The sequence below is a fragment of the Streptococcus sp. DD13 genome (assembly GCF_001578875.1).
Classification (GTDB): Bacteria; Bacillota; Bacilli; order Lactobacillales; family Streptococcaceae; genus Streptococcus.
In genome coordinates this window covers 147,589-196,827 of record NZ_KQ969506.1, presented here as the reverse complement: position 1 = coordinate 196,827, position 49,239 = coordinate 147,589, and the positions used below count along the sequence as shown (strand labels likewise).

The window sequence follows — 49,239 nt, the reverse complement described above, 5'->3', positions numbered from 1 at the left end:
GGTCACTATCCCCGTCAAGAGGGCTGGAATTTTCATCTTTGTGTGAAGAAATCCGGATACAAATCCTGCAACCATCCCAGCTAAAAATCCTAAAAAGGTCGCGATCCATGGATTGGTCCCAGCAGTGATTTGCGAAGCCACGACAGCAGCCCCCAAGGGAAAGGCCCCTTCAGCCGTCATATCCGCGATATCGAGAATTCGAAAGGTCAAGTACACTCCAATCGCCATAATGGACCACATGAGCCCTTCGGCTAAGCTTCCTAAAATAAAATCCATCTTCTTCTCTCCTATTTTCCTTCTATACTTGAAATATCAATTCCCAATTCCTTGGCCATATCCTTATTGATATGAACCACCAGCTTTTCTGGATTTTCAACCGGCAGATCTTTGATCGTCTTGCCTTTCATGTGTTTGATGACCATCCGGGCTGTTTGACGCCCCAACTCTTCATAGTTGGTTCCATAGGTATAAAGTCCCCCATTGTCCACATCACCTGTCGCTCCGCCAATAATTGGAACCTTGTATTTTAAGGATAATTGTTTTAAGGTCGACATGGTAGAGGCGATGGTATTGTCTGTCGGGATAAAGACGACATCCACTTCTGACATGAGGCTCTCAGCTGCAGCCTTGACATTGTTACTATCCAAAATGGTCTTTTCAACGACCTGGTAGCCTTTCTCTTTTAGAAGTTTTGCCGCACTTTCTTTTTGGATGACTGAGTTAGACTCGCTTTGCGTATATAGAATACCAACGGTCTTGGCTTTAGGAAGAACTTCTTTAAGCAAATCTATTTGTTTTTCCTGCATATCTGGAGACTTGTCTGTCGTTCCTGTGAGATTCCCATCTGGTTGATCTGCATTTTCCACTAACTTTGAGGAAACTGGGTCCGTAACAGCCGTAAAGAAAATAGGGACTTCTTTACTCGTAGCCTGCAAACTAATCGCTGCGGGTGTCGCAATCGCTAGGACCAGGTCACTGGACTCCGTCAGTTGCTTTGAAATCGTCTTTAGATTTCGTTGCTCTCCTTGGGCGTTTTGATAGTCAAGTTCAATCGTGTCTCCATCTATATAGCCATTTTTCGCCAATTCATCGATAAAGCCTTCTCTAGCAGCATCTAACGAAACATGGGCAACATACTGAGAAATCCCGATGCGGAATTTCGTTGTGGAGCGCTTGCTTTTACTGATGTGCAAAAGCGTTAAAGAAGTTAAAAGGACTGCAACAACTAAGGTCGGAGCCAATAATTTCTTAAGAATTTTCATAAAGATATCTCCTTCATTCTTTAAAAGCGTAACTGGAAAAACAAAAAATCCGTCTAGAATATCTAAACGGATAGAAGAATACAAAAACAGATAGTATACTGCAGACCCATTTAGATATACATCTACATGGACCCATCATAAAGAACTTTAGCCATATAGATACAAACAAGTTGTTGTAGCGTGTTTGTATCTCAAAATAGAACAAACACTATCTCATAAAGCTAAAGTAATAAAATCGGGTAGAAGTCATATGTTGGATCTGCTTCATTTAACTGGTCACTTTCAATTTAATATACCCATCTTAACGTATTCAAGATGATTTGTCAAACATTTTTTTGAAAAATCCGATTTTTAAGGCTTTTCCCTCATTTATAGGTGGATTTCTCGCCTACATCAAGTCTTGAAGAGGCGAAAAGATAATCTTTTCAATATCTGCAACATAAACAGATAGCTGTTGTTGTTTATTAAAATACTCCATCAAGTCCGAATGACTCTGGATCTTTCCTTGAAAATCTTGCATTTTTGCTTGCTCTTCTTCTCCGGGCATCTGACCAGACTGCAACTGCAACTGAAGTGCCTGATTAAAGGCTACATAGTCTTCCAAGATTTGCTTAGAGGCTGCATCTGCATCTACCTTCGCCTTCGCTGTTACGACAGCTTGGTATTCCGGCAATTCACGAATCGCTCTTTCCAACTGGTTGGCTATATCGTATATATTTTGTGTCATGTGATTCTCCTTTTATATTTTTCCATCTTGTCTCCAGCCATACAAGGCTATTTTACAGTCACTTGGTAACTCGTTTTTTCTTCAATCAAGCGCTTTGCAGTATCTCTGTCTTTGATATTCTTAAAGGTGATTTGTAAAATCCCATCAATATCCTCTCGGTTTTCTTCATTGATATGCATGTTGACGAGGGAAGTTCCCCGCAACAATTCGAGAATAGAAAGAATGACATCTTCCTTATCGGGAACATTGACAAAGATATCAAAGCCAGATTCGACCCCACCCCGTTTATGGATTTCCATACTTTGACGGCGAGAACGTGCATTGTCAAAGTAATTCCAGATGCTTTCCTGGTTTCCATTTTGAATGAGCTGGGCAATTCGATCCAACCGTGCTTGAAAGTCCCGAATCCGATCTAAAATGGCTTCTTGATTGGACAAAAGGATCGCTGTCCACATAGCCGGCTCACTCTCAGCAATCCGTGTCATATCCCGAAAGGCGCCAGCTGCAAACTGGTTGGTCAAGCCATGTCCTTCTGCATAATGACTGGCCTGTTCCATCAAACTAGCCGAAAGAACGTGCGGAAAGTGGGAAATCTGACTGGTCACCCGATCGTGCTCAGCTGCCTGAATTTCGATAAAACGAGCATGTAATCCGCTCAAGAGGTCCTTTAAAAAAACCAGCTCTTCCACCGGCGTAGTTGCAGTGGGCGTCAGGATATAATAAGCATTTTCAAATAGATTGACATCGGCTGCAAGGGGACCAGACTTATGACTCCCCGCCATGGGATGACCTCCAATAAAGGAAATCCCGCGCGAAGCCAACTCCTTCTCTGCTGCTGCGACGATTTCAAGCTTGGTGGATCCAGTATCCGTGATCAGGACACCTTCCCTCAAATCAGCTTGAGCTAGATAGTTTATCATCTCCACGGTTTCCTTGATTGGAACGGCCAAAAAAATGACAGTCGCATTGGTTAAGCCCTCATCCAAGCAGTCTACTACGTGATCAACAATTCCTTTTTCTAAGCAGATAGTGCGCGTCCGCTCTGATCGGTCATAGCCAATGGTCGTGACCTCTGGGTGATCCCGTTTGATTCCCAGCGCAAGCGATGATCCGATAAGGCCTAGACCAATGATAAAGACTTGGTTCGTCGTATGGTGCATATCGTATTAAAACTCTTTTACATAAGTACGGTACTGTTCCACCGCCACTTTCAATTCTTCCAGATTATCGGATGAAAACTTCTCCAGGATTTCCTGAGCTAAAACAGTCGCTACGACAGCTTCCATCACTACACCAGCTGCTGGAAGAGCCGTCGGATCTGAGCGCTCAACGGTTGCTTTGTAGGGCTCATGAGTATCGATGTCAACAGACATCAAAGGCTTGTAGAGAGTTGGAATCGGCTTCATGACCCCTCTGATGATCAAGGGTTGGCCATTGGTCATCCCGCCTTCGAAGCCACCTAAGCGATTGCTGCCACGGCTGTAGCCCTCTCCTTCACTCCAGATAATTTCGTCCATGACTTGACTTCCTTTTAAAGAACCTGCTTGAAATCCAAGTCCAAACTCAACCCCTTTAAAGGCATTGATGGACACAACGGCCTGTGCAATCTTTCCATCTAGCTTTTTGTCCCAATGAACATAGGAACCTAAGCCTGCTGGGACCCCTTCGACCACTGTCTCGACCACTCCACCAATGGTATCCCCATCGCGCTTAATCTGGTCAATATAGTCTTTAATTTCTTGTTCTCGCTTAGGATTGACAATCGATACTTCAGACTGACCTGCTTGAGACTTGATCTCAGAAACAGTCAGACGATCCGGTACCTCAACTTCTTTTCCACCAAAGACGACGACATGATTGGCCATCTCTATTTGTAGCTCTTCCAACAAGCGCTTCGCAACCGCTCCAACTGCTACTCGCATCGTCGTCTCACGAGCAGATGAACGCTCGAGAGAATTCCGCAAATCTGAAAAACGATACTTCATTCCTCCGACCAGATCCGCATGTCCTGGACGAGGATGAGTAATGCGACGTTTCGATTTGAGCCGGTCTTCAATATCCTCTACAGACATGATATCCAGCCATTTTTCATGATCTTTATTGATGACCGAAAGTGTAATCGGCGCGCCTGTTGTCTTGCCATGACGAACGCCCGAGGAGATGTCCACGCGATCACTTTCAATCTTCATCCGACCACCACGGCCATAGCCACCTTGTCGCCTCTTTAACTCCTGATTGATATCTTCTGCCGATAGGGACAAACCAGCTGGAATGCCCTCTATTATCGCTGTTAAGCGAGGCCCATGGGACTCACCCGCTGTTAAGTATCTCATTCTTTTGTCTCCAATACTTGTAAGAATTGTTTCATGTGGCTGATGGTAATCTGTCCTGGGGCTTTGTTTTCCTCCAGACTAGCATAGGTCCAACTAGACCCCGTGATGTGACCGGCTAAACGGGAGATTTTCCCTAATTCTCCCAATGACACCGTCACAAAGACTTGCTCTGCATTTAGGGTCTTAAATCCTCTCGTAAAATTCATCATGTCTAGAACGTCCTGTTCTGTTTTTGGCATGACCGCCATTTTGACGACAGCAGGAGAAAGACTGGTCAGCTCAGACATTAACTCCATGAAGTTTTCTGGAGTTTCTTCCACATTATGGTAGGACAAGATGAGGTTGGGAAATTCCAGCATTTCAGAGAAGACGTCTTTGTGGGTAAAATATTCGAAATCCAGGTAATCTGGCTGGTAGATATGCGCAACTTCCTTAATTAAGGCAACATATTCCTCAGACGAGATGGTCATCTGGCCACCCTCTTCACGTGTCCGGATGGTAAAGATGACCTCTAAACCGGCACACAATTCAAATACCGCTGCCGCAACTGACAAAATTTGATCTTTCGGCAGATAATCCGCCCGCCATTCAATCATATCGGCATCCATTAGCTTTTCGCGATCAATACTGGCCACCTCTTCAATCGATCGAGGCATAATTGGAAGAACTATTTTCATTTATTCACCTTGATTGTAATTACTTTTAGATAATTACTTCTTTCATCGTTACTATTGATAGAAAAATCCGCAGGCAAGCGATCACTCTCCAAGACTTGGAAAGCATGACCCTGCAACCCTTTTTCAATCTGCTTTCTAAACTTATGGATCGGAAGATTGGCCGCATTGGTTGAGGCGATCAAGATACCTTCTGGATTTAGCAAATCAGCAGCTTCTGCAACCAATATATGAAAATCCTTTGCGACAGAAAAACGTCGCTTTTTATTGCGAGCAAAACTTGGAGGATCTAAAATGATCAGGTCATAGCTTAAGCCATGTCGCTTAGCATATCGGTAATAATCAAAGACATCCATGACCACAAAACGATGAGGGTCTAGTGGGAGGCCATTTGCCACAAAATGAGCCATGGACAGTTCCTTGGACCGCTTGGCCAAATCAACTGACGTCGTCGAAGTGGCCCCTCCGATACTAGCAGCTACTGAAAAGGCTGCTGTATAAGAGAAAAGATTGAGGACGGATTTCCCAGCCGCAAGACCATCCACCAAGCGTCCCCTCGTTTCATGTTGATCAAGAAAAATTCCCGTCATCAAGCCATCATTTAAAAATACCTGGTAGGAAACACCGTTTTCTAAGATCAAAAACTGGTCTGGCGCTTCTTCCCCTCTAAGATGACCGGACTCATAGTCTACTCCTTGAAACCGAATTTTCTCATAGGCTCCCTTCACATCCGGATAGACGTGAAAAAAAGCATCGGCGATTCGTTGCCGCAGTTGGTAAACAAAAGGATTGTACCATGTAAAGAGCGCATAGTCGCCATAACGATCAATCGTTAGGCCTCCGAAAAAATCTCCATCTTGGTTAAACAGCCGATAAGCCGTGGTATGACCAGACTCCTCATAACGACTCCTCTTCTGACGCGCCCTTTGGAATAATTGGATAAAAAATGCCTGATCCAGAGGTCGGACCTTCTCAGAAATCAGCCAACCTCCACCCTTATTTTCCCTAGACAGATAAGCCATCCCTAAGCTCGTTCCTGTCTCAGACAGCAATTCTACCACTTCATTTTCCAACTGAACCGATGCCAAGTCTTCAACATCGAGCAATTGAATTCCTTGCTGAATCTTTTTTTCTGCTGCCTGATTCATTTTGATTGTTTTCATACTTATGATTATACCAAAAACCCTCTTAAGGCACAAACTAAACTCAGCACCCTTTCCAGTTCTTACTTTATAAAAATGTGGTATAATGGAGTTGATTATCTAAGAAAAGAAAAGTATAGAATGGGGTTCAATTGTGAAAAATGTATTAAAAAAAATCTCTACTTTTTTTAAAACGAGACTCGGTTTTGTCCTTGCTCTCGTTCTCATCTATTGGGCGAAGACCTTGTTTGCCTATATTATTGACTTCAACCACCTCGAAATTGTCTTTACCAAAACAGGACAAGGCCATCTCCAGTGGTTCATTGCAGCCATTAATCCCATCCCTCTTGGATTGTTATTAATTGGGCTTGCTCTCTACATAAAAAATACAAAAATCTTCTATTGGTTGTCCTTCCTTATCTATCTTTCCTTGTTTGGTTGGCTCTTTGCCAACGTGATTTATTTCCGAGAATTCTCAGACTACATCACCATCTCCACCATGATGGCCAGTTCCAGTGTTTCGGCAGGAATTTCAGATATGGTCTTCAAAATGGTTCACGTAACAGATTTGTTTTATCTGATAGACTTTGTCTTCTTTGGTTATCTCTTGGTGCGGAAGAAATTTAAGACAGACAAACGTCCCTTTAATAAACGTGCCAGTTTTGCAGTTACGGCTCTATCAGCTATGCTCTTTACCGGAAACTTATTTATCGCCGAGATGGAAAGACCCGAGCTTTTGAGTCGGGGATTCTCCAATACCCAGGTCGTCCGTTCCTTAGGATTACCAGCTTTTATCGCTTATAATGCAAACCAAGTTTACAAGACACAACAAACGCGGATGCAAGCGAACTCTGATGATTTAAAGACTGTTCAAGAATATGTCAAGCAGCATTATGCAAAACCAAACCCCGAATACTTCGGAATTGGAAAAGGACGCAATGTCATCTATATTCATTTGGAAAGTTTCCAACAATTTCTCATCGACTTTAAACTCCAATCAGATGGTAAAGAGTATGAAGTCACTCCGTTTCTAAACTCGCTTTACCACTCAAAAGAAACCTTTGCTTTTTCTAACTTCTTCCACCAAGTTAAAGCAGGTAAAACCTCTGATGCAGAAACGCTTTTTGAGAATTCCCTCTTTGGGTTACCAGAAGGCTCCTTTATGGTACAGTACGCAGGATCCAATACCCAGCAGGCTGCACCACACATTCTCCAACAATACGGTTATCAAGACTCCGCTGTCTTCCACGGAAACAAAGGGACCTTCTGGAACCGAAACAATGCCTACAAACAATGGGGCTACCATTATTTCTTTGACCAATCCTATTTTTCTGAAGCGACAAGCGAAAACTCCTTCGAATATGGCTTGAATGACAAGATTATGTTCCATGACTCCATCAAATATCTAGAACGTCTCCAACAACCTTTTTATGCGAAGTATATCACGGTGACCAATCACTATCCTTTTGATGGAAATTTGAAAGGGTCCGAGACTGGTTTCCCTTATGCCACAACAGATGACGTCACCATAAACGGTTACTTCTCAACTGCCAATTACCTTGATTCATCTGTCAAAGATTTCTTTGATTATCTCAAGGCGGCGGGCCTCTATGAAAATTCTGTGATTGTCCTTTATGGGGACCATTACGGTATTTCCAATTCTCGTAATCCGAGTCTCGCTCCTCTTCTTGGCAAAAATACGGAAACCTGGTCACAATACGATAATGCTATGATGCAACGCGTGCCATATATGGTCGTTGTCCCAGGAATGGACAAGGGGCATATCGTTAGCACCTATGGAGGAGAGGTGGATGCCCTTCCGACCTTAGAGCATATCTTGGGGATTGATTCGAGCAACTTTATCCAAATGGGACAAGATTTGCTCTCGCCTGACAATCAACAAGTCGTTGCTTTTCGAAATAGTGACACCTACATTACACCGAAATTTACCAGCTATGCGGAGCGCATTTACAACACGCAAACTGGAGAAGAAATTACAAATCCAGACGAAACGACACAAGCAGAAATTGATGCTGCCAAAACTGCTGCAGCGACTCAACTGAAGATGAGTGATGCAGTGCAAACAGGTGATCTCCTGCGTTTCTTGAACAATGGAATCAATCCTATCCGTCCAGAAGACTATAACTATCAAAATTCAATGGAGCGTTTAATAGCCACAGAACAAGAGCGTGGAAAAAAATCAACCTCCCTCTATAGCCAACTCGGCAAGTCGACGGTGGATTTGTTCAAGTCTCCGACCTACCAGGAACTCAACCCGGATTCCAGCACTTCGTCTAGCACTTCTACGAGCTCCAACTAGTCTTTCTAGTATCCTTTTGACGAAAAAAGGATCATCTCAAGCAAATCCCTCAGTTCTTGATTAGTGAACTGAGGGATTTTTTTAAAGAGAGAGACAAGTTGAAAGGCTATGTTTGAAACCTTTCTTATCCTAGACAGAGCTTAGGTAAGACTTGACGGATGACCTTTTATAAGGACTCCGTTAAGTTCATAGACACAGCTATCCAAATATACTGACTGGGCTAGTGTATTCTCCAAGAGTAAACAAGCAGCTCGAGGGGATTCCTGTGTGACTTTAGGACAAGCAAAAAAAGATGGGTTCCCCCATCCTTTTTAATTATTTACCAAGTTTTGCTTTAGCTGCATCTGCAAGAGCTGTGAAAGCTGCTGCATCGTTCACTGCTAAGTCTGCAAGCATTTTACGGTTTACTTCGATCTCAGCCAATTTCAAACCATGCATCAATTGTGAGTATGAAAGTCCGTTCAAACGAGCTGCTGCATTGATACGTGTAATCCACAATTTACGGAAATCACGTTTCTTTTGACGACGGTCACGGTATGCATAGTAGTAAGAGTTCATTACTTGCTCTTTTGCAGTACGGAACAAGATGTGTTTTGCTCCATAGTAACCTTTAGCTAATTTTAAAATACGTTTACGACGTTTACGTGAAACAACGCCACCTTTAACACGTGCCATTTCTATATTCCTCCAATAAATCCTTTAATAGTCTATTCCAATACTTCCAGCTGATTAACGCATTTGAGTCAACATGGACTTGATACGTTTGAAGTCACCAGCATGTACCATTCCTGCTTTACGCAAGTGACGACGTTGTTTTTCGTTTTCCGTGGAAACGGTGTGACGTAAAGGCGCGGAAGCGTTTCAATCCACCTGAACCTGTCCGTTTAAAACGTTTAGCTGATGCACGGTGTGTTTTTGTTTTGGCATGATATACTCCTTCTATCTTACAATTCTTATTTTTTTCTGAGATGGGGGCGAGCTGCATGAACATTTGACGTCCATCCATTTTTGCACGTTGTTCGATGATTGCGATATCTTGTGTCGCTTCAGCAAACTCAGCCAGTACTTTTGCTCCAACATCTTTGTGGGTAATCATCCGACCCTTAAATCGGATAGACACTTTCACTTTATTTCCTTTTGCAAGGAACTTTTGAGCATTTCGAAGTTTGGTTTCAAAGTCGCCTTTATCAATGGTCGGACTCAGTCTCACTTCTTTCACAGTCACAACGCTTTGTTTTTTCCGTTGTTCTTTCTGTTTTTTCTGATACTCAAATTTGAACTTTCCATAGTCCATAATTTTCGCAACAGGTGGCTTCGCTTGCGGTTGGATCAAGACCAAATCAACATTCGCATCATCAGCAATCGCTTGTGCTTCATTTAATGGTTTAATACCCAACTGTTCGCCGTCAATCCCAATCAGACGAACTTCACGCACTCGAATTTCATCATTGATGAACAAATCTTGCTTTGCTATGGTTTTCACCTCTTTTTTATTTTTCGAGAAAAACGAAGCGGACCTGTATACACAAGTCCGCTCTCCACATCTAATCTTTCTTTAAAAGAAATCTTTTCCTGTAGAGCCAGACAACGTTAGTCGCAAGGCGAGAAGCTTTCACTTCTGCTTTTCTCAATACACCTATATTATCATGATTGCTTTTGCTTGTCAAGGATTTCTTTTGCTTTTTCTGTAATAAAGGAAACAACTCCTTCGATCGATACTCCTGTTGTGTCAAAGGTGAGCGCATCTTGAGCCGCTTTTAAAGGGGACACCTCTCGGTGGCTATCTTTATAGTCTCGAAGCGCAATCTCTTCTTTGAGGGTTTCTAAATCGGTCTCAATGCCTTTGGCTTGATTTTCTTTAAAGCGACGTTCTGCCCTTTCTTCGACTGAAGCGATCAAAAAGATTTTCAACTGGGCTTGTGGCAGAACGACCGTCCCGATATCACGACCATCCATGACAATCCCGCCATGGCTTGCGATCTCTTGCTGCATCTTGACCAGTTTCTCCCGAACAGGTGCTAAAGCAGCCACCCAGGACACATTATTCGTTACTTGGTTATCTCGAATCGGATGTGTAATTTCCACATCTCCCACAAAGACGAGTTGCTCTCCGCTTTCTGCCCGGCCAAAACTAATGGGATACCGATCCAACAAATCTAGCAGCTGTAGCACATCCTCCGGTCCAAGGTCATTTTGCAAGGCAATATAAGTGGCTGCACGGTACATTGCTCCTGTATCTAAGTAGGTATAGTCGAACTGACGGGCAACAATTTTGGCAACCGTCGATTTCCCACTAGAAGCAGGTCCATCAATCGCAATCTGTAGGGGCTTCATACTTCTACTCCTATTTGATTCGAACAACATCACCTGGGTTGGCATACCAAGATCCAGTCGTCATGTGTTCAGGATTTAAACGTTCCAATTCTGCAATGGAAATACCTGCACGCGCCGCAATCGATCCTTCCCCTTCACCTGCATTGACGGTGATTGTCCCTTCGCTTGAAGCAACCGTTGAGGAAGAACTGCTCGCAGCTGTCGACTGGGCTGTTGAAGTTGAAGATGAGGTCGTACTAGAAGCCACAGATGATTTGCTTTGGCTGGCAATAGCTGCTTCATTACTGCTGGCATTCGTGGAGTTGAAGAAGCCATCATTGGAAGATGTTCGGCTTCCATTTGAAGAGAGGTAGACCGCGATTCCAATCATGACCACTACAATCACAAGAAAAACGATCCCTAATATCGTAAAAATAAGGGTATTGATATCGCGCCCTTTTCGACGACGACTTCTTCTAGATGCTTCTTGTGAAACGACTTCTTCGTTCCATGGCTCTTGTGTTTCTTGTGACATAGGTATGTTCTCCTTGTTTTTTTGTAAAATAAGCATTAAAATAAAAATATGAACGTAAAATTGACTCCTGAAAAATGCATCGCCTGCGGGCTTTGCCAAACGATTTCAACTGTTTTTGACTATGACGATGATGGCATCGTTATTTTTTCAGAATCAACAGAACTTGAGATCGATGTCCCACTAACTCCAGCCATCATGGAAGCTGCAAAGTCATGTCCGACGCGAGCTATCGAAGTTGAGCGAGATTATTTTAAATAATAGGCAGAAAAATAATCAAATTCTTTCCCATCACTCAACTCGATTTCCCCTTGAAAACTATCCGTCAGTGTCAAGGCATTGATAAAATATTTTTTGGGCCATTTGCGCATCCGATAAATCATCCCATCCGGATAATCCGTCGAGAAAATCGTCACATTTTGTTTTCTGACTTCTACTTTGTGGATAGAAGAGACGGGAATTTTGGTCGTCTTGAACGGATTGGCCGTTGAAATCTGTAACTCATCATCTTTAATGACAAAATATCGATGAACTCCTAGCATGACCAGCACTAAAAAGGCCAGCAAAAACTGCTGTATCGTTGTGCTGATATAGGAAATTTCAAAAAAAATCGCCAATGGAATAAAGAGCATCATGAGCGTCAAACACCAGTAAATCATGGACCAGGCTAATTCTGGTTGCCAGTGATAGCGGTATTTCCCAAAAATTTTAATCATCGGAAGGCCTCCTCTACTTATTCTAGCATAAAAAAAGAAAAATTCCTTAGTTTTCAGTTTGAAAAACAGAAAAAAGTTACTGAAATTTATCAGTAACTTTTCATTTTCTATAATGTATATTGTTTGTAATAGGCATCCACTCCGGCAAGGATCCCAGCAACCAACTTGTCCTGATAAGCACTAGTGGCCATTTTCTTGGCCTCTGACGAATTGGACATATAGCCCAACTCAAGTAGAACAGCAGGAGCAGTGGTTTCTCTCAACACAGAGAAGGTGTTGCGTTGTACGCCACGATTTTTGGCACCGGATTGGCGCACGACATGGGTATGAATCGCTTGAGCAAGGGCATCGCTTCGAGACATCCGCTCTGGATTGACATGATAGCTTGCATTGATTTTAGAAGGGTATTCCGCATAGGCTTGGTAATAATAGGTCTCAATCCCCTCAAACGATGCTGGACCTGAATTGAAATGGATACTGATAAAGATATCCGCACGACTCTTATTGGCAGCTTGAGAGCGTTCCAACAAGTCCACAAAAGAGTCCGTTGTCCGTGTGGTCACTACTTTATAGCCTTTTCGTTCTAATTGCGTCTTTAGTTTGTTTTGGATGGCCATATTCAAGTTTTTCTCTAGAAGTCCATTGGCAACCGCTCCTGGATCCTTCCCGCCATGTCCTGCATCCAAATAGATCACCCGATTGAGGACACTATAATTTCCTTGGGAGGCTGATGCTCCCTTTTGAGCAGGTTTGACAACTGGAATGGTGTTGGCCAGCTGCTCCTCCTTCTTGACAATTTGTACTTGCAAGGCTTCGATTTGCTTGGACCGACCGATGGTCCCCGCGATTTGATCTTCATAAACCCAATCTTGCCAACCAATATCTTGAACATGGACACGATAGGCTACGCGATAGTGCTGGGCCAATTCTCCGGTCAGGTGCATTTGCAGGGCTTCCACCCGAAGTCCTTTTCCAGTTGTCCCGCTTTCTTTTCCACCAGTCACATAGTTCTGCCAGCCGATATTTTGGACATGACTTTTGACTTCAATCGTTCCATGAGATACATCCGTCAAGGACACCACGAGGGCTTCCATTTGCTTGGATTCTCCGACGGTCCCCGCTACCTGCCCATTGGAGACAGCCGTTTGCCAACCAACATTTTTTACATGAGCCTTATAAAACACACCTGGTTGGGGGATGCGGACGTCCTTTTTCTCAGGCAGATTGGTTAAAAAAGCACCGTTGGTACTGAAGCCTGCACTCGTCCCCTTTTTCACCAAGCGGACTTCATAGGCTTCTAAGCGAAGACCTAGCCCTTGACTTCCTGCATTTTCTCCATTTTTTGCCCAACCTAGCCAGCCCTTATTTTGAATCTGGGCGCGATAATAAAGATCATACTGCACAAGAAGGTTCCCTGTCAGTTGCAGGTTAAAGGCCTCCATTTGCTTGGACTGACCAATGGTTCCAGCGACTTGTCCGTTGGACACCACGTCTTGCCAGCCAATATTTTGGACATGAGCTTGATAACGCACGCCACCATCCTTGGATTGGACTTGGATTTTGATTGCCTCCACACGCTTGGATTGGCCAACCGTTCCACTAGTTTGTCCCTCTGAAACTTCCTTTTGCCACCCGATATTCTGCACGTGACTGCTATAGGTGAGAACGGGCTTTTGCTCTTCTACTCTTTGCCCTTGAGCGACTGGACGTTCAGCAGATGACGGCACTTGTCTGGTCGTCTGGGAGGAGTCGGATCTTGTTTGGGATTCCGAACTCGCAGATTCCGTGTTTTTTTCAGTATGAGGTGCGACTGCGACAGGTTCTTCGGCAATCGTGACAGGTGCAGCTAGGCTTTGTCCTTCGCTATTTCTTGCTTCCGTCCGAACTTTATCCAATTCGGTCTCTGTCTTAGAAGTTTGTGTGACAGAGACAGGTGTACTCGTCTCGTCTGTCGTCCCTTGATCTGCTAATACAGCTGGGGCATTTGCAATCGTAGCTAGCAAAAGACTCGCATATAAGGCATAGGCCTTGTGTGATCCTATTTTTTTCATTTCTCCCTTTCATTCGTTACGGCTTCCAACAGGAAGCCAAACTTTCCATAAATATCCTTTATCGTATCATTTTTTACGAGCGACTGCAAGGCTCAAAAAAAGAGGTCTTGCAACCTCTTCAAACGGAAACAACGTTTTTTAAGTTCTGTTTCTGCAAAGCGCTTTAGAAAAACGAAAGCGAATCACAGAACGTGACAAGGAAAGGAATGACCCAAGAAGGCCCACTGTGAGAAAAAAGAGAGTGGGACAGAAATCGGTCATTCGTTCGAATTCGATTTGGTCGTTCCACCTCCCCACAGTTGAGTCAGGCTGTAAATGCGGATGAGATCAGCCTAGTAGAGCCCACTCAACCACTGCGTCTTGCTCGACCATCCAAAAACTATGGAGAGGCTAGGACTTTTGTCCCAGCCTCATTGAATCCGATTCGCAACCGTCTTCCTAAACGGTTTGAGAAGGCATTGAATGATGAAAAGGAATCTTCCATGCATTTTTTTACTTCAGAAGATCCCCCAGTTCACCTTTTTTATTCATATGTCACGACGGTTACCACGCCCTTGTCGTACTCAGCAATAAAGATATTAGCGACATTATCATATCCTTGTTTACTGAGGTTATCAAGAAGCCACTCCTCGCTACGTCCAATAGATTCTAGCACTTCTAGCTGAATCACTCCATCTGTTACGACAGGATATTTGGGATTCTCGTCCCCCATCTGTACGACAATGAGTTGCCCATTTTGCTCCTGCACAGCCCGTTTGACTTGTTTTAGCTGGAAAATACCTTGACTCCGTAGCTTAAGTGCAACATCAGAGGCTGATAAACCGACACTTCGACAAGCTTCTGGGTCAATTTTTCCATTTCGAATCAGAAGGGTTGGTTTCCCATCGATGACCTGCTTCACAAAACGAACATGATTATTGAGCCACTTGAGCGTCAAGACCAAAATAGTCCACATAATCAGGATGACCACATACTGTAGAATACTAATGCCACTATTATAAATCACCCCACCAATAATTCCACCTAGTACATAGTTCTGAATCTGATCAGTAGCGGAGTTCGGCGCCAAATTTCCCTTTCCCGTTACGTTAATCACAATAACGAGCGAAAAGAGGCCCAGGGCAAGTTTGATTAAGATATCCAGATAATCCAGGGTCATTTGTTCACCTCCACCAATTCAATATCATCTGTTTTAAAGAGTTCCATTTTTTCTAATAGGAATTTATCCGGTTCACTTCCATTCATGGCACGATAGTAATTATCTCCTACCTTGAGAATCGCTCCGTCAGTCGTCGCTGAGGTATTCACATAGACATCAGCCTTGTCTACCCCCAAATCCCCTGACACTACTTCGATAAAATGAAGGGAAGTTTGAAATTGATTATTCGATGCTTGGTTGTCCTGAAAATTTGAGATAGTTATCAAGAGCAAGGCCAGCAAGGTCAGGGCTGAAATCATTACTAATTCACGGAATTTCGTTCCCCGATTGTCTTGATAGGCCTTGAATGCAAAAAATCCCGTTACAACCAATAGAAGAATTTGCATGCCAACCATTACATTATTTTGTAGGCTGATTTGGCTGAGAACATAGTCGTACGAGTAGAATTTCATCTACATTTACCCCTTTTCATAAAATCGTCTTTTATTATAAATGAAAGAGAGGATATTTTCAATCAATCCGCGAGAGAATAGATCTCTAGCTAACCAGTAATCGCGTCACAAATAAATGTACCATTCTGATTGGATGACCTCCGATGTAGAACACCTCCCTACTCTCCTTGCCCTAACGTTGAACGATTCTGACTTTCATAAAAAAGACTCAGCTCCTCCTTTTCTGGAAGTTCTGAATCAATTTTGAATAGTTTACTTTCCAAACTTCGCAACAACGTATCCTACGCTATCCAATCGAAATAGACGGGAAATCCTTTTGAATGCTCTCTCTGTCATCTTGATCGTTTCTTATTCCCTCTGGGACTTTTTCCTATATTTCCATAGGATAAAGGCGAGGAAAATCCAAGCTGCGGTTTCTAGGACGAAACCAATCGTTTGTAACCAGGTCTTTTGATAATAAATGTCTACATGTCCGCTTTTTGTAACGGTCAAACGCATTTTACCATTGTATAAGACTTGGCTTTCCTTTACCTTCATCCCTTTTTCTAGCCAGCCTAATAAAGAAGATTGGCTTCTTTTTCTTGTGGCTAGGGCTGGTTGGCTACCTTGAGCACCAGCTGAATAAGTCGCTCGATAGCCCTTATACCAGATCTTAGGAAGGACGATGACGGCTTCCTTTCTAGGATCCTGAAGCTGAATATCAAAGCTCAGGCGATTGTATTGATAGCGAATATTGCGAACGGTGGCATTGTTGAGTTCATCAAACTTGACCAGGGTATCCCGATCCCTGATTTCCTTATGGTGAACATCAATCGTATAGTACTCATCTCCTGATGGAGTGAGGTAGTCTTTGAGAGCCGGGATCTGGACATAAGCTTCTGACATGATGCGATTGGTCTCCCGCATATAATCCAGGGCCACCTTATTTTGGAAGTGATAAGTTGTGAGAATCATAAAGAGATAGACCGGCACGATCACGACAAGCATCCCGCGTAACCAGCGCTCTTTCCCTTCATTTACGAGTGCCAAGAGTAAGAAAATCGGAACAAAGAATATCAAGCGATTGGGGTACTGGAGGGCACTTAAAAAGGTGTGTCTTAAAACGCTGGTCCAGGGCAATAGATTGGTTGTTGCAAGAAGCAAGATAAGGGAGGTTCCCAGCAAAACCCTGGTAAAGGGTTTGCACTTTTTAAAATAGAAGAAGAGCCAAAACATGGAAGCAAAGAGGAGCCATTTCAAGTAAGAAGATGCGTCATTCACATTAAACTTGAAAAACAGATCTAGTAGAGTCTGGAAAAGAGACTTCACTTCTGAACTTGTAAAGGTCGTTTTAAAGGGAAAGTCTCGCGTCTTCCATTCATAAAAGAACTGCTGAGAACGGGCCTGCTCCAAGAATTGGAGGATAAATCCAATTGATAAAAGCAAACCAATAACCAGGGAGGTCACAAATGATTGGATCCCTTTTAGATCCAACTTTCGGATCAAGAACAGAACCACAACAATAGACGTAATCGCTAAGATCATTGTCGATAGGATATGGCCTTGGATTAAAAGTGCAATCACAAGAGCTAAAGGGATGGGATTGTACTTCTTCTGAAAGAGGACACGGTGGATGGCGTAAAGCAAGCAGGGGACGAGAGGGACCATAAGAGTCATCCCATAGCCAAATAAGGGATAGGCGATAGGAAGCAGGATGGCCGCGTAAAAACTGGCTTTGCGATGTCCAGTCATCTTTGAGAAGCAATAATAGACGGAAAAGGTCGTCGCAAGGACAATCTGCAAGGTATAAACCGCAAAGGCCACTGTTCCTAACTTCGTTAGGATAAAAGCCAAGGCTGGTAGATACAAAGCCCAGTTGCCATAAAACATCGGGGTAGGATAGCCCGTTCCATAAGTAAAAAGATGGTTGATATTGGGTAGAAAGTCCCCATGTCGGATTGATTGGGCTAATCCAACGATCCGTGTTAAGTGAAAGCCATAGTCTACCACACGACTCTGGTAATTAATCGCAATATAAGATAGAACTACAAAAAAATAGAATAAATCGCTAAAATCCCATAGCGATATTTTTCTTTCTCAACAAACTTCACCTTTATCTCCTTGTAAACTGACTAATCATTGGCCGAATCGACTAAGAGGGTCGCTACTTTTTCTGCCGTCACTGTCCAGGTAAAATTGGTTTTGACCCGTTGGTGGATCGCATCTTGCATCCGACTTCGTAAGGTATCATCCTCCACCAAGGTTTTCAGGGCTGACTGTAAGGAGGCAACCGTTTCCTCCATGATAATTCCTTGATCCGCTTGATGGATGACCTCTATTGTTCCTCCCCTATCTGTTGCAATGATGGCATTGCCCAAGATTCCTGCTTCTAAGATGGATGTTGGCAAGCCTTCTGGATACATAGAGGGATAGACAAAGATGTCAGACTGGGCCATGAGGGACATGGTCCCATCAAAATCAAGCCGACCTAAAAAGTGAATCTGAGAAGAGGCATACTGCTCTTGCAATCGTTCGAACTCTGGGCCATCTCCAGCGATTTGAAGCTGGACATGTTCAGGAAAATGGGAACCACTAAATGCTTCCAGGAGCATTTCAATGCCCTTTTCCTTAAGCATACGACCGGCATAGGTGATGAAAATCTGTCCCTCTTCTTTCGGAAGATAGCTTTTTCCAGCAAATTGAAGATCCAAATCAGCAGGAACAGAGTTGTAAATCACCCCATCTGCCTCAATTCTGAAATGACGAAGCCAATCACAACAGCGTTGTGATACGCCGTAAAATCGTGGTTTAAACCGCTTAATGCGGGCCGTCAGCAGGTGCTCATAGATCGCTCCAAAAAAGTCCAAAATGGCATTGTTGACGGTAAAGTGGCTACTACCGTGGTCCAGGACAAAGGATGGCAAGTGATGCTTCTTAGCAAATTGTAACCCCAAGAGCGTCGTCAGCTGAAAGCGGGTATTACAGATGACCGCATCAATCTCTTCCGCTTCAATCTGCTTCATTAGATCGTGAAAAACTGCATTTTTATCCAGGAGAGGATAGCGCTGCTGAAAGAGCTTCTTGGATGGAAGTCGGTAAATGGTTCGTCCTTCTTCTTCAACCTTGTTCGGTAGCTGATCATGGTTGGTCGTGACAATGACCACTCGGTATCCTAGGCGGACAAGCTCTTCTGATAGCTTATCTGTATAGCGCTCGATTCCTCCCAAAAATGGAAGATAGTAGCCTGAAAAAAAGGCAATGGTCTGACTATTTTTCATATTTCTTTACGTTCATCCTCTTTCCTGCAAGAACTCCGCGGATAATGGCTCCTAATTTCTTCCCTTTTTGCTTTTCATAAAAGAGAATTTTCAAAAATTCAGCACGTACCATACTTGAATAATGCCGGGTATATTTATTTTTTCCATACTTTCTGATCAAGTAATGAGCATTTCGAGCGATATAGTATTTCCGAAAGGGAGAGTGATTATAGGTGAACACATCCCTTCCAAAAAACTTAATTTTTTGAGCATTCCCAATCTCATGTAAAAATCCAACCTGGTTCACACGCAGGATATCATAACCTGACAAGAGATACTGAATACAGATATCATAATCCACCAAATCAATAAACATGACTTCATCAAACCGATGAGAAGCGCGAAAAATCTCTGTATTCATAAGGGTTGCTGATGTGATGGCTCGCTCCACAAGGGTCACTTCCTCCTCAGGAATCTCCTCAGCATCCTTATTGATATCTTGGAAAAGGCAAGTCAACATGCCTGTATTCTCCCGACCAAGGTACGGACGATAGAGATCCATCAAATTCGCATTGACAACCGTATCCTGGTCCAGCGTCAAAAACCAGTCAAAAGACTGATCAATAGCGTATTGACCAATCTCATTCAAGGCTTTCGCAATTCCAAGATTGGAGCCCAAGGGAATCAGAGTCATCCCATCTTGGACAAGAGATTGAATTTCTGCTAAGTTTTCCGAACCATTGTCCACAAGGACCAAGTGGTCTACCTGTGGTAGAATGGCGTTTATGTTGGCTTTGAGTCGTTCTAATTCTGGATGAAAGGTCACAATCCCAGCTAGTATTTTCATTTTTCTTCTTTTCTAAAATCAATCACTAATCGAATCACCGGCGTCCGAAGGACAAAGATGATTACGAGATACACAAGTCCGCCCGCAAGAGCCTGTAAGAAATAATTCAGGAGGGACACGCTCATATGTTGGTTCATTAGATAAACCACCGCAAAGCTAGCAAATCCTGCGATAGTGTAGCGTAACAAGCCACGAGTTAACTCCTTATATGAAAAGACATCTCTGAGAGAAATGGCTTGGTAGGAAGATACGACTATTTCTGTCAAAACAGTCGAGATAATAGCCCCCATGGCTCCATAAGGAGGAATCAGTACGAAATTGGCCAGGACATTGGTCACCAGACCCGCGACAGCGGATAAGGTATACGCTCTTGTCCGCTTAGAAGCCAACAAATACTGGGTTCCTAAAGCACTACCGTAAGAAATGGTAATAATCATCAGAGATTGGACGGCCATAAGAGGTCCAACCGCCGCATATTCATTCCCAAAGAAATAGGTCGCAAAATTAGAAGAAACCCCTACAAGACCTGCTATCATAAGGATGGAGATGGCATTGCTCAGGTCAATCAACTTAAGCAATAATTGCTTGGCTTCTTCTTTCTTCCCTTGAGCGAAAAGGCTCGAGAGTCTTGGCAGGAAGACTCCTCCGATGGCAGAAACAATAGTAAAGAGGATGCGAACAATCTTATCAGACTGATCAAAATAGCCTGAACTAACCACCCCGTCCATCGCTCCCAACATGGTCTTATTGAGAGAAAGATAAACCTGCATGGTAATTTGAGGTAAAAACAGCAAGAGGGTGGGCTTGAGATGTTTGAGGATCCTCAGATTTCGAAATGGAATCCAGATTACTTCAGACCGTAAATAAGGCCAGACTGTCAGATTACCTAACAGTGCTGAAAAGGCAATCAAAAAGATATAGAGACCCAAGTCCCCTTCTCCTCTTACTAAAAGGAAGGTGAGAGCCACTGTCGTTAATTTCACAATGGTATTACGGATCACTATCCGTCTAAAATCTTCTACCCCTAAGAAATACCAGGAGATATCCGTAGCTGTTGCCAACAAGTTGATCCCTTGTAAGAGATAAAAAATCTTCCAATCCCGTACTGTTAAGACAAAGACAAAGTAGACGGCCGATGCAAGAAATACTGCTCCTGCCTTAAGGAAAAACAATTCCCAAAAAACTTTGCTTCGCTTGTATTTGTTCCTCTGGACAAAAGCTACCTCCCGATTCCCATATAAGGTGACCCCTAAGGCTCCCAAGAGGGTGAAATAGGTGACAATGGAGCTGGTATAGGCATTGATCCCGACTCCTTCTGGTGACAACACACGCGAGACGTAGGGGACCGTAATCAGGGGTAAGAGAAGGGTTAACAGCTGATAAGAAGTATTATACAGCATATTTTTAAGTAATTTCATTTTCTTACCTCATGAATAAACTAATAACTGTATCAAAAAGGAGGAGGGCATTGGAGACCAATATCAGACTAAGCAGAGCTAGGGGAACAAGCCTCCTCCCTGCTTGATTCAGCCGTGCTTTGATAGAAGATACAAAAGGTTGAATGAGGATCAAGGTCGCTGTAAAATACCGTCCTTGAACCCCTTCAATATAACTCGTCCGTGCTCCTGCATAATCCAACTGAATATAGAAAACACCGATGACACCAATGATAAAGAAGGCCAGAAAAAGGAAACCCACCCACTTTTCTCGGACAAACTTCTCCTCCGTAAACAGGACGGCAAAAAAGATCATATACCAAGCAGCCGCCACCCAGGTAGGGATAAAGTTCTGACTTGGATAAGGAGCTGCCAGCCAGGAAGTAATATCATTGGATAAGGTCCCTGTTCCAGAATAATTATAACCAAAGGTCATGATATAGCGGCGAAGGACAAGTAGAGGCCCTCCATGGTTTCTTGTTAGGAGATAGACGGCTACACCTACTAAAAGAAGGAGCAATAATTGTAAGCTCCGCTTTTGCTTCAAGATTTCCCAAGCATTCTTTGTCCTCTTCTTCCACTTTTGGAAGAAGGAGGTCTCAACCTGAAGCAAGACAAAAGGAAGAAGCAAGAGGATCAACCAATAATTTTGCTTGCTGGCAATCAACAACATCACGCTATTAAAGGCCAGCCAAAGTTGCCGCTTCCGAGTCAGGCTACGGTCCACCAAGATATTGATCAAGATAGCGACAAAGGAGGCTACAACCACAAATCCTGTCGCATCATAAGAAAGACTGGCAAAAGAATTGAGCGCGACCGGACTCAGAAAGACGGCAAAGAAAACCAACTTCCCTTTCTTTAGATACTTTATAATAAAGGCCAAAGCGAGGATCGATAAGAAGGAGGAGAACAGCCGAGCCGTGGTGATCATCACACCCATGGAAGGATAAATCATCCGACCAAGCGCCAGCCCAATCCCAGGGACGACATGTCCCCAATAGACAAAATTGGTATAGCTGTAGTTGGACTCTCGTGGCAACTCCTCTGGCGTGATAAAGGTTGCCTTTCGTTCATAAAAATGCTGAAAGAGTGTCCCGTCTTTATAATAAGGACTTAAACGCCGCATCCCTGAATCGATTCGGTATTCTCCATAGCGAGAGGTATCGATAATGGTATTGGATACCCGTCCAGATATGGCTAAGTGGTATTGACCGTCTGGCTCATTGAAAAAAGGCATAAAAACGCTCAAAACAAAGGTAAGCGAAAGCCCGACAACCAGAAAAGTTTTATGAAGATTCTTAGAGTCAAAAAGGAGCTTGTGCAGCTGGCTAAATTTATGGTTCATATACTTTCCTAATATGTTTATTTTTTGAATAAAAAGATGGCATCCCGGATGCGATTGGATAGGCTATCATAAAAGGAACCTTGGGTCAGCATTTGTCCAAATGTTGCAAGGAATTTCCGTCCATTAGCGTATTGATAACGTTTCTGATTAAACTGAAGATACGCTTGAACTTTGCTTTCTGTCTCATGTTGACGGGTCCGAATGACACCCTCTAAAATGGTGTAATAAGATAAAACCAAATACAATTCGTCCAGGTGACGCTGGCGACTACTGTGGAGGTTCAAGATATTGCCACTGGCATTTCCACCGTGACGCTTGTGTAGACCGACAGGTCGATTTAAGTTATAGGCCGTCCCTAAGACTCCTGCTACACCTGCTGTTAAGTTATCGTGTGAGACGATTAAGTCGGATGGATAAGCCGCCATCAACTCGCGAACATAGGATGCTCGCAAACAAAAGGTCCAACCCTGACGGTAATTGTGGTAGGTGAAGTCTTGAGGGTATTTGGATAAGACTTGTTCCTGATCGGCAAAGACAAAGTTTGAAGGAACGGTAGCGTTCTCCCCAAGAACTTCAATATCGATATCCGCACTAAGTAAATCCATGTCCGGATGGCGCTCCATCTGATCTACCTGAACTTGGTTTTTGTCTAGATACCAGGTATCATCTTGATCACTAAAGAAGATATAATCGACAGGATAGTCCAAGACATCTAGCATCAATTGACGGAAATTCCGTCGCCAGCCTAGATTCTTTTCATTTCGCAAAATTTTCCAACCCTCCAACTGGTAGGTTTGGATATAGGCTTCAACGACTGCTACTGTGCCATCGGTTGATCCATCATCTCGGATCAGAACAACATCTGGTCGTAACGTCTGATTGCGAATGGAGTCCAACTGGTCTTGAATAAAGAGCTCTCCATTGTAGGTTGCCATTAAAACAGCTGTTTGTAGCATATTACTCCTCAAAGCTTTGAATCGTCTGTGTAATCCCTTGCCGCAAGTCCACTCTCGGTTTCCATCCAAGTGCTTCTAATTTCCGGGTATCCAGACGAGTCCGTCCCATTTTACTGTAGCCTTTGTTGGCTACACTTGGAATATCGAAAACGAGTTTCATGCCGCGATCCGGGAAAAGGGTCATTAATTCTTGGGCCAAGTCACGAATTTGAATCGGTTCTTGTTCGTTGGCTAGATTGTAGGCCTGGCTCACTTCTCCATGCAACAAGATGGTAAAGAGCCCTGAAATCGCATCGGAAAGATAGCAAAAAGCCCGCTCTGCACTTCCATCACTTTTTAGAACGATATCTTCTCTCTGAAGGACATTGTACAAGAGGTCACTCATGATCCGACCATCATTAGCCACTTCCATACCTGGCCCATAGGTATGGGCAATCCGAGCAATGGTAAAGGGTACTTGGAACTGATCATAATAGGATCGTAGCAAACTTTCTGCAGCTCGCTTACTTTCCGGATAGCAGGCTCGACTTTCCAGAATATCAAAGGCACCGTAAGCTTCTTCATCGATGACTTCCTTGACCGCCTTCCCATACACTTCTCGGGTGGACAAAAAGAGGACATTTTGGACCTGCTTGCCTCGAGCAAACTCAAGCAAGTTCATGGTCCCTAAGGTGTTGGCTTGAATGATTCCAACTGGATCATTGAGGATAAACCAAGGACTGGCATTGCTGGCTGCATGGATAATATAGTCCACAGGTCCGTCATAGGCAAACGGTTGGCGCACATCATGTTCGACCAGCTCCAGATCCTCACGTCCTAAAAGATCCCCAAAGCGTTCATTGGCCTTAGCCATGTTGCGAGCACTAGCTAAAATCTGCACCTGCAAGTGGTGATGGTCATTGAGATAAGCTAGTGTATAAATCAGATAAGTAGCCAACATCGAGTTTGCTCCCGAGATGAGGACACGTTTCTTGCAAAGTTTGGTCCAGTCAATTTGCTCTACTTCTGTGATGTTTTTCAGATCCTTCTGTACGGTCGTTTGTTTGTATCTTACCATATTTATAAACCAAAAATCTGTGCATTTTCTTTGGCATCGTAGAGTGCCTTAAAAGTGTAAAAGTCATCCGGTGTCGTAATTTTGATGTTTTCCGTCGGTCCTTCCACAATCGCCAAGTCTTTTCCGTACATCCCCATGAGAGTACTGGAATCAATGGCATTCGTAATTCCTTTTGAAATCGCGTCCCGGTCAACAGCCAGTATTTCCTTGAGATAAAAACTTTGAGGAGCTTTTGCGATATAAGAGCGCGTCCGATCCACCACTTCATCGATCTTTTGTTCCTCATTGATTAGAACGATGGTTTCCTTGGCAGGAACAGACGTAATCGCACTTCCTTTTTCTTTTACCATTTGAATATTGTCTACCAGAACTTGCTCATTGATCAACGGACGAACCCCGTCATGAATCAAGACGATATCCTCTTCTCCACGAGACAACTTCTCCGCTGCTTCTAGGCCATTAAAAATAGAGAGTTGCCCGGTTTCTCCACCTGGCACTAAGGCTTGTACTTTCTTGAGTTGAAACTTTTCGACGAGTTTTTCCATGTAATCCAACCAATCCGCTACACAGACGACAACTGTCGCATCAATCTCCGGACAAGCTTCAAAAATCTCCAAAGTATGCACAATGATGGGCTTACTATGCACTTCTAAAAATTGCTTCGGACGGCCCTTCGACCGCATCCGGGATCCCACGCCTCCAGCAAAAATAACACCAATGTTCATCTTATCTTTCCTTCCAGTACCAAGTATAGTAACTATGATTTTCACGCTTGTCTTCAGGAGGTAATTCCATGTAGTTCTCCCCGTAAAGTTGATGAAGGTAGGCGTGATCATCTTTGATTTTTCGTACGTTCAAGTCTTCAAAGGCCACATCTTCGTAGTGCTCAAAAACCTCTCTAGGAAAAAACTCTCGCAACCGGTATCGGGAATCCGTATAGCCGACATAAGGAACATCCTTCTGGTCATAGGTCATCATGACTTGATCACACATTTCTGCACGTTTTTTTGCCTGCCCATGATAGAGGGCAAAACGAGGCATGCCCAAGATGAGACGAGCATAGGCATATAGGCGACGCGAACCACTTGCAAAGTTTGGATAGGTCGTACACATCAAATTCGCTGCTGCCGAGTGAACCTTTTTAAAGAAACGTTCTCGATCCTCTGCTGACTCAGGCAGTCGATCCATTGGAAAGATATCAATAAAGATCCCCGTCCAAGGATGGATCCGATCCGTTTTGCTTTGATACATAGACCCCGTATGGTAGAGCTTGGCAAAAGGCCAGAGATTCTTTTCCGTAGAATGGTGAAGGATCTTATAGTCCTCATTTTCTTGACGAGCCAAGACTTGGATCAGTTTTTCATACTGGGTGCGCTCTAACATCAGGTCAATATCATCATCCCAAGGAATAAAGCCTTGATGACGCATGGCTCCAAGTAAGCTTCCACCACCTAGAGAATACTCAATCTGGTGTTCGCGAGCAAGTTTATCGATATAAGACAGCATGTCTAGTTGAACTGTCCGTATCTCCTCTACTGTCATTTTTTTCATTTGTTAACCTCTTATAGGGGGGACCAAAGCGACCAACATGTCAATCAACATCAGCTTGTTCCAGCCGAATTTCCCTCGTTTTAATCGTGTAAAGCGCAACATCCGATGATGTTTGAGAGCCAAGTATTCTTTTCGGATCCTGTCCAACATGGCTTGCGCATCCTCTGCTTGTTGACGATTGACTGATAGGCTTGCGATGCTGGACAAGATAACCATCAAATTTTCATAGAAGGTTAGGGTCGTCCGCTTTTGTTTTCGAGCCAACTGGAAAGGATTTTGTCGATTCGATACGCTTGTCGCATTCTGGCTATGTTGCCGATACTGGATCAATTGCCGATTCAAGTAAAACAAGGAATTTCGAGTGGCACCGATTAGAAACAGGGCTGTGTCATGTGCAATCGTATTTTCCTTGTGATGAATCACAGAAAGGTATTCTTCCCGAATCGGATTGGTGATCAAGAAGCAACATCCCAAAAAGGGAAAGTAGGAAAAATGCGCTTTTGGTGGTACTTGCTCAAGACTCCCATCATTTTTGGTAATCCCAAGTTCTTCATAGGATTGATTGAGGATTTTTTTCACCCCAACATCCGACGTATAGTAGTACTGAACTCGATGAATCAGCACCTCTATCTCCGACTGCCTCTGCATCTGGTCCAACATGATCCGACACTTATCCAGGTCCCAGATATCATCTTGGTCACAGAGAAAGATATAATCGGCTACTGTTGCCTGCAATAATTCGTTAAAAGACTGTTTCCAGCCAATATTTTCACCCTCTAGAATGGTCCACTGAAGGGCAGGATACGTCCTTTGGTATTCTTTCAGGATGGAGAGAGTCGCATCCGTTGACCCATCGTCGCGTACCACCAGTTTCACCTGGTAATGCTGTTCTTCAAGGATGGTTTGATGAACGAGGCTTTCTAATTGTTCCCGAATATATTGAGCTCCATTATAGGTAGATAGAGCGATTGCAACGGTTTTTTTCATTTCACTATTTCTTTCTTCCTTGATGAAGGTTAGCCCTTTTTGATCATCAGATAGGCAACGAGCAGATAGCCAACGAGCAGGATTCCGACTACGATCAAAAGACGCAGGACTAGATTGTCTGGACGGTGGATTGACTGTCCTTCCTTGACCAGGGTGATTTGATTGTATTCTTCTTTTCCATACTTCATATCCAAAATGGCCCCGTTGACTTCTGTATTGCCGAATTGCGCCTTTTGGATCGATGTAGCGCTAACCGTAAATTCTGTGGCGCTCTGATGACGGCTGTACCCTTCTGCTAGCTTGACTGGTACCAGCACATACTTGTACTGATCCGATAATCCACGGATCTTGAAAATAGATTCGTTTTGTTTGACTTGCTTTTGTGGATTATATCCCCAAATCCGTGGATTTAAGGCTAATGATCCGGTTTTTCCATCTACATAGGTGATTTGATTGCCTTCAAGGAGCGTCTCCGCATGGGTCATGGGTTGGTCCGATAGAGACTCTAGGGTCCTTCCCGTCGGTTGCCATGAAACCTTTCCATCTTTGGACACCTGATACAAAGAAATCGTCCCATTCTCCACTCGTCCCAGAGCAAATTTAAAGCCAGTCACCACTGTATTGTCGCTTCCATCCACCATGACGAAATTCATCCCATAGCTATTCACTTGAGGTGTAACGATGGAACCCTGTTCATCTGCTACATAGAGACCTTGTCCTTGATTTTGATTGAGCACCGTTAGCTTCGTCTCCGATAGGACATCCAATCCATTGCTACGAGTTTCCATGGTAGGGATCTGATAGTTTGCGCTGGAGGAAACGTATCCCTTGATGGTCAAGGTGGTCGCTGTACGATTCGACAAATCAAAATCCAGGCGTTGGATCGAATGAAGGTGAGAGAGGCGATTTTCTGTTGCAGTGATACTGTTCGTATCCTCTTGACTATTATCTAACAAGACGCGTCCGGCATTTAGTCTAGGACTACCTTCCACATTGACCAGCTTTCCTCCCTCCCCTTTTTTCTCTAAAACAGGATCGATTGTCGCTTGGTAGGTTTCGCTGGCTTCTGTCACAACAAAGTTTGGGGAGACACGAATCGTCATCTTGGAACTAGTGACAGGAATAGAATAGGTCACTTCTTGACCATAGTCTAAGCTGACTGATTCTGAGGGCTTCGCCTGGTTAATGGTGATAGCTTGTTCAGCTGGCCTAGTATTTCCGATATAATAGACGCCTCCTTCTTCGACGTCCGCCATGGTGTAGGCTTGTACCTCTGCTGTATTTTCAAAAATTGTCAGCCCTTTTTCAAGCTGTCCAACCAACTTCCCATCACGATTGGAAAATTTCCGACGGGGATTATCTGGATTTTGTAAACTTTGGCTGGCTTTCAATCCATTCATGTAGTTGAGGTAATTTTTATCCTGCTCGTACAAGGTGCGAATGATCGTACGGGCATCTTGTTCCGTGTTGACGACCCCTCGTCCAAAGCTCAAGTGATTGGACAGGGTCACCTTTTCTCCATCAACTTGGTGATGAACCTTGACACTATCAAATGTGAAATGGCTAAAATCTCGATCTTCGAACTCCCCTGTCGTCACTTTCTCAAGCGCATTTTGGTAATTGTAGGCATTCACCTCGATACTATAGACAGGATTGTTATTATACAAATAATAGGCTGTGATGGATACCGTTTCACTAGAATTTTTGTCATTTCTACAGCCTGTCAACACTATAGAAAGCAGGAAGAGCAAACCAATAACATACTTTTTCATTTAGATGTCTTTTCCTCAATTTCTTTCTTCAAGAGAGAGACTTCTTGAATCAACTGCTTGATTTGTTCTTCTTTTCGACTACTACTACTGGTATCAAAAATCTCTAGAACAAATAAAAACAAGACTGCCGCAAAGAGCAAAAAGTTCATGGTCAAGGCGAAGCCAGCCCTATGAGCAAGCCAAGAGACAACCTGCGGAAAGAGACTGATAAAGACTAGTATCAAACCAATCACCAACCATGGAGTCGCTCTTCTAACAGAAAATGACCGATTGTTGACCATCCGGATGATCGCATACAAGATCAAGATGGCTAAGACAAACATTTCAATTTGTAAAAATAGACTCATGAGTCGCTCTCCTTCATAAACCCAGCGATTAGGATAGATGTCAACACATCAATCATATAGGTTACCGACTTAAAGGCCCGAATACTGGATACGCCTTCTTCTCGTTCAAACATATTGGCCGGAACTTCCTTCACCTTGTACCCTTTTTTCAAGAGTCGAACAATGGATTCTGGTTCTGGATAAGCAACAGGGTAGCGTTTTGAAAAATACGCAATGACACGCGCATTGGCTGCCCGATAGCCACTCGTTGTATCATAGATTTTCTTTCTAGTGACCAATCGAATCGCAAAAGAAATTAAGTTAATCCCGACCCGTCTCATAAAGGTTGATTGGAAATTTTCCTTGGACTTATCGATAAAGCGAGAACCAATGGTAAAATCAGCCTCTTCCGTCAAAACTGGACCAACGACATCCTCGATACTCGCAATATCATGTTGGCCATCTCCATCAAATTGAACAGCCACATCGTATCCTTGACGATTCGCGTAAAGATAGCCCGTTTGGACACCACCACCAATGCCCAAATTTTGAACAAGGTCAATGTGAGGAATCCCCTCACGGTCTAGAATCTGAGGAGTCGCATCTGTCGAACCGTCATTGATGACAATATAATCTAAAACAAAAGGTAAGTCCGTGGCATGTTTGTATTGCTCGATCATGGACACCGTTTTCTGAATGCTGCCTTCCTCATTATAGGCCGGAATAATCAGTAATACTCTTTTCATTTTTTTCTCTCATTATATAAATTTGTTAACAGAAGAGTCCGAAACACGAGGATATGTTTCCATTGATTCTTTCGATAGCCGTTGCGGACAATCCTCTTCCATCGTTCAAAAAAACCTTGTTGGTCAATATCAATAAATTGCTCTAGCAAGTCTCTCTTATCTTTTGAAAGAGAGGCTCCCTTTAGTTCGAGAATATTTCGAGCCTGGTCTTGGGAATCATGAATCAGTTTCCAATATCTGGTAAAAATCTTTCTCGGACCTTCTCTTAGCAGTTTAAATCGCTTGTCTAAGGTCCGAGCCCCCAGTACATTATTGGCATGTTGTCGGTATAGTTCTCCCGGCTCATCGATATAGACTAACTGCCCAAAACTCGTGGCTAGAAGAGCCAAATACCAGTCATGCATGATGATGCGATCGGTGCGATTCCAAAGTCGAGCTAGGGCATGATTGATCCCCGCTACACCACCTGTCACCGAGTTTTCTGTCAACTCTTGGATCAATTGTGTATTGGCATGATGGGATTGAGATCGGATCATGCTCTCGTTTACAACCGTCAACTCCTGATCTACGACCTTTAAATCCATATAGACCATGAGGGGCACTTGAGCATCCGCCTTGGCAAAAACAGCGACTTGTTTCTCGATTTTTTCCGGCAACCAGACATCGTCTTGATCCGAAAAGAAATAGACATCCGCTACTTCTGCCTTCACCAGTGCATAAAAGCTTCCAATGACCCCTAAATTTTGACGATCATCGGGGTTCATCCAATGAATACGACTATCCAACTGTGTATAGTCTTGGATGATTGTTCGTGTGCCATCTGTCGAGCCATCGTCTCGAATCCACAAGGTCCAGTCCGTATAGGTTTGGTTTCGGATACTGTCCAGTTGCTCTACCAAAAATCGTTCCCCATTGTAGGTGGACATTAAAATATTAACTTTCATTCAAAAACAATTCCTCGTACTGTTGAACGATAGAGGGCCAAGTATACAAGCGTTGAATCTGTGCTCGAGCCTTTTGACCAAGCGCTTGAAAATCCTTTTTCTGATCTAGTTCCTGGATCAACTCCCTTAACTGCCCTTCTTCTTTGGTCCAATAAAAGACCGTATCTTGAGCCACTTGTCGATTAAACTCTACATCCAAGACAAGGTTGACATCGGTATGAGCCAGGGCTTCAAGAAGACCTGGATTGGTCCCTCCCACTTCATGGCCATGGAGGTAAGCGAAGGCTTCTTGGCGAATGTACTTCAGTAAGTCCTGATCGTAAACCGTCCCGATAAAGCGAATGCGATCATCTTGGTCAAAAGCTGTTCGTTCACGAAGGGTTTCAAAGTAGGCATTTCCTTCCTGATTGCAAATCAAGACCAAGGGCCGTTTGGTCTTGGTATTCCTAAACTCTCGAATCACTGTCTCGTAATTGTTTTCTGGGACAAAGCGACCGACAACCAGATAATACTCCTTTTCCTGGATGTCCCATCGAGAAAACAAATCGCGCACTTTGGTATCCTGAGGCTTTAGGCTAGACGGTGTTGTATCTGTCCCATACGCTACATAGGTCGTTCTAGACCAAGGATAGTGCGCATGGAAGTAAGATTCGATCCCACGATTATCCGCCACAATCAAGTCCGCTTTTTTGCTCATCACTTTTTCAGAATATTTGAGGTAAAGTTGAACTGGCTTGGACCATTTAGAACGTTTCCACTCTAATCCATCTGGGTTCACATAGAGCTGACCTCCGACGCGGTGGATTTTTTTAGCTAGGGGGCCAATAAAGGCTCCGATGGTATTCCCCAAAATATAAAAAATCGGATTCTCTATCCCCTCTTTTTGGATGAATTTCAAAGCATAACGAATGGCCATCCAATCATAGGCGATCACCCGGGCTGGACCAATTTTAGGTGGATTGATTGTAAAACAATCTGCCCCCAAAAACTCCCGATGTTCTCCATGGGTGTGATCAGATAAACAAGCGACATGGTAGCGAATGTTTTCAGATTGCTGGTGGGAAACCAAGGCCTGCACAAAGGTCTCAAACCCTCCGTAGTGTGCAGGAAGCCCTCTGCTTCCGATGATAAAAACGTGTTTCATATCCTAGCCATTCTAAATAAGTATACTTTTTTTATTATACCATATTTTTGATACTCAAACATAGAAAAAGGCGAGAAAATCGCCTCCTCTTCCTACTTCACTTCTTGTTTATAAAACTCTTTCAGAGCCTCTTTCCAGGTCGGAATGACAAACCCTGTCGCCTTGGCCTTGGCTAAACTCATGGTAGAGTTAAGTGGACGTTTGGCCTTAGCCGGGAATTGGCTCGAATCAACTGGTGTGACTTCTACATCTGTATCCTTAAGAATTTCCACCGCGAAGTCATACCAAGTCGTATCCTCCGTCGCATCATTGGACAGGTGATAATAGCCGTAGTCTTTGCGGTTTTCAGCCAAATAGGTCATGAACTCCGCTAAAGTCCGTGTCCATGTTGGACGGCCATGCTGGTCATTGACGACTGTCAAAGTCTTATGGTTTTTAGCAAGATTTTGCATGGTGAAAACAAAGTTTTTTCCATAGTTTCCAAATACCCAGGCTGTTCGGATGATATAAAAATGCTTGCTGTACTTTTCGACTAATTCCTCACCCATCCGCTTGGTGCGGCCATACTCAGTTTGTGGGTCTGGTTGATCATCGACCTCCCACTCTTGTCCGACGGGTTTTTCCCCATCAAAGACATAGTCCGTCGAGATATAAACCAAGGTGGCATCATGAGCAGCGGCAGCTTTGGCTACATTTTCAGTCCCTGTTACATTGATCGCATAGTCCAGTTCCTTCCCTTCATCCTCAGCTGCATCTACAGCCGTGTAGGCAGCACAATGATAGACCAAACTTGGCTTCACTTCAGCAAATACAGCTTCTACCTTAGCGCTATCTGTGATATCCATCTCCGCTACATCTACTGCAACGTACTCCTCCATACGCTCGTCTAAAAGATGGCGCAACTCGGTTCCCAATTGTCCATTGGCTCCAGTAATTAAAATCATATCCTTCACCTCATAAGTTTGTTCCTACTCATTATACCAAAAAAAGCAGAACCCTTCTGCTTTTTCTGTTTGGAATTCTTCTTCCCTGATTTACTTAATCACTTCTTGCGTTTTCGCATAGTTGGCTTCGACGGCTTCTTTTTCAGCTTTCCACCAGTCTTGGTTGTCTGTGTACCATTTGATGGTTTCTTTGAGGCCTTCTTCGAAGTTGGTGAATTCTGGGCGCCAACCGAGCTCATCACGGAGCTTGCTAGCGTCGATGGCATAGCGCAAGTCGTGACCTGCACGGTCTGTGACATGGTCGTAAGCGTCAGGCGCTTGTCCCATTTCTTTGAGGATAAGCTCTAAGACTTCCTTGTTATTCTTTTCACCGTCCGCACCGATCAGATAAGTCTCACCAATCTCACCCTTGGTCAGGATGGTCCAGACACCTGAAGAATGGTCATTGGTGTGGATCCAGTCACGCACATTTTTTCCCTCGCCGTAGAGTTTTGGTTTGATTCCAGAGAGGATGTTGGTAATTTGACGTGGAATGAATTTTTCGATGTGTTGGTAAGGACCGTAGTTGTTGGAACAGTTGGAAATGGTTGCTTTGACACCAAAAGAACGCACCCAAGCCTTGACGATCAAGTCAGAAGCTGCCTTGGTTGATGAATAAGGCGAACTTGGGTTGTACTTGGTTTCTGCCGTGAATTTCTCCCCTGGGCCTTCGCCATGTCCTGGTAAGTCCTCCCGCAAAGGCAGGTCACCGTAGACTTCATCCGTAGACACGTGGTGGAAACGGATATCGTATTTGCGAGCCGCTTCTAGCAAGGTGTAAGTCCCGATAAAGTTGGTATGGATGAAAGGAGATGGGTCGTTCAATGAATTGTCATTGTGGCTTTCTGCAGCGTAGTGGACGATAGCGTCAGCCTTAGCAGCTAACTTGTCAACCACTTCTGCATCCGCAATATCTGCTACGACCAACTCCACGCGGTCGCCCAGGATTTCCTCGATATTGGCCCGGTTCCCCGCATAGGTGAGCTTGTCCAAAACGGTGATATGCACGTCTGGGAAGTTGTTATAGACATAGTGGACAAAGTTGGAACCGATGAAACCAGCCCCACCTGTCACGATGATGTTTTTGTATTCAGTCATTTTTTCTCCAAATAGTTTTTAGTGTTGATTGTTTCTTAAATCAATCTTTTTTAGCTTTCCTTAGGTGAGTACGGAAGTTAGGTGAAATTATCCAGTGGATGATTTCAGAAATCCAGGAAGTTCCATGACTAAGTTTTGAGCCCAATGTCTCAAAACTTCCGAGCACCTGAAACAAAATAGTTCAGGTGCTTTTCTCACGGCGGAAAGCTAAGCATATAGCTCGCTTCGCTCGTTTATAGCAAAGCTAAAAACTACATAATGATGTTCTTGATTGTTTTAAGAGCAACATTTTTACAAATCTTCTGCTTTTAGGGGTTTGACGTCTTTGAGTAAAGGATGGTTCTTGTCTGCTTCTGAGACTTCTGCTTCTGCTAGGTTTTCCCACTGGATGCCTAGGCTTGGGTCAGCATAGTTGACGAAAGCGTATTTTGGCTTGAGCTCTAGAGCCCAGTAGTCATTGACCAAGTAGCTATAAGACACCTTATCAGACAAGACTTGAAAACCATTCGCGACACCGCGAGGGACGAAAATACCCTTGGAAGCATCAATCACGGTCTGGTAAACATTTCCGAAGGTTTCCCCTTCACGGAGGTCAACCCAAGACCCCAGAACCTTCCCTTCATCCGCAACGGAGATGTACTTGTCCCAAGGCTCCGCATGAAGGCCACGCAAAACATTTTTCCGTGAAAAAGACACGTTGTTTTGCAACTTGCCTTCCGCAAAGAAGCTTTCAGGAAATCCCAGAGGAAGCATTTTTTCCTTTTGGAAATTTTCCTTGAACCAACCACGGTTATCTCCATGAACAGGAATATCAAATTCTAACATCCCAGGAATGGCCTCAATAGCCTTGGCTTGCAGGGTTTTACCAAAAAAGTTATCTGTCATTAGGCTTCTCCAATCAAACGAAGCAGGTATTGCCCGTATTCATTTTTCTTAAGGGGTTGGGCTAGCTCTCGCACCTGATCTTTGGTGATGTACCCCATGCGGTAAGCAATTTCTTCTAAATTTGCTACCTGAACATTTTGCAAGCGTTGTACGGTTTCAATGTATTGAGCCGCCTCCAAGAGACTTTCATGCGTCCCTGTATCCAACCAAGCAAAGCCACGACCCATAAGCTCAACAGACAGGTCCCCACGCTCTAAGTAGGCCTTGTTGACATCTGTGATTTCTAGTTCCCCACGAGGACTTGGCTTGATGTTTTTGGCGATTTCTACCACATCATTATCATAGAAATAAAGACCGGTCACTGCAAAGTTGGATTTTGGATGCTCTGGCTTTTCTTCGATAGAAATAGCATTCATGTTTTCATCAAACTCCACCACACCGAAGCGTTCTGGATCCTTGACTTGGTAACCAAAGACAGTCGCTCCCTTTTCCTTGCTTTCGGCCCGTTGAAGCATCGCTGTCAAGCCATTTCCATGATAGATATTGTCTCCCAAAATAAGAGCAACGCTATCCTTGCCAATAAACTCTTCACCGATAATAAAAGCCTGAGCCAAGCCATCTGGACTTGGTTGTTCAGCATAGGAGAGAGAAATCCCAAACTCTGATCCATCCCCTAATAAATCTTCAAAGCGTGGAAGATCTTGCGGTGTTGAGATAATCAAGATATCCTTAATCCCCGCTAACATGAGGGTAGACAAGGGATAGTATATCATGGGTTTATCGTAAATGGGCATGAGCTGTTTAGAGGCAGCACGCGTCAAAGGATATAGGCGTGTACCTGATCCTCCTGCTAAAATAATACCTTTCATAGTCAATAGACCTCTCTACTTATTTGTCTTTATCATTTTATCATGTCAGCACAAAAAAGTCACCTTCTTCCTTAGAAAAGGTGACGTAAAGCCTATATGAGATGCGAATCGCGCAAGTGAATATACCTTTCTACAGGATAATCCGCAGGATCCAGTAGCAAGTCTCCTCCTGCTACCAGTTGCGCGAGATGCCAGCCAATCAGGGGACCCGTCGTTAGACCAGACGATCCAAGTCCACTAGCGACATAAAGACCTGATTGATCTGGAACAGCCCCCCAAAATGGTGAAAAATCACTCGTATAGGCGCGGGTTCCCACGCGTTCCCCTAGGACCTCTGCTCTTGCAAGCTCTGGATAGTAGCTGCATGCCTCCTCTTCCATTCGTTGGAGCAAAGCGTGATCAACGGTTAGGTCAAATCCCATGTCATTTTCGTGAGTCGCACCCATACTTATTTTCCCATTCCGAAAAGGAATCAAATCGAACTCCCCTTCAGGCATGACGACGGGATAGTCATCCGTTACCAATTCAAACTGATAATCTCGGAGCTGCCCTTTTTGTGGGCGGACATCTACTTGATAGCCAAGGGGTGTCAATAGTTGACCCAGCCAAGCTCCTGTCGCAAGGATCACGCAATCAAAATGTTGGCCAGCAATCTGATAGCCAGACCCTTCTCTTTCAAGGGACACAAGTTCAGAGTGGACTTGGACCTGACTGGCTTTTAAGAGGGTTTCTGTCAACAGAGATCCTTCTACTCGTGCTCCTCCAGAGGCATACAGCAAGTGGTCAAACCCCTCTAACCCAGGAAATCGCTTGGACACTTGTCCCTTGTCCAAAATAGCCAACTCGCCAATCAAAGGGGATTCTTCTCTTCTAGATAAGGCTAGCTGATAGAGTTCTTCTAACTTTACTTCCTCCTTCTTAAGGAGGTAAACCCCCGTCTGTTGGTAAAAATCCGTCGTTATTTGTTCGGCCGTCAGGTCGGAAATCAAGTCTTGGTAAAAATCGGCTCCCAGACGTGCTAACCGGTACCAAGCCTTATTCCGACGTTTTGAAAACCAAGGGCTAATAATTCCCGCAGCGGCCTTGGTAGCTTGTCCTTGACCGGCGTCAAATACCGTCAAATCAACATCTGATTTCTTAGAAAGGTAATAGGCTGCAGTTGAGCCCACGATCCCTGCTCCTACAATGGCTACTTTCATCACTACCTCTTAGATATGGTAAAAAGGATTGGTCGTGGCTTGACTAGCCAAAATCTCAACCGACCAATTGTTTTCCTGTTTCCATTCTTGTAATTTTTCAACTAATTTTTGGATAAACAAGACTTCGATATGGTGGCCGGGATCAATTGCTAAAAGCCCGTCACTTAGCATTTCCTGAGCTGTATGATAATAAATATCTCCCGTAATATAGACTTGGGCACCTGCCGCTAGCGCGTCGGAATAAAAAGACTGCCCACTTCCACCACAAATAGCGACCCGATCGATTAGTCGATCGAGATCAGACCGGTCATAGCTAACCAGACGCAGGCTATCTAATCCAAAAACATTTTTCACCTTACAGGCCAATTGACTGAATGATTGAGGAGTCACCTGACCAACCCGTCCAATCCCTTGTTCCCTTTCCGTTAAGTGCAAGGGTTTCGTTTGTTCGATTCCTAACAACTGACAAAACCAATCATTCAGACCATCTTCCACAACATCAATATTGGTATGAGTGACATAGACTGCGATGTCGTGTCGAATCAAATCAATATAAATTTGATTTTGTGGACGATTGGCCACTAAATCTTTCAAGGGCCGAAAAATCGGGGCATGCTTGACGATGAGGAGTTGTACCCCTTTCTCAATCGCCTCTTGAACTGTCTGCTCACGGACATCCAAGGCAACCATCACCTTGTCTACTTCCTTATCTAGACGACCGATCTGACATCCGCAGACATCTCCTTCCATAGACAACTCTTGTGGACAAAAAGCTTCATATCGTGCAATCAGTTCACTGGCTAGCATGGAGCACCTCCTGTATCATCCTTAAACGCTCCTCAATCACAGACCGATCTGACAGATTTTCCTTTGGAATCTGGGCAAGAGCTTGACCTAGTTTATTCGACTCTCTTTGCCATTTTGATTGGAAAACAGGAGTCGCTTCTTTCATTAGTTTCGGCCCAAAACGAAGTTCTTGAGGGGTTAGCTTCTGGCTTCCATGAGTCGCAAATAGCACCTCATAGACTTTTCCGTTTTCTTCCAATATAGCTTCCTCCTGGATGGAAAAACCATGTTCTACCAGCCACAACCGAAGTTCGTCCTCACGGTTATTTGGCTGAAGAACCAACGTTTCGACCAGAGCCAGTTTATCTTTTCCTTCTGCTAAGATATCTGCAATGAGCCGCCCTCCCATCCCTGCAATGGTGATACAGGTAATGGCATCCGATTCCTCAAAGGCTTTTAAGCCATTGGCGAGACGAACCTGGATCTGCTCTTCCAAATGATTGTCTACTACATTGTTCATAGCAGACTGAAAAGGACCGGTTACGACCTCTCCAGCAATTGCAAAATCAATTGTGCCTGCTTGAACAAGAGCAATCGGTAAATAAGCGTGGTCACTTCCTACATCTAAAAGACGCGCTTTATCCGGTACAAACTGCGCTACCGTCTCTAGGCGTTTTGATAATTTTGTCAATTCCATCTTAATCTTTCCAGAGATTCATGGCCCCTAAAAACTCATCTGAGGCTGTCACTTGTTGGGGAAGACGATTCATAGCATCTCGCTCCTCACGCTTTGCTTCAACTTGGGCCAGACTCGTGATTCCTTCCCGTCGCCAATTTCGTAAAATAGCCTGGATGTACTTCCAGTTGGTTTTATTGTTGAAAACTGCTTCTCGAAGAGCTTCTCTGACCAACTCAACCGGTGTATGATCCTCCTGGATGGTCTTTTGTAAATCCTCAATTTCAAAGCCAGACAACATTCGACCGAGCTCTCTTTCGAAATCTCCAACTAAACTCTTTAAGGTAGTATCTTTCGAAACTACTGACTGCGGGGATGCTTCCGGATTGGCCAGTTGATCCAGCTTTTCAAAAGTAGGGGTGACATCAAAGATCATGTCCACTTCACCAGCCAACTCAATGGTCTTTAACTCTAGAAGTCCAGCTATCTGCAAGCGATCAATGGATTGCTCGACTTGAAGCTTGCTTTTTCCGATAGACTCTGCTATTTGACTTGGCATGACATCATCCAACTTACTCGTGTTTTGAAAGAGGAAAAACTGCCATACTAAAAAATCATCGGCAGAGGAAAAGAGTTCCTTAAAATGAAAAAGCAGGGCACTTGGAATTACCAAGTGGCCAGACTTAAATAGTTGAGAATAGTTCATCATTCACCTTATAAACTTGCTGACGCAGCCGAATCCTCAAAGGTACTCCAATCGTAAGGAGTTTCTTGATAGACGGCATAGTTAATCCAATTACTAAAGAAGGTTGCTGCAGCGAGGTTCCACTTTAGGACAGGACGTTCCTGCTCATTGTTTTCTGGGAAATAGGACCAAGGTTGCCTTGGGTTCTTTCCAGCCCGTATATCTCGCTCATACTCTCTTGCTAAAGTGTCACGATCGTACTCTAGGTGCCCAAAACTATAGATCTCCCGCAAGTCCCGACTGGCTAGAATGGATACCCCTACTTCTTCGCCTGATGCTAGGACTTGAAGACACGACTTCGACCGGATTTCTGCCAAATCGTTCCCCGTGTAGCGAGAATGTGGGGCAAAAAATTGGTCATCAAACCCTCTCATCAAAGGACTTGTCGGATCAACCACTGTTTGGAGATAGATCCCTGAGAGTTTTTCTCCCAGATGATACTTTTCAATCCCGTACTTATGATAAAGACCTGCCTGGGCACCCCAACATAAATGCAAGGTGGAAAAAACATGTTTTTTAGCCCATCGAAAGACCTGAGAAATCTCCTCCCAATAATCGACCTTTTCAAACGGAAGCGTCTCTACCGGAGCTCCTGTAACGATGAAGCCATCGTAAAACATATCTTGCACTTCTTCAAAGGTCTTATAAAAGGAGTGAAGGTGTTTTTCCTTTGTATTTTTGGATTTATGGCTCACCATATGCAGAAGATCTACATTGATCTGCAAAGGGGTGTTGGAAAGCAAGCGTAAGAGCTGTGTCTCCGTCACCTCCTTGGTTGGCATGAGATTTAAGATTAAGACATTTAGTGGGCGAATATCCTGATGAACGGCTCGATTATTATCCATCACGAAAATATTCTCTTTTCTGAGAACCTCAACAGCTGGAAGCGAGTTGTCAATCATAATCGGCATAGCTTGCCCTCCTTTGTCTTTATCCTAGTTTCGTTAATAATGCATCAATACTTTACAGTCGTAGTCCCCAATCGCTTTACGGCCATTCAAGTCATCCAACTCAATCAAAAAGGCACATCCTGCTACGACTCCACCTAACTTTTCAATCATCTCAATGGTCGCTTTGACCGTTCCACCTGTAGCTAACAGGTCATCCACAATGAGGACGCGTTGTCCAGGTTTAATGGCATCCTCATGCATAGTCAGAGTATCGACACCATACTCCTTTTCATAGTCTGCCGAAATGACTTCACGAGGTAACTTCCCTGGCTTACGGACAGGGGCAAAGCCAATTCCCAGTTCAAAGGCAACTGGACAACCGACAATGAAACCACGCGCTTCTGGACCAACAATCATGTCGATCTTTTTATCCGTAGCATATTGGACAATCTCACGAATGGCATAACTATAGGCATTTCCATCCGCCATCAAGGGACTGATATCTCGGAAGGTCACCCCTTCTTGAGGATAGTTTTCAATACTAGCAATGTAGTCTTTTAAGTTCATAATACACTCTCTCTTAATTTGATTCAGGCTTTATTATACCATAATTTCAGTGTCCGTGACCACTAAAGCGTCTAGGACAGCTTCCTGTTTGATAATCGTTCTAGAAACAGACGGATCGCCTGGTTCGTTCCATAGGTACTTGACATTTAGAATGAAAAATCCGTTCCCCCTCAAAAGGAACTCACTTCTCATCATCTGACATCAGGTAATCATAGATTTCCTGAACAGTTCCTAAGGCAAGAATCTCCTGTTGTTTAACCAGTGCCTTTAAGTTCTGGTAAATCTGACTTTCGTCTATCTCGCGGTGTTTGGCTTCTTTGTTGACCCGCATGACACCATCCACAACCTCCACAAAGCCCAATTCTTGAAAAATCTGAATCATCTTAATCAAGAGTTCCTGCGAAAAGTGAAGATAAGTAGCTAAGTCTTTTAGCTTATACCGAACGTCAAACTCAGGGTACTGATAGATTGTCTTGTACAGGCGACTGAATTGTTCCCTAGTCCCATAGCCATCGATGTAATAAGAATGGGAAAAGCGGTTTTTAAAATAAATGGCCTGCAAATCCTGACTTCGTAAGAATTGTTTGAGCTTATTCAAATCGTCAGGTAAGAGATCCAAGGCGATTTGATCTGTCTCGCCCATTTCCTCTTCTGTCCAGACCGGCACATCATAGGGAATCTCAATCGTTCGCTTTCGGATATCAAACAACTGGATCCCCTCAACCCTCATATCAACCAGTTGGAGCTGCAAACTGGTCTGACCGTTCCATTGATTGAGAGAAAGATGAACCGCTAGCTCAAGCCCCTTTACTTGTGTGATTTCTTGGGCAAGACCTCCCCATCCAAAAGCAAGGACGTCGACTAGTTGGTTATCTTGTCTCACTCGAATTTTCAAATGTTGGTTGTCTTCTCCCATACTTTTTGCCGACTCAATCGTGAAATCTCGCAAACAATAGATAGGCTTTCGAAAGTTCATTCCAAACGGGCCGATCTTGCGAAAGGCCTTTACACTCTCAATCGAGAGCTGATTTAATTTCAAGGAACCATCCAGTAATAAGTCTTCTTTCTGAGTAAGGTCTATCTTTTCCTTTTGGATATAACCGATGAGGATCTGGGCGACCTGGTCTAAGTGCGCGACTTCTAGCGTCATCCCAGCTGCACCAGCGTGTCCTCCAAAAGCCATAAAGAGATCTCGATGTGGCTTGAGGGCCTCAAAAATGTTGACTGTTTCGGGACTTCTGGCACTCCCTTTGGCCCGACCATCCTCAATGGATAAGACAATAATCGGCTGATGGAGCTCCTCCAACAAACGTCCTGCTACAATTCCTAAAATCCCTGGATTCCACCCCTCTTTAGCTAGAACCTGAACAGGTCGGTCTGGTCGCAAAAGAGCCTTGGCTTCCTCATAGACGGTTTGAACCAAATTCTTGCGCTCCAGGTTCTTTTGATCAATCATGAGGGCCAGCTCTCGCGCTTCTTCTTCGTCAAAACCTGTCAGCAAATCGACAGCAGGATTTGGATCGTCTAAGCGACCGAGGGCATTCAATCGAGGCGCGATTTGAAAACCAATCGTTTCTTCATCTAGATTTTCTGGTGCAATCCCAGCTACCTGAAATAATTCTTGAAGTCCAATTCGTTGCGTTCGTTGAAGCAATTGCAAACCTAAGGAAACCATCATCCGATTCTCATCGGTTAGAGAGACCATATCCGCAATGGTGCCAATCGCTACCAATTCCAAAAAATCCATCTGCACGGTTTCCAAAAGGGCTGTAGCTACCTTAAACGCCACTCCACAACCTGCTAGAAATGGAAAAGGGTAAGAAGCATCCGGATGCTCTGGATGAACAATGGCATAGGCATCGGGCAGTTGATCGGGCATGGCATGGTGGTCGGTCACGATGACATCGACCCCTTGACTTGCTGCATATGCAATAGCCTCCACACCAGCTACCCCATTATCTACCGTGACAATCAAGGACACACCCATCTGGTCGATAAAATATTTGTACACTGACTGATTCGGCCCATATCCGTCTGTAAAGCGGTTGGGCAAGTATACCAAACATTCCGCTCCCAGTTCTTCTAAGGCTTCCTTCATAATGGCAGCAGAAGTCATCCCGTCAGCATCGTAGTCTCCGTAAACTAGTATTTGCTCGCCTTGCTCGATCGCTTTTCGGATGCGATGAACTGCTTTTTTCATATCGTGAAGGAGATAAGGGTCATGCAACAAATCGACTCTTGGATTAAGAAAATTCTGAAGATCTTCTTTGGTTTGGATCCCTCGTTCAAACACTAAAGAAGCCAGTTCTTCTGTTAATCCTTCTTTCTGAGCAGTCTTTATAAAATCTGGATGAACGGCCGAGGCCTCTGTTACTTGCCATGCATAATTTGATCGTATCACACTCATTCTCCTCTATTTGATCCGCTTTCTATTATAGCATACTCCCCATATCCACCAAAAAAGAACAGGACAAAACAGTCTGTTCTTTTTTCTTTCTGCTTAAAGTAAGGGAGAGAATATTTTCATAAAATGCCCTGCAATCCGCTTATACCATGGATAATTCTTTTGAAACTCTTCCAAAGTTAGTAGATTGGAGCGCTTATAGGAATCTTCAAAGTCTTGTTGGATGGCTGCCAATACTTGTGGATGGTTGTAGATATAAAGACCACATTCAAAATTTAAATAAAGACTACGGAAGTCCATATTCACTGAGCCAACCGTCGCCCGCTTTCCATCCACCAACATCACTTTTGAATGAACAAAGCCCGGATTAAATTCGTAAATTTCAATTCCGGCCTCTAAGTACACTTCAAAATCGGTCCGAGCAGCCAAATAGGCTGACTGCTTATCGTAGATTCCCGGCAAAAGAAAGCGGACCTTCACCCCCCGCTTGGCAGCATAGGTCAAGTTATCCATGGTTTCATCGTCTAAGACCAGATAAGGGGTCATCACGTCGATAGACTCCTGGGCAGACTGTATCAGGTCCAAATAGACACGTTTCGCTACCTCTTCATCATTAAAGGGGTTTTCACCGTAGGCCTGCATCACGGCATCGGACTGAATATGAGGGGATTTCTGACTGATTTGTTCCTGAAGAAAGTGGAGGTCTTCGTTTGGATGCTTGTTATTGAAATTCCACATTTGCAAAAACATCAGGGTGAAATTGGAAACGGCCTCACCGGTCACTTTGATAGCGGCATCCTTCCAATAGCCGAAGCGTTCGATACGGTTAATGTATTCATCCGCTAGGTTGACTCCACCTGTAAAAGCAACTTTCCCGTCAATCACCGTAATCTTTCGATGGTCACGATTATTTTGTACCGTTGAAAGGGCCGGAATGATCTGAGAGAAGACCTTGGCCTGAATGCCATAATCTTGCAAGGTTTTATAATAATGATAAGGGAGGAAGGTCAGCGAATTCATCCCATCATACATAAAGCGAACTTCCACTCCCTGGGCTACCTTTTCTTTTAGAAGGGCTAAAATTTGGTCCCACATGTAGCCAAAATCGACAATATAGTATTCCATGAAGATGTAGCGCTCTGCTTTGTTCAGTTCTAGCAACAACTCCTCAAACATGGCTTCTCCAGAGGGGTAATAAACCGCATCAGAATTGACATGCATCGGATAACCAACATAATGATCCATATACGAAAGCAAACGAAGTTGCTCTGGATCCTGCTTAGCCAGTACTTTTTCCGCTTTATCCGAATGGAAATCATGGTCTTTCATATAGGCTCGTAGGACTTCAGACTGGCGCTTAAAGGTCCTTCGATAGCGGACGACTTCCAGATTGGTTCGCATGATAAAGTAAAAAATAGCTCCAAAGACAGGGACTGCCAAAACAAAGACTGCCCAGGTTAATTTGAAGGCTGCATTCATAGGCCGATTAACGATATGGAGAGCCACCGCAGCTGAAAACAGTTGGAGAAGAATCCATAAAACAGGAATGGCTCCAGCCAGCATACTAACGGACCAAATCACAAACCAGATCGTTAAAAAGACAGACAAAATGACAAAAAAGGCCCGACTATAGATCAGTCTCCAAATACGTTTCATCTCTTCCCTACTCCTCCTGTTTTTTACCTAAACACTAAAAATTGCCGTAACCACCATCCCACGGGGACCTGCCCTATTCAAACCATTCGTTCCCCTGTCCTAGTCCTAACTCACTTATAGTTAAAGACGGTTCGAGCCAGAAAGTCTGACAAGCGGGGGAACAAACGATAACAGGTCGCCGTAAGCGCTAAGGTCCAAGGCATATTTACTTCTCTCTTTGGTTTCACTGTAACCTTTTGAACTCTTTTGGCTACTTGCTCTGCCGTCAAGAGAAAGGTTTGAACACTTTTTTGATAGGAACCATCTGGATCTGCCAAGTCAAAAAAAGCAGTCTTAACCGGACCAGGGTTGATACTGGTCACCTTGACACCAGAAGCAGCCAACTCGAGTCGAATGGCATCTGTAAACCCAATCATCGCAAACTTGCTGGCAGAATATACCGACGATTTAGCGGTTGACACATGACCAGACATGCTGACAATGTTGATGATGTGTCCCTTTTTTCTCTCCTTCATCCGGGCGCCCAGTAGGCGACAGAAACGCATACTCGCAAAGACATTGACCTCAAACATCTGACGGACATCCTCGCTTGAAAAGCGATCAAAGTCCCTATAAACCCCATAACCAGCATTGTTGATCAAGATATCAATCGGACCATGATGGAGGGCCACCTGGTCCAAAAAGGACTGGACTGCACTCTCATCACAGATATCTACTTCAAAGAGGGAGGTTCGAGGCCGCTTCCCGTACAGGTCTTCTAATTTTTTTAAATTTCGCCCGATCAAGATCAAGTGATCCTCTGGAAATCGCTGCACGATTGCCTGCGCAATCCCGCCACTAGCTCCTGTGATTAGGATCGTTTTCACACGTCTACCTCTTCTAAATCTTTTACTACATGCACATTTGAAAAGATAGACGCAGCATCCTTTCGTAACCCACTTATGTCTCGTGAAAGAAAACGAGGACTGATATGATTGAGCAGAAGCCGCTTGGCACCCGCTTCTGCTGCTACACTAGCAGCTTCCATATTCGTCGAATGACCGTGTTTTCGGGCGATTTTTTCATCCCCTTTGCCGTAGGTTGCCTCATGTACTAAGACATCCGCGTGAACTCCCAGACGGACACTGGCATGGCATTTTCTCGTGTCGCCCAAAATCGCAATGACTTTCCCAGGTCGTGGGGCAGATAAAAAGTCGCTGGCAAAAATCGTCCGTCCATCTTCCAATACAATGTCTTCTCCATTTTTGACCTTGCCAAACAAGGGACCAAACGGCACTCCAGCAGCCTGCAAAGCTTCTGCATCCAATCGTCCTTCCAAATCCTTTTGAACCAGGCGATAACCTAGGCAAAAGATTGTATGGTCCAAAGGTTCACAGTAAACCTGAAACTTATCGGTTTCCAAAATGAGTCCCAAACTGTCTTCGTCCAATTCATGGAAGTGAATCCGGTAAGACAATTTACTACCAGAGACCTTGAGACTAGTCAAGACAAAACTTCGAATGCCTTTTGGTCCATAAATATCCACATCCGTCAGTTCTTCATTTCCTTGGAAAGAACGGCTGGATAAAAATCCAGGGAGTCCAAAAATATGATCCCCATGTAAATGTGTGATAAAAATCCTTCGAACCTTTCGAGGGCGGATCGTCGTTTCTAAAATGCGGTTTTGCGTTCCTTCTCCACAGTCAAAGAGCCACACTTCATTGATTTCATCTAGTAGTTTGACGGCTAAACTAGAGACATTTCGGGCCTTAGAAGGCTGTCCAGCCCCCGTTCCTAAAAATTGTATCTGCATTTTCTCAACTTTCTATGTATACTCGTGCTTCTCTACCAGACCAGCTGATATAGCGTTTTCCTGCATAAGACTGGGACCGTTCAAGGACCTCGTCTTGGTTGTATCCTGAAATTTTGATCCAGTTCTCAGCTCGTTCCAGTTGACTTAAGACAAAACGCTCATCTCCGTCTCCCTCTCTCATCCATTTCAATCCCGTCCAATCAACGGGTTTCATCCGGATTGTTTCATCCTCTTCATAGATAAGGTAGCAGGGAAAAATTTGAGCAATCTCAAACAACAAGTCTGTGGTCACTGGCTCATCCTGCTCCGAAAAGACAATGGCTTCCCCTTCCTTGTTTCGATAGGCAAAGCCAAAAGCGCGGCCATTCAGATTCAAGCGAACAAAGGGAGCTTCCTCTTTGAAACTGGGTGCTTCCGTATACCAATCATAAACATCCGATAGTTCTTGATAGTAATGGCAAGCTTCTTCGACTCCTTTTTTCTGGTAGAGTTCTGCAAAATAAGCATTGACTACAGATGGAGGTGGGGTGATAAAGGCTAATTGCTGGTGCCGAGGCAACCCGGCCAATTGATTCATCAGAAAGGTCCTGTCCAAACTGGTATAGCCCCCATATTTTAGGGCAATTTCAATGATTTCTTTCATCATATTCTTCTACTCTCCATTTATTTTTTGGAGGAATGTACCCTTGAATCCACTGACTTTCATCTCCTAGTTCACTTTTTGTCACCAACGCAAATTTTTCAATCTCATGCAAAAGATGCCCTCTGGTATAGGGGAGCTCTAGCTCAAACGGTTCAAACATGGTTTTTAACTGAGCAGTAAGGAGCTTTTGTAAATCTTGTTTCGCTTGGGGAGCTTTCGCTGATAGCATCACATTTGGGAATTGGGTCGGAAGAAAGTCTTCCCCCACCAAATCCGCCTTATTGTATAGGACCAACCGAGGGATCCCACCCATATCCAATTGATCGATTATAGACGACACAACCTGCTCTTCTTCGACATGATAAGGATCTGAAGCATCCACCACATGAAGGAGCAAGTCGACATGCATCGATTCTTCTAAGGTGGACTTAAAGGCGGAGATCAATTCGGTTGGCAAATCCTGGATAAAGCCGACGGTATCCGTAATGGTCACTTGAAAGCGTCCGCCCAAGTGAACCAGCTTGGTCGTGGCATCCAAGGTTGCAAAGAGTTCATCAGCTTCATACTGACCTGTTTCCGTCAAGGCGTTCATTATCGTGGATTTTCCTGCATTGGTATAGCCGATCAGTCCAATCTTAAAAAGACCAGAATCCAATCGCCGTTCCCGGACGATCGTTCGATTTTTTTCCACCTCTTTTAGTTGACGCTCGATATCATGGATCTGATGGCGAATGGACCGACGGTTTAATTCCAGCTGACTTTCCCCTGGACCTCTCGATCCAATCCCCCCTGCTTGGCGACTAAGCATGATTCCTTGGCCTACCAACCGGGGCAACATATATTTGAGCTGAGCTAAGTGGACCTGCAGCTTGCCTTCATGGCTACGGGCACGTAAGGCAAAGATATCGAGGATCAGTTGCATTCTGTCAATGACTTTTACACCTAATCCTTCTTCTAAATTGGCATTTTGTCTGGGAGTTAGGCGGTTGTTCACGATCACAGTCTGGATGTCTTCAGCCTCGACCATCCGAGCGATTTCTTCCAATTTTCCGGATCCGACAAAGGTTTTGCTATCGTATTTTTCTCGTTTTTGCAGATAAACCCCCTTCACTTCAGCCCCAGCCGTCTCAGCTAAACGGGCCAACTCCCCCATGGACATGTCCATCTGTTTATCCTGCTGGAGTTCCACACCTACCAGGAGAACTCGTTCCACTTCCTGTTTGTTTTCAATCATCTAAGAATTCCTTTACCTTCTGATGGATTTTTTCTCTTTCTCCTTCTTGGGAGAGGCAGTAAAAATCCGCGTGCATCCGATTCCGAAACCAGGTTAATTGGCGTTTGGCAAAACGACGGGTCTGTTGTTTGACACGCGCAACTGCCACATCCAACTCCTCCTCCCCTCGTAAATAAGGGAAAAATTCCTTATAGCCGATGCCTCTTGCTGCTTGGGCATCAGGATAATTTTGATATAGCCAGTTTACCTCTTCTAGAAGTCCCCTGTCTAGCATTTGGTCTACACGCTGATTGATGCGCTCATACAAGGTACTTCGCTCATCCGTTAGGGCAATTAAAAGAGGATCATAGGCTGGCTGCTGATTGACAGCGCCATTTCCAAAACGGTCTAACTCAAGAGATCGAATTGCCCTTCTACGATTGAGTTGAGAGATTTGAAGTCCTAGCTCCGCTACCCGCGAAAACAAGACCTCATCTTCCATCTTTTCTAGTTCTTCTCGATAGGACAAGACCTCTTCGTGATCCACCTGTCCCCCTAAGTGGTACCCCTCTAACAGACTTTGCAAATACAAGCCCGTCCCTCCAACGATAATGGGCACCTTCCCAGCTTCTCGAATCTCTGAAATAGCCGACGTCGCTTCTCTAACGAAGTCAAAAGCAGAATAGGAGTCACTGACATCTCGGACATCAATCAAATGATGACGGACTTGAGCTTGCTCTTCCGGACTGGCTTTGGCAGTCCCAATATCCAAGTGTCGGTAAACTTGTTGACTGTCTCCAGAAAT

48 protein-coding genes, 2 pseudogenes and 1 other annotated feature are annotated in these 49,239 nt (G+C 44.1%); of the genes and pseudogenes, 2 read left to right on the top strand and 48 right to left on the bottom strand.

Translation table 11 applies throughout. From position 1 onward, the window contains the following. The 7 genes from STRDD13_RS00930 to STRDD13_RS00900 all read right to left on the bottom strand — a co-directional run. A partial coding sequence (locus tag STRDD13_RS00930) for an ABC transporter permease subunit (RefSeq protein ID WP_443031060.1) occupies positions 1–276 on the bottom strand: 276 nt, incomplete at its 3' end. Between the two features lie 11 nt (positions 277–287). After that, positions 288–1,262 (bottom strand): ABC transporter substrate-binding protein, encoded by a 975-nt coding sequence (locus STRDD13_RS00925; RefSeq protein WP_067100658.1) that lies wholly within the window; start codon positions 1,260–1,262, stop codon positions 288–290. Positions 1,263–1,650: 388 nt separating this feature from the next. Continuing rightward, positions 1,651–1,989 (bottom strand): YlbF/YmcA family competence regulator, encoded by a 339-nt coding sequence (locus STRDD13_RS00920; RefSeq protein WP_067100655.1) that lies wholly within the window; start codon positions 1,987–1,989, stop codon positions 1,651–1,653. 47 nt (positions 1,990–2,036) lie between these two features. Further along, positions 2,037–3,149 carry a prephenate dehydrogenase gene (locus STRDD13_RS00915; protein WP_067100652.1) on the bottom strand — a complete coding sequence of 371 codons (1,113 nt, stop codon included), beginning with the start codon at positions 3,147–3,149 and terminating at the stop codon, positions 2,037–2,039. A gap of 6 nt (positions 3,150–3,155) precedes the next feature. Next, complete coding sequence (aroC, locus tag STRDD13_RS00910; protein WP_067100649.1) at positions 3,156–4,322, bottom strand: chorismate synthase; 1,167 nt, start codon at positions 4,320–4,322, stop codon at positions 3,156–3,158. After that, a complete protein-coding gene (aroD, locus tag STRDD13_RS00905; protein WP_067100646.1) occupies positions 4,319–4,999 on the bottom strand; it encodes a type I 3-dehydroquinate dehydratase in 681 nt (226 codons plus the stop codon). The genes aroC and aroD overlap by 4 nt, the downstream gene beginning before the upstream one ends. After that, on the bottom strand, positions 4,996–6,159 hold the full coding sequence (locus tag STRDD13_RS00900; protein WP_067100643.1) for a class I SAM-dependent rRNA methyltransferase: 1,164 nt from the start codon (positions 6,157–6,159) through the stop codon (positions 4,996–4,998). The genes aroD and STRDD13_RS00900 overlap by 4 nt, the downstream gene beginning before the upstream one ends. 133 nt (positions 6,160–6,292) lie before the next feature. On the opposite strand from STRDD13_RS00900, the gene STRDD13_RS00895 reads away from it, so the two are divergent. Then, positions 6,293–8,458, top strand: a complete 2,166-nt coding sequence (locus STRDD13_RS00895) for an LTA synthase family protein (protein ID WP_067100641.1) — start codon at positions 6,293–6,295, stop codon at positions 8,456–8,458. 315 nt (positions 8,459–8,773) lie between these two features. Here STRDD13_RS00895 and rplT read toward each other — a convergent pair whose 3' ends face one another. The 5 genes and pseudogenes from rplT to STRDD13_RS00875 form a co-directional block, all read right to left on the bottom strand. Beyond that, the gene (gene rplT, locus STRDD13_RS00890; protein ID WP_000124830.1) at positions 8,774–9,133 is read right to left on the bottom strand and encodes a 50S ribosomal protein L20; all 360 of its coding nucleotides are present in this window, start codon (positions 9,131–9,133) and stop codon (positions 8,774–8,776) included. 54 nt (positions 9,134–9,187) lie between these two features. Then, positions 9,188–9,320: pseudogene (locus tag STRDD13_RS08925) on the bottom strand (50S ribosomal protein L35); the annotation flags it as partial. Positions 9,321–9,416: 96 nt separating this feature from the next. Beyond that, positions 9,417–9,941 (bottom strand): annotated as a pseudogene (infC, locus tag STRDD13_RS00885) (translation initiation factor IF-3); the annotation flags it as partial. A gap of 14 nt (positions 9,942–9,955) precedes the next feature. After that, positions 9,956–10,088: a sequence feature (ribosomal protein L20 leader region), on the bottom strand. Between the two features lie 14 nt (positions 10,089–10,102). Beyond that, complete coding sequence (gene cmk / locus STRDD13_RS00880; protein WP_067100638.1) at positions 10,103–10,792, bottom strand: (d)CMP kinase; 690 nt, start codon at positions 10,790–10,792, stop codon at positions 10,103–10,105. 10 nt (positions 10,793–10,802) lie between these two features. Then, positions 10,803–11,306: an SAG1386/EF1546 family surface-associated protein gene (locus STRDD13_RS00875; protein WP_067100635.1), complete on the bottom strand. Its 504-nt coding sequence runs from the start codon at positions 11,304–11,306 to the stop codon at positions 10,803–10,805. A 48-nt stretch (positions 11,307–11,354) separates the two neighbouring features. Here STRDD13_RS00875 and STRDD13_RS00870 point away from each other — a divergent pair, with 48 nt between their 5' ends. After that, a complete protein-coding gene (locus tag STRDD13_RS00870) occupies positions 11,355–11,564 on the top strand; it encodes a ferredoxin (RefSeq protein WP_067100632.1) in 210 nt (69 codons plus the stop codon). Here STRDD13_RS00870 and STRDD13_RS00865 read toward each other — a convergent pair. From STRDD13_RS00865 to miaA, 36 genes are all read right to left on the bottom strand, one after another. Then, positions 11,552–12,019: an EbsA family protein gene (locus STRDD13_RS00865; RefSeq protein WP_067100629.1), complete on the bottom strand. Its 468-nt coding sequence runs from the start codon at positions 12,017–12,019 to the stop codon at positions 11,552–11,554. The genes STRDD13_RS00870 and STRDD13_RS00865 overlap by 13 nt on opposite strands. Positions 12,020–12,126: 107 nt before the next feature. Beyond that, the gene (locus tag STRDD13_RS00860) at positions 12,127–14,070 is read right to left on the bottom strand and encodes an N-acetylmuramoyl-L-alanine amidase (protein ID WP_067100626.1); all 1,944 of its coding nucleotides are present in this window, start codon (positions 14,068–14,070) and stop codon (positions 12,127–12,129) included. Positions 14,071–14,593: 523 nt separating this feature from the next. Next, positions 14,594–15,229 carry a DUF421 domain-containing protein gene (locus STRDD13_RS00855; RefSeq protein WP_067100623.1) on the bottom strand — a complete coding sequence of 212 codons (636 nt, stop codon included), beginning with the start codon at positions 15,227–15,229 and terminating at the stop codon, positions 14,594–14,596. Beyond that, the gene (locus tag STRDD13_RS00850; RefSeq protein WP_067100620.1) at positions 15,226–15,681 is read right to left on the bottom strand and encodes a DUF3290 family protein; all 456 of its coding nucleotides are present in this window, start codon (positions 15,679–15,681) and stop codon (positions 15,226–15,228) included. The genes STRDD13_RS00855 and STRDD13_RS00850 overlap by 4 nt, the downstream gene beginning before the upstream one ends. A 348-nt stretch (positions 15,682–16,029) precedes the next feature. After that, on the bottom strand, positions 16,030–17,670 hold the full coding sequence (locus tag STRDD13_RS00845) for a hypothetical protein (RefSeq protein ID WP_067100618.1): 1,641 nt from the start codon (positions 17,668–17,670) through the stop codon (positions 16,030–16,032). Positions 17,671–17,792: 122 nt separating this feature from the next. After that, entirely contained in the window at positions 17,793–18,938 is a 1,146-nt protein-coding gene (locus STRDD13_RS00840; protein ID WP_067100615.1) for a glycosyltransferase family 4 protein, read from the bottom strand. Continuing rightward, positions 18,928–19,764 carry a glycosyltransferase family 2 protein gene (locus tag STRDD13_RS00835; protein WP_067100612.1) on the bottom strand — a complete coding sequence of 279 codons (837 nt, stop codon included), beginning with the start codon at positions 19,762–19,764 and terminating at the stop codon, positions 18,928–18,930. The genes STRDD13_RS00840 and STRDD13_RS00835 overlap by 11 nt, the downstream gene beginning before the upstream one ends. Continuing rightward, positions 19,761–21,182 (bottom strand): oligosaccharide flippase family protein, encoded by a 1,422-nt coding sequence (locus tag STRDD13_RS00830; protein WP_067100609.1) that lies wholly within the window; start codon positions 21,180–21,182, stop codon positions 19,761–19,763. The genes STRDD13_RS00835 and STRDD13_RS00830 overlap by 4 nt, the downstream gene beginning before the upstream one ends. 4 nt (positions 21,183–21,186) lie before the next feature. Next, positions 21,187–22,545, bottom strand: a complete 1,359-nt coding sequence (locus STRDD13_RS00825; protein ID WP_067100607.1) for a DUF2142 domain-containing protein — start codon at positions 22,543–22,545, stop codon at positions 21,187–21,189. 17 nt (positions 22,546–22,562) lie between these two features. Continuing rightward, entirely contained in the window at positions 22,563–23,501 is a 939-nt protein-coding gene (locus STRDD13_RS00820) for a glycosyltransferase (RefSeq protein WP_067100604.1), read from the bottom strand. Between the two features lies 1 nt (position 23,502). After that, a complete protein-coding gene (locus STRDD13_RS00815; RefSeq protein ID WP_067100601.1) occupies positions 23,503–24,558 on the bottom strand; it encodes an NAD-dependent epimerase/dehydratase family protein in 1,056 nt (351 codons plus the stop codon). Between the two features lie 2 nt (positions 24,559–24,560). Continuing rightward, positions 24,561–25,283 (bottom strand): IspD/TarI family cytidylyltransferase, encoded by a 723-nt coding sequence (locus tag STRDD13_RS00810; RefSeq protein ID WP_067100598.1) that lies wholly within the window; start codon positions 25,281–25,283, stop codon positions 24,561–24,563. Position 25,284: 1 nt separating this feature from the next. Continuing rightward, complete coding sequence (locus STRDD13_RS00805; RefSeq protein ID WP_067100595.1) at positions 25,285–26,109, bottom strand: LicD family protein; 825 nt, start codon at positions 26,107–26,109, stop codon at positions 25,285–25,287. A 3-nt stretch (positions 26,110–26,112) separates the two neighbouring features. Further along, entirely contained in the window at positions 26,113–27,096 is a 984-nt protein-coding gene (locus STRDD13_RS00800; RefSeq protein ID WP_067100592.1) for a glycosyltransferase, read from the bottom strand. A gap of 29 nt (positions 27,097–27,125) precedes the next feature. After that, a complete protein-coding gene (locus tag STRDD13_RS00795; protein WP_067100589.1) occupies positions 27,126–28,868 on the bottom strand; it encodes a hypothetical protein in 1,743 nt (580 codons plus the stop codon). Further along, positions 28,865–29,215 (bottom strand): DUF2304 domain-containing protein, encoded by a 351-nt coding sequence (locus STRDD13_RS00790; RefSeq protein WP_067100586.1) that lies wholly within the window; start codon positions 29,213–29,215, stop codon positions 28,865–28,867. The genes STRDD13_RS00795 and STRDD13_RS00790 overlap by 4 nt, the downstream gene beginning before the upstream one ends. Next, on the bottom strand, positions 29,212–29,940 hold the full coding sequence (locus tag STRDD13_RS00785; RefSeq protein WP_067100583.1) for a glycosyltransferase family 2 protein: 729 nt from the start codon (positions 29,938–29,940) through the stop codon (positions 29,212–29,214). The genes STRDD13_RS00790 and STRDD13_RS00785 overlap by 4 nt, the downstream gene beginning before the upstream one ends. Next, positions 29,937–30,884 (bottom strand): glycosyltransferase family 2 protein, encoded by a 948-nt coding sequence (locus tag STRDD13_RS00780; RefSeq protein WP_067100580.1) that lies wholly within the window; start codon positions 30,882–30,884, stop codon positions 29,937–29,939. Before STRDD13_RS00780 ends, STRDD13_RS00785 begins: the two co-directional genes overlap by 4 nt. Continuing rightward, positions 30,874–32,028 (bottom strand): beta 1-4 rhamnosyltransferase Cps2T, encoded by a 1,155-nt coding sequence (gene cps2T / locus STRDD13_RS00775; protein WP_067100577.1) that lies wholly within the window; start codon positions 32,026–32,028, stop codon positions 30,874–30,876. Before cps2T ends, STRDD13_RS00780 begins: the two co-directional genes overlap by 11 nt. Positions 32,029–32,120: 92 nt before the next feature. Next, a complete protein-coding gene (gene rfbD, locus STRDD13_RS00770) occupies positions 32,121–32,972 on the bottom strand; it encodes a dTDP-4-dehydrorhamnose reductase (RefSeq protein WP_067100574.1) in 852 nt (283 codons plus the stop codon). Positions 32,973–33,062: 90 nt separating this feature from the next. Continuing rightward, complete coding sequence (rfbB, locus tag STRDD13_RS00765; protein ID WP_067100571.1) at positions 33,063–34,109, bottom strand: dTDP-glucose 4,6-dehydratase; 1,047 nt, start codon at positions 34,107–34,109, stop codon at positions 33,063–33,065. A gap of 291 nt (positions 34,110–34,400) precedes the next feature. Next, on the bottom strand, positions 34,401–34,994 hold the full coding sequence (locus tag STRDD13_RS00760; protein WP_067100569.1) for a dTDP-4-dehydrorhamnose 3,5-epimerase family protein: 594 nt from the start codon (positions 34,992–34,994) through the stop codon (positions 34,401–34,403). Next, positions 34,994–35,863: a glucose-1-phosphate thymidylyltransferase RfbA gene (gene rfbA / locus STRDD13_RS00755; RefSeq protein WP_067100566.1), complete on the bottom strand. Its 870-nt coding sequence runs from the start codon at positions 35,861–35,863 to the stop codon at positions 34,994–34,996. Before rfbA ends, STRDD13_RS00760 begins: the two co-directional genes overlap by 1 nt. Positions 35,864–35,955: 92 nt before the next feature. Beyond that, complete coding sequence (locus tag STRDD13_RS00750) at positions 35,956–37,062, bottom strand: NAD(P)/FAD-dependent oxidoreductase (protein ID WP_067100563.1); 1,107 nt, start codon at positions 37,060–37,062, stop codon at positions 35,956–35,958. Positions 37,063–37,071: 9 nt separating this feature from the next. Further along, a complete protein-coding gene (locus STRDD13_RS00745) occupies positions 37,072–37,869 on the bottom strand; it encodes a Nif3-like dinuclear metal center hexameric protein (protein ID WP_067100560.1) in 798 nt (265 codons plus the stop codon). After that, positions 37,856–38,545: a tRNA (adenine(22)-N(1))-methyltransferase gene (locus tag STRDD13_RS00740; RefSeq protein WP_067100557.1), complete on the bottom strand. Its 690-nt coding sequence runs from the start codon at positions 38,543–38,545 to the stop codon at positions 37,856–37,858. Before STRDD13_RS00740 ends, STRDD13_RS00745 begins: the two co-directional genes overlap by 14 nt. Before the next feature lies 1 nt (position 38,546). After that, positions 38,547–39,230, bottom strand: a complete 684-nt coding sequence (locus STRDD13_RS00735) for a DnaD domain-containing protein (RefSeq protein ID WP_067100554.1) — start codon at positions 39,228–39,230, stop codon at positions 38,547–38,549. 8 nt (positions 39,231–39,238) lie between these two features. Next, positions 39,239–40,180, bottom strand: coding sequence for a homoserine O-succinyltransferase (locus tag STRDD13_RS00730; RefSeq protein WP_067100551.1), 942 nt, complete (start codon positions 40,178–40,180; stop codon positions 39,239–39,241). Between the two features lie 33 nt (positions 40,181–40,213). Beyond that, positions 40,214–40,726, bottom strand: a complete 513-nt coding sequence (locus tag STRDD13_RS00725) for an adenine phosphoribosyltransferase (protein WP_067100548.1) — start codon at positions 40,724–40,726, stop codon at positions 40,214–40,216. Between the two features lie 181 nt (positions 40,727–40,907). Then, positions 40,908–43,127 carry a single-stranded-DNA-specific exonuclease RecJ gene (recJ, locus tag STRDD13_RS00720; RefSeq protein WP_067103120.1) on the bottom strand — a complete coding sequence of 740 codons (2,220 nt, stop codon included), beginning with the start codon at positions 43,125–43,127 and terminating at the stop codon, positions 40,908–40,910. A gap of 99 nt (positions 43,128–43,226) precedes the next feature. Beyond that, positions 43,227–44,786, bottom strand: a complete 1,560-nt coding sequence (gene cls / locus STRDD13_RS00715) for a cardiolipin synthase (protein ID WP_067100545.1) — start codon at positions 44,784–44,786, stop codon at positions 43,227–43,229. 110 nt (positions 44,787–44,896) lie between these two features. Further along, the gene (locus tag STRDD13_RS00710; protein WP_067100542.1) at positions 44,897–45,652 is read right to left on the bottom strand and encodes an SDR family NAD(P)-dependent oxidoreductase; all 756 of its coding nucleotides are present in this window, start codon (positions 45,650–45,652) and stop codon (positions 44,897–44,899) included. Next, on the bottom strand, positions 45,649–46,578 hold the full coding sequence (gene rnz / locus STRDD13_RS00705) for a ribonuclease Z (RefSeq protein ID WP_067100539.1): 930 nt from the start codon (positions 46,576–46,578) through the stop codon (positions 45,649–45,651). Before rnz ends, STRDD13_RS00710 begins: the two co-directional genes overlap by 4 nt. Before the next feature lie 4 nt (positions 46,579–46,582). Further along, positions 46,583–47,221 carry a hypothetical protein gene (locus tag STRDD13_RS00700; RefSeq protein WP_067103119.1) on the bottom strand — a complete coding sequence of 213 codons (639 nt, stop codon included), beginning with the start codon at positions 47,219–47,221 and terminating at the stop codon, positions 46,583–46,585. Further along, positions 47,205–48,455, bottom strand: coding sequence for a GTPase HflX (gene hflX / locus STRDD13_RS00695; RefSeq protein WP_067100536.1), 1,251 nt, complete (start codon positions 48,453–48,455; stop codon positions 47,205–47,207). Before hflX ends, STRDD13_RS00700 begins: the two co-directional genes overlap by 17 nt. Continuing rightward, positions 48,448–49,239 (bottom strand): tRNA (adenosine(37)-N6)-dimethylallyltransferase MiaA (gene miaA / locus STRDD13_RS00690; RefSeq protein ID WP_231852530.1); only part of this gene is annotated, 792 nt, incomplete at its 5' end. The genes miaA and hflX, both read right to left, overlap by 8 nt.

Coding starts and splice junctions, on each gene's coding strand:
- STRDD13_RS00730 (WP_067100551.1), bottom strand. CDS start 40,180: ATGCCGATTATGATTGACAACTCGCTTCCAGCTGTTGAGGTTCTCAGA.
- STRDD13_RS00850 (WP_067100620.1), bottom strand. CDS start 15,681: ATGAAATTCTACTCGTACGACTATGTTCTCAGCCAAATCAGCCTACAA.
- STRDD13_RS00875 (WP_067100635.1), bottom strand. CDS start 11,306: ATGTCACAAGAAACACAAGAGCCATGGAACGAAGAAGTCGTTTCACAA.
- rplT (WP_000124830.1), bottom strand. CDS start 9,133: ATGGCACGTGTTAAAGGTGGCGTTGTTTCACGTAAACGTCGTAAACGT.
- STRDD13_RS00825 (WP_067100607.1), bottom strand. CDS start 22,545: ATGAACCATAAATTTAGCCAGCTGCACAAGCTCCTTTTTGACTCTAAG.
- STRDD13_RS00900 (WP_067100643.1), bottom strand. CDS start 6,159: ATGAAAACAATCAAAATGAATCAGGCAGCAGAAAAAAAGATTCAGCAA.
- STRDD13_RS00725 (WP_067100548.1), bottom strand. CDS start 40,726: ATGAACTTAAAAGACTACATTGCTAGTATTGAAAACTATCCTCAAGAA.
- STRDD13_RS00740 (WP_067100557.1), bottom strand. CDS start 38,545: ATGGAATTGACAAAATTATCAAAACGCCTAGAGACGGTAGCGCAGTTT.
- STRDD13_RS00820 (WP_067100604.1), bottom strand. CDS start 23,501: ATGCTACAAACAGCTGTTTTAATGGCAACCTACAATGGAGAGCTCTTT.
- STRDD13_RS00860 (WP_067100626.1), bottom strand. CDS start 14,070: ATGAAAAAAATAGGATCACACAAGGCCTATGCCTTATATGCGAGTCTT.
- cps2T (WP_067100577.1), bottom strand. CDS start 32,028: ATGAAACACGTTTTTATCATCGGAAGCAGAGGGCTTCCTGCACACTAC.
- STRDD13_RS00840 (WP_067100615.1), bottom strand. CDS start 18,938: ATGAAAAATAGTCAGACCATTGCCTTTTTTTCAGGCTACTATCTTCCA.
- STRDD13_RS00735 (WP_067100554.1), bottom strand. CDS start 39,230: ATGAACTATTCTCAACTATTTAAGTCTGGCCACTTGGTAATTCCAAGT.
- hflX (WP_067100536.1), bottom strand. CDS start 48,455: ATGATTGAAAACAAACAGGAAGTGGAACGAGTTCTCCTGGTAGGTGTG.
- STRDD13_RS00810 (WP_067100598.1), bottom strand. CDS start 25,283: ATGAACATTGGTGTTATTTTTGCTGGAGGCGTGGGATCCCGGATGCGG.
- STRDD13_RS00870 (WP_067100632.1), top strand. CDS start 11,355: ATGAACGTAAAATTGACTCCTGAAAAATGCATCGCCTGCGGGCTTTGC.
- STRDD13_RS00865 (WP_067100629.1), bottom strand. CDS start 12,019: ATGATTAAAATTTTTGGGAAATACCGCTATCACTGGCAACCAGAATTA.
- aroD (WP_067100646.1), bottom strand. CDS start 4,999: ATGAAAATAGTTCTTCCAATTATGCCTCGATCGATTGAAGAGGTGGCC.
- STRDD13_RS00915 (WP_067100652.1), bottom strand. CDS start 3,149: ATGCACCATACGACGAACCAAGTCTTTATCATTGGTCTAGGCCTTATC.
- STRDD13_RS00800 (WP_067100592.1), bottom strand. CDS start 27,096: ATGAAAAAAACCGTTGCAATCGCTCTATCTACCTATAATGGAGCTCAA.
- STRDD13_RS00785 (WP_067100583.1), bottom strand. CDS start 29,940: ATGAAAAGAGTATTACTGATTATTCCGGCCTATAATGAGGAAGGCAGC.
- rnz (WP_067100539.1), bottom strand. CDS start 46,578: ATGCAGATACAATTTTTAGGAACGGGGGCTGGACAGCCTTCTAAGGCC.
- rfbA (WP_067100566.1), bottom strand. CDS start 35,863: ATGAAAGGTATTATTTTAGCAGGAGGATCAGGTACACGCCTATATCCT.
- STRDD13_RS00700 (WP_067103119.1), bottom strand. CDS start 47,221: ATGAAAGAAATCATTGAAATTGCCCTAAAATATGGGGGCTATACCAGT.
- cmk (WP_067100638.1), bottom strand. CDS start 10,792: ATGAAGCCCCTACAGATTGCGATTGATGGACCTGCTTCTAGTGGGAAA.
- STRDD13_RS00750 (WP_067100563.1), bottom strand. CDS start 37,062: ATGAAAGTAGCCATTGTAGGAGCAGGGATCGTGGGCTCAACTGCAGCC.
- STRDD13_RS00795 (WP_067100589.1), bottom strand. CDS start 28,868: ATGAAAAAGTATGTTATTGGTTTGCTCTTCCTGCTTTCTATAGTGTTG.
- STRDD13_RS00920 (WP_067100655.1), bottom strand. CDS start 1,989: ATGACACAAAATATATACGATATAGCCAACCAGTTGGAAAGAGCGATT.
- aroC (WP_067100649.1), bottom strand. CDS start 4,322: ATGAGATACTTAACAGCGGGTGAGTCCCATGGGCCTCGCTTAACAGCG.
- STRDD13_RS00780 (WP_067100580.1), bottom strand. CDS start 30,884: ATGAAAGTTAATATTTTAATGTCCACCTACAATGGGGAACGATTTTTG.
- STRDD13_RS00790 (WP_067100586.1), bottom strand. CDS start 29,215: ATGAGTCTATTTTTACAAATTGAAATGTTTGTCTTAGCCATCTTGATC.
- cls (WP_067100545.1), bottom strand. CDS start 44,786: ATGAAACGTATTTGGAGACTGATCTATAGTCGGGCCTTTTTTGTCATT.
- STRDD13_RS00835 (WP_067100612.1), bottom strand. CDS start 19,764: ATGAAAATACTAGCTGGGATTGTGACCTTTCATCCAGAATTAGAACGA.
- STRDD13_RS00815 (WP_067100601.1), bottom strand. CDS start 24,558: ATGGTAAGATACAAACAAACGACCGTACAGAAGGATCTGAAAAACATC.
- STRDD13_RS00805 (WP_067100595.1), bottom strand. CDS start 26,109: ATGAAAAAAATGACAGTAGAGGAGATACGGACAGTTCAACTAGACATG.
- STRDD13_RS00760 (WP_067100569.1), bottom strand. CDS start 34,994: ATGACAGATAACTTTTTTGGTAAAACCCTGCAAGCCAAGGCTATTGAG.
- STRDD13_RS00925 (WP_067100658.1), bottom strand. CDS start 1,262: ATGAAAATTCTTAAGAAATTATTGGCTCCGACCTTAGTTGTTGCAGTC.
- rfbD (WP_067100574.1), bottom strand. CDS start 32,972: ATGATTTTAATTACTGGAGCCAATGGACAATTGGGAACCGAGTTGCGC.
- rfbB (WP_067100571.1), bottom strand. CDS start 34,109: ATGACTGAATACAAAAACATCATCGTGACAGGTGGGGCTGGTTTCATC.
- STRDD13_RS00745 (WP_067100560.1), bottom strand. CDS start 37,869: ATGCTAGCCAGTGAACTGATTGCACGATATGAAGCTTTTTGTCCACAA.
- STRDD13_RS00855 (WP_067100623.1), bottom strand. CDS start 15,229: ATGACCCTGGATTATCTGGATATCTTAATCAAACTTGCCCTGGGCCTC.
- STRDD13_RS00830 (WP_067100609.1), bottom strand. CDS start 21,182: ATGAAATTACTTAAAAATATGCTGTATAATACTTCTTATCAGCTGTTA.